49 protein-coding genes, 1 tRNA gene and 3 pseudogenes are annotated in these 47437 nt (G+C 42.0%); 31 read left to right on the top strand and 22 right to left on the bottom strand.

Annotated features, from left to right (window positions below):
* Positions 1–103: 103 nt before the first annotated feature.
* From C5471_RS16095 to C5471_RS16055, 9 genes are all read left to right on the top strand, one after another.
* Positions 104–1849 (top strand): carbamoyltransferase family protein, encoded by a 1746-nt coding sequence (locus C5471_RS16095; protein ID WP_133816084.1) that lies wholly within the window; start codon positions 104–106, stop codon positions 1847–1849.
* 5 nt (positions 1850–1854) lie between these two features.
* Complete coding sequence (locus tag C5471_RS16090; protein ID WP_133816085.1) at positions 1855–2658, top strand: class I SAM-dependent methyltransferase; 804 nt, start codon at positions 1855–1857, stop codon at positions 2656–2658.
* A complete protein-coding gene (locus tag C5471_RS16085) occupies positions 2651–3715 on the top strand; it encodes a pyridoxal-phosphate dependent enzyme (RefSeq protein ID WP_133816086.1) in 1065 nt (354 codons plus the stop codon). The genes C5471_RS16090 and C5471_RS16085 overlap by 8 nt, the downstream gene beginning before the upstream one ends.
* Positions 3712–4497: a hypothetical protein gene (locus tag C5471_RS16080; protein WP_133816087.1), complete on the top strand. Its 786-nt coding sequence runs from the start codon at positions 3712–3714 to the stop codon at positions 4495–4497. The genes C5471_RS16085 and C5471_RS16080 overlap by 4 nt, the downstream gene beginning before the upstream one ends.
* On the top strand, positions 4484–5755 hold the full coding sequence (locus tag C5471_RS16075; RefSeq protein ID WP_133816088.1) for a PLP-dependent aminotransferase family protein: 1272 nt from the start codon (positions 4484–4486) through the stop codon (positions 5753–5755). The genes C5471_RS16080 and C5471_RS16075 overlap by 14 nt, the downstream gene beginning before the upstream one ends.
* A gap of 33 nt (positions 5756–5788) precedes the next feature.
* Positions 5789–7129 carry a hypothetical protein gene (locus tag C5471_RS16070; RefSeq protein WP_133816089.1) on the top strand — a complete coding sequence of 447 codons (1341 nt, stop codon included), beginning with the start codon at positions 5789–5791 and terminating at the stop codon, positions 7127–7129.
* A gap of 10 nt (positions 7130–7139) precedes the next feature.
* Positions 7140–8984, top strand: a complete 1845-nt coding sequence (locus tag C5471_RS16065) for an asparagine synthetase B family protein (RefSeq protein ID WP_133816090.1) — start codon at positions 7140–7142, stop codon at positions 8982–8984.
* Between the two features lie 263 nt (positions 8985–9247).
* The gene (locus C5471_RS16060) at positions 9248–9952 is read left to right on the top strand and encodes a phytanoyl-CoA dioxygenase family protein (RefSeq protein WP_133816091.1); all 705 of its coding nucleotides are present in this window, start codon (positions 9248–9250) and stop codon (positions 9950–9952) included.
* Positions 9953–9982: 30 nt separating this feature from the next.
* Complete coding sequence (locus tag C5471_RS16055) at positions 9983–10810, top strand: aldo/keto reductase (RefSeq protein ID WP_133816092.1); 828 nt, start codon at positions 9983–9985, stop codon at positions 10808–10810.
* A 24-nt stretch (positions 10811–10834) separates the two neighbouring features.
* Here the strand turns inward: C5471_RS16055 and serS are convergent, their stop codons facing one another.
* On the bottom strand, positions 10835–12103 hold the full coding sequence (gene serS / locus C5471_RS16050; protein ID WP_166296125.1) for a serine--tRNA ligase: 1269 nt from the start codon (positions 12101–12103) through the stop codon (positions 10835–10837).
* A 288-nt stretch (positions 12104–12391) separates the two neighbouring features.
* Here serS and C5471_RS16045 point away from each other — a divergent pair.
* A pseudogene (locus C5471_RS16045) lies at positions 12392–13362 on the top strand (IS30 family transposase).
* 207 nt (positions 13363–13569) lie between these two features.
* Positions 13570–14034 carry a riboflavin synthase gene (locus C5471_RS16040; protein ID WP_133816094.1) on the top strand — a complete coding sequence of 155 codons (465 nt, stop codon included), beginning with the start codon at positions 13570–13572 and terminating at the stop codon, positions 14032–14034.
* A 102-nt stretch (positions 14035–14136) separates the two neighbouring features.
* On the opposite strand, the gene purK is transcribed toward C5471_RS16040, so the two are convergent.
* The 4 genes from purK to ppiB all read right to left on the bottom strand — a co-directional run bounded on the left by purK (position 14137) and on the right by ppiB (position 17107).
* The gene (gene purK / locus C5471_RS16035; protein ID WP_133816095.1) at positions 14137–15204 is read right to left on the bottom strand and encodes a 5-(carboxyamino)imidazole ribonucleotide synthase; all 1068 of its coding nucleotides are present in this window, start codon (positions 15202–15204) and stop codon (positions 14137–14139) included.
* Positions 15201–15731, bottom strand: a complete 531-nt coding sequence (purE, locus tag C5471_RS16030; RefSeq protein WP_133816096.1) for a 5-(carboxyamino)imidazole ribonucleotide mutase — start codon at positions 15729–15731, stop codon at positions 15201–15203. Before purE ends, purK begins: the two co-directional genes overlap by 4 nt.
* 148 nt (positions 15732–15879) lie before the next feature.
* Positions 15880–16602 carry a UDP-2,3-diacylglucosamine diphosphatase gene (gene lpxH, locus C5471_RS16025; RefSeq protein ID WP_133816097.1) on the bottom strand — a complete coding sequence of 241 codons (723 nt, stop codon included), beginning with the start codon at positions 16600–16602 and terminating at the stop codon, positions 15880–15882.
* A 10-nt stretch (positions 16603–16612) separates the two neighbouring features.
* Positions 16613–17107 carry a peptidylprolyl isomerase B gene (gene ppiB, locus C5471_RS16020; protein ID WP_133816098.1) on the bottom strand — a complete coding sequence of 165 codons (495 nt, stop codon included), beginning with the start codon at positions 17105–17107 and terminating at the stop codon, positions 16613–16615.
* A gap of 269 nt (positions 17108–17376) precedes the next feature.
* On the opposite strand from ppiB, the gene cysS reads away from it, so the two are divergent.
* Positions 17377–18762, top strand: a complete 1386-nt coding sequence (cysS, locus tag C5471_RS16015; protein WP_133816099.1) for a cysteine--tRNA ligase — start codon at positions 17377–17379, stop codon at positions 18760–18762.
* Between the two features lie 70 nt (positions 18763–18832).
* On the opposite strand, the gene ybcJ is transcribed toward cysS, so the two are convergent.
* Together ybcJ and folD are read right to left on the bottom strand one after the other, a co-directional pair.
* A complete protein-coding gene (gene ybcJ / locus C5471_RS16010) occupies positions 18833–19045 on the bottom strand; it encodes a ribosome-associated protein YbcJ (protein WP_133816100.1) in 213 nt (70 codons plus the stop codon).
* The gene (folD, locus tag C5471_RS16005) at positions 19045–19920 is read right to left on the bottom strand and encodes a bifunctional methylenetetrahydrofolate dehydrogenase/methenyltetrahydrofolate cyclohydrolase FolD (protein ID WP_133816101.1); all 876 of its coding nucleotides are present in this window, start codon (positions 19918–19920) and stop codon (positions 19045–19047) included. The genes ybcJ and folD overlap by 1 nt, the downstream gene beginning before the upstream one ends.
* A gap of 195 nt (positions 19921–20115) precedes the next feature.
* Here folD and C5471_RS16000 point away from each other — a divergent pair.
* Both C5471_RS16000 and C5471_RS15995 read left to right on the top strand, forming a co-directional pair.
* Positions 20116–20192, top strand: a tRNA-Arg gene (locus C5471_RS16000).
* A gap of 174 nt (positions 20193–20366) precedes the next feature.
* Positions 20367–21563: a tyrosine-type recombinase/integrase gene (locus C5471_RS15995; RefSeq protein ID WP_133816102.1), complete on the top strand. Its 1197-nt coding sequence runs from the start codon at positions 20367–20369 to the stop codon at positions 21561–21563.
* A gap of 161 nt (positions 21564–21724) precedes the next feature.
* Here C5471_RS15995 and C5471_RS15990 read toward each other — a convergent pair whose 3' ends face one another.
* From C5471_RS15990 to C5471_RS15975, 4 genes are all read right to left on the bottom strand, one after another.
* Positions 21725–22885, bottom strand: a complete 1161-nt coding sequence (locus tag C5471_RS15990; protein ID WP_133816103.1) for a reverse transcriptase family protein — start codon at positions 22883–22885, stop codon at positions 21725–21727.
* Between the two features lie 202 nt (positions 22886–23087).
* Positions 23088–24341, bottom strand: coding sequence for a phosphoribosyltransferase-like protein (locus tag C5471_RS15985; protein ID WP_133816104.1), 1254 nt, complete (start codon positions 24339–24341; stop codon positions 23088–23090).
* A gap of 247 nt (positions 24342–24588) precedes the next feature.
* Positions 24589–26349 (bottom strand): UvrD-helicase domain-containing protein, encoded by a 1761-nt coding sequence (locus C5471_RS15980; RefSeq protein ID WP_242688739.1) that lies wholly within the window; start codon positions 26347–26349, stop codon positions 24589–24591.
* A gap of 2 nt (positions 26350–26351) precedes the next feature.
* On the bottom strand, positions 26352–28262 hold the full coding sequence (locus C5471_RS15975) for an ATP-dependent nuclease (protein ID WP_133816106.1): 1911 nt from the start codon (positions 28260–28262) through the stop codon (positions 26352–26354).
* Positions 28263–28497: 235 nt separating this feature from the next.
* Here C5471_RS15975 and arsR point away from each other — a divergent pair, with 235 nt between their 5' ends.
* From arsR to arsC, 5 genes are read left to right on the top strand one after another with little or no spacing between them, the layout of a single operon-like run.
* Positions 28498–28848 (top strand): As(III)-sensing metalloregulatory transcriptional repressor ArsR, encoded by a 351-nt coding sequence (arsR, locus tag C5471_RS15970; protein ID WP_000060257.1) that lies wholly within the window; start codon positions 28498–28500, stop codon positions 28846–28848.
* A 47-nt stretch (positions 28849–28895) separates the two neighbouring features.
* A complete protein-coding gene (gene arsD / locus C5471_RS15965; protein ID WP_133816107.1) occupies positions 28896–29258 on the top strand; it encodes an arsenite efflux transporter metallochaperone ArsD in 363 nt (120 codons plus the stop codon).
* A 17-nt stretch (positions 29259–29275) separates the two neighbouring features.
* Entirely contained in the window at positions 29276–31027 is a 1752-nt protein-coding gene (gene arsA, locus C5471_RS15960) for an arsenite efflux transporter ATPase subunit ArsA (protein WP_133816108.1), read from the top strand.
* Positions 31028–31073: 46 nt separating this feature from the next.
* Positions 31074–32366 (top strand): arsenite efflux transporter membrane subunit ArsB, encoded by a 1293-nt coding sequence (arsB, locus tag C5471_RS15955; protein WP_133816109.1) that lies wholly within the window; start codon positions 31074–31076, stop codon positions 32364–32366.
* 9 nt (positions 32367–32375) lie between these two features.
* Positions 32376–32801, top strand: coding sequence for a glutaredoxin-dependent arsenate reductase (gene arsC, locus C5471_RS15950; protein WP_133816110.1), 426 nt, complete (start codon positions 32376–32378; stop codon positions 32799–32801).
* A gap of 30 nt (positions 32802–32831) precedes the next feature.
* Here the strand turns inward: arsC and arsA (C5471_RS15945) are convergent, their stop codons facing one another.
* The 10 genes from arsA (C5471_RS15945) to C5471_RS15905 form a co-directional block, all read right to left on the bottom strand.
* Positions 32832–34589: an arsenical pump-driving ATPase gene (arsA, locus tag C5471_RS15945; RefSeq protein WP_133816111.1), complete on the bottom strand. Its 1758-nt coding sequence runs from the start codon at positions 34587–34589 to the stop codon at positions 32832–32834.
* Positions 34590–34609: 20 nt separating this feature from the next.
* Positions 34610–34972 (bottom strand): arsenic metallochaperone ArsD family protein, encoded by a 363-nt coding sequence (locus C5471_RS15940; protein ID WP_133816112.1) that lies wholly within the window; start codon positions 34970–34972, stop codon positions 34610–34612.
* Between the two features lie 75 nt (positions 34973–35047).
* Positions 35048–35593: a sigma-70 family RNA polymerase sigma factor gene (locus tag C5471_RS15935; protein WP_133816113.1), complete on the bottom strand. Its 546-nt coding sequence runs from the start codon at positions 35591–35593 to the stop codon at positions 35048–35050.
* An 8-nt stretch (positions 35594–35601) separates the two neighbouring features.
* A complete protein-coding gene (arsH, locus tag C5471_RS15930; RefSeq protein WP_133816114.1) occupies positions 35602–36315 on the bottom strand; it encodes an arsenical resistance protein ArsH in 714 nt (237 codons plus the stop codon).
* Position 36316: 1 nt separating this feature from the next.
* A complete protein-coding gene (locus tag C5471_RS15925) occupies positions 36317–36640 on the bottom strand; it encodes a metalloregulator ArsR/SmtB family transcription factor (protein ID WP_133816213.1) in 324 nt (107 codons plus the stop codon).
* Positions 36641–36779: 139 nt separating this feature from the next.
* Complete coding sequence (locus tag C5471_RS15920) at positions 36780–37391, bottom strand: inovirus Gp2 family protein (RefSeq protein ID WP_133816115.1); 612 nt, start codon at positions 37389–37391, stop codon at positions 36780–36782.
* Positions 37392–37718: 327 nt separating this feature from the next.
* Complete coding sequence (locus C5471_RS25505) at positions 37719–37799, bottom strand: putative zinc ribbon protein (protein ID WP_414105931.1); 81 nt, start codon at positions 37797–37799, stop codon at positions 37719–37721.
* A 65-nt stretch (positions 37800–37864) separates the two neighbouring features.
* Positions 37865–38104, bottom strand: a complete 240-nt coding sequence (locus tag C5471_RS24875) for a DUF7828 domain-containing protein (protein ID WP_278250166.1) — start codon at positions 38102–38104, stop codon at positions 37865–37867.
* A 10-nt stretch (positions 38105–38114) separates the two neighbouring features.
* Entirely contained in the window at positions 38115–38648 is a 534-nt protein-coding gene (locus C5471_RS15910; RefSeq protein ID WP_133816116.1) for a secretoglobin family protein, read from the bottom strand.
* Between the two features lie 106 nt (positions 38649–38754).
* The gene (locus C5471_RS15905) at positions 38755–38964 is read right to left on the bottom strand and encodes a helix-turn-helix transcriptional regulator (protein WP_133816117.1); all 210 of its coding nucleotides are present in this window, start codon (positions 38962–38964) and stop codon (positions 38755–38757) included.
* A gap of 22 nt (positions 38965–38986) precedes the next feature.
* Between C5471_RS15905 and C5471_RS15900 the strand changes: the two genes are divergently transcribed.
* The 4 genes from C5471_RS15900 to C5471_RS15885 all read left to right on the top strand — a co-directional run bounded on the left by C5471_RS15900 (position 38987) and on the right by C5471_RS15885 (position 42450).
* Entirely contained in the window at positions 38987–39136 is a 150-nt protein-coding gene (locus tag C5471_RS15900; protein ID WP_166296122.1) for a hypothetical protein, read from the top strand.
* Between the two features lie 266 nt (positions 39137–39402).
* Positions 39403–40518 (top strand): hypothetical protein, encoded by a 1116-nt coding sequence (locus C5471_RS15895; RefSeq protein WP_133816118.1) that lies wholly within the window; start codon positions 39403–39405, stop codon positions 40516–40518.
* A gap of 155 nt (positions 40519–40673) precedes the next feature.
* Complete coding sequence (locus C5471_RS15890; protein ID WP_133816119.1) at positions 40674–41537, top strand: GTPase family protein; 864 nt, start codon at positions 40674–40676, stop codon at positions 41535–41537.
* A gap of 94 nt (positions 41538–41631) precedes the next feature.
* Positions 41632–42450, top strand: a complete 819-nt coding sequence (locus C5471_RS15885; protein WP_133816120.1) for a DUF932 domain-containing protein — start codon at positions 41632–41634, stop codon at positions 42448–42450.
* Between the two features lie 229 nt (positions 42451–42679).
* On the opposite strand, the gene C5471_RS25090 is transcribed toward C5471_RS15885, so the two are convergent.
* Positions 42680–42853, bottom strand: coding sequence for a hypothetical protein (locus C5471_RS25090; protein WP_339959292.1), 174 nt, complete (start codon positions 42851–42853; stop codon positions 42680–42682).
* Here C5471_RS25090 and C5471_RS15880 point away from each other — a divergent pair.
* From C5471_RS15880 to C5471_RS15845, 8 genes and pseudogenes are all read left to right on the top strand, one after another.
* Entirely contained in the window at positions 42783–43406 is a 624-nt protein-coding gene (locus tag C5471_RS15880; RefSeq protein WP_339959291.1) for a transcriptional regulator, read from the top strand. The two genes, C5471_RS25090 and C5471_RS15880, sit on opposite strands and share 71 nt — an antisense overlap.
* 43 nt (positions 43407–43449) lie before the next feature.
* Positions 43450–43986 (top strand): DUF4339 domain-containing protein, encoded by a 537-nt coding sequence (locus tag C5471_RS15875; RefSeq protein WP_133816122.1) that lies wholly within the window; start codon positions 43450–43452, stop codon positions 43984–43986.
* A 50-nt stretch (positions 43987–44036) separates the two neighbouring features.
* Positions 44037–44474, top strand: coding sequence for a hypothetical protein (locus C5471_RS15870; RefSeq protein WP_133816123.1), 438 nt, complete (start codon positions 44037–44039; stop codon positions 44472–44474).
* 76 nt (positions 44475–44550) lie between these two features.
* Positions 44551–44805 (top strand): annotated as a pseudogene (locus C5471_RS15865) (hypothetical protein); the annotation flags it as partial.
* Between the two features lie 51 nt (positions 44806–44856).
* On the top strand, positions 44857–46161 hold the full coding sequence (locus tag C5471_RS15860; protein ID WP_166296119.1) for an IS4 family transposase: 1305 nt from the start codon (positions 44857–44859) through the stop codon (positions 46159–46161).
* 4 nt (positions 46162–46165) lie between these two features.
* Entirely contained in the window at positions 46166–46342 is a 177-nt protein-coding gene (locus C5471_RS15855) for a hypothetical protein (protein ID WP_166296113.1), read from the top strand.
* Between the two features lie 177 nt (positions 46343–46519).
* Positions 46520–46984, top strand: a complete 465-nt coding sequence (locus C5471_RS15850; RefSeq protein ID WP_133816125.1) for an antirestriction protein — start codon at positions 46520–46522, stop codon at positions 46982–46984.
* Positions 46985–46995: 11 nt separating this feature from the next.
* A pseudogene (locus tag C5471_RS15845) lies at positions 46996–47325 on the top strand (JAB domain-containing protein); the annotation flags it as partial.
* Between the last annotated feature and the right edge of the window lie 112 nt (positions 47326–47437).

The following is a 47437-nucleotide window of genomic DNA, read 5'->3' as shown; positions in this document are numbered from 1 at the left end:
CCAGTGAAAAAGCCAGTATTCGGCGCAAACGGAAGATGACCAGTATGAATAGTGCCTATATGGACAAGGTGTTAATAGCAGGATTATGCTCGATGGTTAAACAATGAACACTCACGCTCTCACCCTGTTGGTAGGTTTAGATATGATTATTTTAGGCATTAATAGTTTCTTTGAACACCCTTCTGTTGCTTTATTAAAAGATGGAAAATTATTGTATGCAATTGAGGATGAACGTATAACTAGAATAAAACATGGAAAATCATATACACCTTATAAAACTTATGTGCCATTTGATTCTATCTATGCTGCGTTAAAATATACCGGTATACATTCAAGTGAAATTGATGAGGTAGCGTATTCGTATAGCTCCAAGTTACATTATAAACAATTGATAAATTGTTTTCTTGGCAAACGTAGAAGTAGCTTTCGAGAAGAATATGCTGCTTATAGAAGTGTAAAGAATTTTAAGTTGGCATTACAAGGAAATTTTGAATTACCTTCTAGGTATTCAGATTTGTTGCCGGTAAATGGTTTTAACAATGCTGTTTATATAGAATGGGATCATCATTTAACACATGCTGCATCAGCATTTTACTACTCTAAAATGGAATCCGCTCTAATAGTTGTATCTGATGGAAGCGGTGAAAAAAGCTGTACATCTATATATATCGGTATGGGTTCGAGTATTAAATTACTTGGAAGTATTGATCTGCCTAACTCTTTAGGATTTTTCTACTCTGATTTTACAAAATATTTAGGTTTTGAACCTTTTTCAGATGAATATAAAGTTATGGGATTAGCAGCTTATGGGATTCAGAAATATGACGAAGAAATATCCAGAGTATTAGAGCTGTTGCCAAATGGCCGATATAGAGTTAACTACAATAATATAAAGTTAATTAGAGAAATTGTTCCTCCCCGGAAATATGGTGGTGAATTAAACCAAAAACATTTTGATTTGGCATGTAGTGTACAGCGTAAATTAGAGCAGTGCTTGGAAAGTATAGTCCGACACTATATCAAGGTGAGTGGAGAGAAGAATTTATGTTTAGCTGGTGGTACTTTTCTAAATGTGTTAGTGAATGATCATTTGCGTCGGTTAGATTGTGTAAAAGATATATACATACAGCCTGGTGCTCACGATGCTGGTACTGCACTCGGAGCTGCTGCTTTGAGTTGGGTGGAAAAAGGTGGCGATGCTCAGATTGATTATGATTCAATGTTTTTGGGTTCTAAATATACAGAATCAGAAATCTTATCTGCAATTGAACTGGCAAGAGTCAAAGTTCAAAAAATAGATGATGAAAAGCTACCTGTAGTACTTGCGGAGCTTTTGGCTAATGAAAATATTGTTGCTTTATATCGAGGAAGAATTGAATTTGGCCCTCGTGCTCTGGGAAATAGAAGCCTTTTGGCGTCACCACGCTCAGCAAAAACAAGAGAAAAACTTAATATATTAAAAGATAGAGAAATGTTTAGGCCTCTGGCACCGTTAATTCCTGTGGAACATTTTGATACCTATTTCGATGGTGTTCCAAATAGATATATGATGATGACTGCTAGGGCAAAAAATAATGCAAAGGAATTAATTCCCGCAGTAGTTCATGTAGACGGCACATCTCGTGTTCAGGCTATATATAAAAAGCATGATAGTTTTCTCCATGATGTACTAACAATATTTATGGAAAAAACGGGTGTTCCTATATTAATTAATACTTCGTTTAATGTGAGAGGTAAACCTATAGATTTAACTCCGTATGATGCTCTTGCTTCCTTTTTTACGGTAGGTGTCGATTATCTTCTGATGGATAATTATTTAATAAAAAATCCTAGTCTAACCTCTGAGTAAATTATATGAACAGAGTAATTGAAATGAACGCATTAGCGTGGGATATGAGAACGGCTGTACATATTAATTCGGAATTTTATGGCCTTAATAGGTTTATGAAAGGACATTGTACTCTTCCTAAGATTGATAAACAGTTACTAGGGGAGATAAGAGGGAAAAGAGTTTTACATCTACAATGCCATTTTGGTTTAGATACTCTCAGTATCGCCAGGTATGGCGGAATATGTACTGGCTTAGATATATCCGCCGTAGCGATTAATAAAGCTAGAGAACTTGCTGAGAAGATGGGAATTAAAGCAGATTTCTTGGTTCGTGATATACATGAATTATCAAAATTTGATCACGGAACATTTGACATGATTTATACCTCATATGGAGTCTTATATTGGGTAAGTGATTTATTTCGATGGGCTACTGATATCAAGAAACTACTTTCACCACAAGGCAGGTTAATTGTTATTGAATATCACCCATGTTTGAATATCTTATTCCCTGGTTCTTTAGCGGGTGAAGGCGGATATTTTGATAGAAATGTCGGTATCACTAAAGTGACATCTGGGACGTACGCTGATCGCAAAAGTGACATTTCCTATGTAGAAACGAGATGGTTGCATTCTTTGGGTAGTATCCTTCAGTCCGTCATATCAGGTGGTTTGATTCTTAAGCATTTCGATGAACATCGGTTTTCACCATATCCAATAGTCCCATCGTTGACTGAACGATATTCGGATGGCTGGGGAGAGAATTGTTTAGAAAAAAGTCCTCCATACCTTTTTTCTCTAGTTGCAGAGCGACAAGATCATGTCTGAGATAGCAAATAAAGTTAAGTTAGAAACCAAAATGTTTTTGGGTGAACATTATATTGAGCCTATTGATATAGGTTTCTTCCCAACGCCTTTAATTGTCGAAAATAGAATATCCAAAGAGATAGGAAGGAAGATCTTGATTAAACGGGAAGATATGGTTGATGTTTTGGGGTGTGGACATAAATTGAGAAGAATGAGGTATTTGCTGTCTGGCATTAATTATAATGAAATCGATGCATTAGTCACTATTGGGAGTGTTCCTTCAAACCAAGCAAAAACAGTTGCCTTGTTCGCTCGAATTCTTGAGCTTGAGTCACATATTATTATTGGAGGAGATAAACAAACGAAACCTTCAACTCTCTCTGGGAATTATTTAGTTACAAAGTTAATGGCAGACTTTGTACAATGGTATGAATTCACTTCTTGGATAAAAATGAAAGAAATCGCACAAAAATATTCTGAACAGTTATCTAAGCAAGGTATTTTGAACTTTTTTATTGATTCAGGAGCTTCTCAAGAGTCTGGGCTAATTGGTAGCATAGAATTAGGTATTGAGATTAAAAATCAGTTAGATATTGAAAAAGAAAGTATAAACCACATCGTAATTTGTGCTGGCTCGGGAGCATCAGCCGTAGGTTTGGCGATTGCTTCAGAACTTCAGCAAGCATCGTGGACAATACATGGGATTTGTATTGGAGAAGGTAGTGAAACAGTATTGACGCATTCTATTGATTTGATGAATACCTGGAATAAAAAGCTTGGTACTGAATTTAATCTTGAGAAAGTTAAATTTTATGACCATGCCATAGGATTAGGCTATGACGAACCTACTGATTATGAAATTGAGATATCAGAGTATATTTTAAAACAATACGGAATGTTGTTTGACTTAAATTATATGGTCAAAACGTTTATAGGTATGAAAATTTTATTGGAACAAGAAATTATACCGAAAGGTGAAACAATCGTTTTAGTTAATTCCGGTGGAAATATTGGTTTCTTTGACAGCCATTCCAAAAAAATTTCTAATAAACGAACAGAGTATGGAGGTGCGTTGTGAATTTCAGTAGAACAATTGATAATAATTTCAAAACGGATAGACCATATTTGGGGACTGTTTTCACTCATTTAGCATCGTCAATATATCACGCTTTCTACCATCATTCATCAACACTTACTTTGATGAGCAAGGTGTCTGATCTTTTAAGAAATTATGGACGAGATGGTTTACATCATACCGTAAACTACTTGCTTGACAATGAAGTAACATTAAACGCAATAGCTCAGAAAAGCTATTTACAAGGAAACGGTTTCTACAAAATTGTTTTATTAGAACAACCTGAATATAGCATACGTTTACATATTTGGCTAAATGGTATAAGCGCTCAAGAAAATTTGCATAGTCACAGGTGGCCATTTGCTTCAGTTGTAACTGATGGGCACCTAAAAAGCGAAATATGGATCGATTCCGCTTTACCAAACACGCCGGAGTATCAGGAGTTTTTTTACATTGGGAAGCACTCATCTTTAAGGGAGGCTGGTACTGCTCGTGTTGAACTCAAATGCTATTTGGAACATCAAGCAGGGGATTCTTATGTATTGATGCCAGATGTCTTACATAGAGTTGTCGTCAACCCTTTATCTGAAATGACGGCTACTGTCATTTGCAGAGCCAAGCATGCCATGCAGTGGTCACGTAATGTGAATGTTAACGAAACCATTCCAGATGTAACTCCACTATATATGCGTACTAATGAGCTCCATTTATTACTTATAAAGTACCTAGATATAAGTTCAAAAAGCACTATATTTGAATCGGGGAGGGGAAATGATAAGTGTTGACAACATAGCTGACAAAATCCTGGAAATAAACAATAGATCAAAGTCAATAATAAGCTTAGTTCCCAGTGAAAACATTCTTTCCCCTCTTGCGCGAGTGCCATATCTTTTGGATGTGCAAGCCAGATATTATCTGGATGACTTAAGACTTTTTGGGGAACGTTGTTTCCCATCAGGGATAGATGTGGAGGAAATTGAAAATGATATTTTAATACCTACGCTTTCGACGTTATCGAAAGCTAAATATATTAGTATACGTCCGATTTCTGGTTTAAATGCAATGACTATTGGTATCTCCGCACTCACGTCACCAGGAGATAGGGTGTTGTCAGTTCCTATGAACTATGGTGGACATGCTAGCACTTCGTACGTTATCAAATGCCTTGGTTTGAAATATACAGCATTAGAATTTTGTAACGTTGATACATTAGATCTGGAAAAATTAGAAAGTTGTCTCAAGGAATTTAAACCCCGGTTAATATATATCGATCAATCGACATTTCTCGTACCGCTAGATCCACTACCTATTCGAGAAATTGTGGATCGGGTCTCTCCCGGCACAATGATTTTTTTTGATACAAGTCATACGAATGGACTGATTCTAGGAGAATCTTTACCAAATCCTTTAGATAGAGGTGCTGATATATTTGGTGGCTCCACACATAAAACTATGCCTGGGCCACAAAAAGGTTTTCTAGCGACAAATCAAGAGAAGTTATTTGAAAAAATCCAATTAGAAGCTGATCATTTGGTCAGTCATCATCATTCTGCAAGTGTTTTATCATTGGCCATTACTGTAGACGAGTTTATAAACTGTAAAGGTAAGGAATACTGTCAACAACTTGTTAAGAACTCAAAAAAGTTGTATGAAAACCTACAATGTGAGGTATTTAATGTCCAGCACCCAGTTTACAACATGAATCCGTGCCACCAGATTTGGTTTCAAGGGCGGAATATATCCAACTCAACGATCTTTACCAATTTGAATAAGGTAGGAATTAAAGTCAATAAGGTTAAAACATTTCCTGGTAACTTTGGTGGAGGATTTAGGATCTCTGTTGCTGAATTTACTCGACTAGGTGCTAAAAACAAAGATATTGAACAACTCTCATCAATTTTAAAGAGCGCTGTAATCAGTAGTTCGTGCTTTGATGTTGAAGACTGTTCGGACAAAGTTAAGTATCTAAAACGGCAAGTTTCTAAGCCTAAATATTGCTATGATGTCCCCTCTGATTTTTATTCACGGTTGGAATTATTATAGACTCATATGCTTTTTTGACTCAGGAAATTTGGTATGAATAAAAATAAATCTGGTATTCCAAGTATACTCATGGAGTTAAAAAAACGTGGATTCACACTCTCAGAACAAATTATACCTTCATTAGACAAAAAATTGTCCGATTACCTTTTGGAGACAGTTAATGTACAACTGTCAAGTGCGGCTAATCATGCATTAAATGATTTTCTAGGCGTATTAGAAGAATATTTATCAAAATTTAGCGTGGAGAGTCAGAAGATATGTTATGTTTTATTAAAGACACCTGTTTTACAACAGGCTGATCATTCAAATTTACTTCTAGACCAAGAGACATTTTTGAATAACTTCATTCATGGTTTGAGCTTGGGATTAAACGGCGATGATATTGGTTTAACTTTACAATGCTCTACCGTGAGTTGTTTGACAAAAAGAAATCCTATTAAAGGACCAACTTTTTTAAATATCCGTAATGAATTAATAGCACTAGTTGACTTATCAAAACGAAGATTAAAGAATACTTCATTTTGTAGTTTACCTAAGCCTTTCACTTTTAAAATCAATCAAAATTTTGACGAAAAAAATAGTGCCGTCAACCAATTTTTGAAAAGGATAAATGGACTCACATTTCCAACGGCTGAATCAGCTTATGCTTTAATAAATGTAGAAATTGGAAAATTAATAACGAAACAAACCGGAGCTCATATATATTTCATTGATGAATATTTTACTAATGAACTTGCTGTAAGTCATATAAAAAATAGGAGAAGCCCTATATATACTATTATTTTTGATGAAGAAGTTAGATCGAAATTATTGAGTAATAGAAATTCTTTTATTAGATCGAATGAAAATAGAGTTCTAAGCAATAATCAACCTGATTTTTTCTGGCTGAATTCTAGTGGTAAACTCAAACCACTAAAAATTCTTAATCGCGGATCAAATTTGGTGTTTAGAGAATACAATAGTCCTTTAAATGAAATCGAATTATCAGCGAATGAATTAAATAAATACCTAATGGAAGGACGATTTTTTTGTGATCGATTTCTTGGGTATATGATGCGCTGTCTGGTCAGCGGTGTGAGGGCAATAGGGGGAACGAGTCAACAAGATTCAATTGAACACTATTTGGAAATTATTAGACGTACAGACAGTGAAATATCATTTTTGAATGAGAAGGATAAGGAAGTTATCTTCCGAGATAAAGCTACTATGCTTTCTGGTTCAGCTTTGATTGAAATAGATGATGAACTGTATAAAGTACTTAATGATCTTAATCCAGACTCAGATCTTTCGGGACTTTCCAGTGCACTATTGTCAAATACAGTTCGCTCATCAATAGGTGAGTTCGCATGTGCTGCTTATTTATTAAATAGATAGGATTTATAAAATGGGTGGGATAACTGGAATATTTTCACAAAATACCTTACAGCAATCAAATGAGGCTATTATTGCTGCTATGACTGATTTAATTATGAATCGTGGACCAGATTTTAGAGATATTTATTATGGTAAAAATTTCGCTGTTGGTCAAACAGCTGTGAAAACTTGTCGTATGCAACAAACTCCATGTGAGCCAATATCTTATGATCACAATGGAATAATGGTGGTGATAGATGGAAAAATAGATAACAGTGAGCAATTAAGGCATGAACTTAAGCAGATTGGATATCATTTTTCAGGGGAGTCAGATTCTGAACTTATTCAGAAAATGTATGCTGAACATTGTGAATCATTCTGTGAAAAAATTGATGGAAGCTATGCGCTGGCAATTCATGATAGATCATCCGGGTGCCTTATTCTTGCTAGAGATAGGCTAGCAGAAAAGCCGCTGTATTACATGATAGTGAATGACTGTGTTTATTTTTCATCAACTCCGTTGGCTTTAATGGCGACACCTGACTTTAATTTTGAGGTCAGTGCTATGGGGCTTATCCAGTATCTGGCATATACACAATGTCCACCACCAGAAACAATATTTGCAAATATCTATAAAATTCCTGCTGCACATTTAGTGATATTTAATGGTATTCAAAGTAAAAGTATTTGCTATTGGAAGGTTAAATATCTACCACGCCAGGATATAAATTATACTGATGCTGTAGAACAACTTCATGAGATTTTATCAGAACGGGCAAAGCTGTTGTTTGATATCGATGTACCTTTTGGCATACTTTTATCTGGAGGCGTTGATTCCAGTGTATCTCTTGGGTTGGCGTGTAATACTACTGGTAGTGCAATTGAAACATATACTCTTACAGGTTCAAATCTTGGAAAGATTGATATTGAACAAACAAGGGCAGATATTATTTCGAAGTTGTATAAGACGAAGCAGCATGTATATTCATTTGCTAATATGAATTTTAGTGATTTCTCTAGAGTTATTCAAAACTATCCCGAGCCAATAGGTTTAGTAGATAGTATCCATGTTGCTTTGCTGAGTGAAATGATAAGAAATGACGGTATAAAGATAATATTTTCAGGTAATGGTGCTGATGAAATATTTTTTGGTTATACAAGTTATTTAAATCTTCTTGAGGAATGTTCTGCTTTATCAGGTTTAGATATTATGCATCAAAAAAGCTTGCTAAGAGAACAGCATTACAAGATGCAAATGCTGTCGTGCCAATATTTAAAAGAAAGTGTATCGTCTAAGCTATCAAAGTGTTTGGTTATTAATGATTTTTACTTCGACATATTTGAGTCTGAAGATATATTTGAGACTCAAGTATTCTTAGATTTTATGCTCACTTTGAATCATTCTGCGTCTTTTTTTGAATCTACTTCAGTGAATTATGGTGTTGAACATCAATCAATTTATCTTAACCAGAAGTGCTTAGAGTTTTCTGCCAGCCTACCAAGGAACTTCAAGATTGATATACATGGTAATTTAACGAAAAAAATCTTAAAAAGTATTGCAGAGAATTATATGCCTAAATATATTATTTATAATAGAAAACTGGGTTGTGGCAGTGGAATCGATTATAAGAGTATATTTTCTTATTATTGGAACGATGAAATACGATCTCTCTTTCACTCTGTACTTCATCAATATTCTACTATCTTTGAATATGATTCAATAGAGAAATTGATGAATAAAGTATTGTTAAGAATATCATCTAATGATGAATATCTAACTTTCGTCAAATTACTCATTTTATTTTGTTGGCTAGATGGCATTCCAAATATACAAACTAAAGTAAATAGGGTTGTAAAGAAATATATGAACAAGTAATTGGGGGAAGAAAAATAATTGGCTTATTGATATGTAAGAGGATCCATTTTCATGATACATATGCCGAGTGGCATAGATAAGCGTCAGGCCATTTTAATGACGCGCGGCGATTATCAATATTATTAAGAGGGAATGCAGAAAGATTGTATGGGCAATGATAAGAGATGGTAAAGAAAAGATAGGTTAGTCCATGACTGGCTAAAACCGAATTTTTTAAACCAGAACTAAAGCCTTACAAACGGGATGCGTTCATATAGTTAACAATGAATTTTAATGACTTTAAAAACAGCATAAGTTGCGATCTTTCATATTGTGATCATATCACTCAACTTGAACAAATTGGCTTTACAATTTTTCGCACCGTATTGAGTTCAACGTTTATAAATCAGCTTTTACTTGAACTGACGATTCTTGAGGCAGATGTGACGGTGCATAATAAGATTGAGAATAGAAATTTTAAATTCTCACCTACTAGATTTATGATTCATGATATTCATAAAGAAAATTATGTTGCGGTTAATCAACTAGTCAACTCTGGGAAAATTAGGCAATTTGTAGCACAAGCAGTCGGTGGTACTCTAGTTTGTCTGACTGCTACTTTTGCTAATTGTAAGCCGGGAAACCCCTCTCTTCCTTTGCATACGGATTATGATCCTTATAGCTACAATATCTATCGTCCGAACTATCCTTCTGCACTACGAGTTATTCATTATCTTGATGATTTAGCAGTTAATCGTGCACCGTTGCGTTTAATCCCTTATTCTCATAATTTCCTTCATCGGGATTTCCAATATGATTTTAGCTCCAATCATAAGAGAGATGACGAATTTATTCCTAAAATAAAAAAAGGAGATGTTGTGGTTATAAACCCTAAAGTTATTCATGGGACTGGGGCCAATACATCAGATCAGGATAGACGTATTATTGCAATTACCTATTATCCAATTTGGTCTAAGCCATTAAATTAAATTATTTTATGGATATAAGAGAGATTAGGTATGAACCTTACAACAGCTAAACTGATACTTGGGACTGAACATATACAGAAGAATAAACTTAATTCTATTTTGGATAGTGCTTGGAATATTGGATATCGTTATTTTGATACAGCAACAGGTTATGCTAATAACTTACACATAGCGAAGGCATTGTCACATTATCCAAGATATCAGTTCTTCATCAATGTGAAGATTTCACTAAATCAACTTAGTTATGATCCACTAGAGATCGTTATCGAAAAAATTTTACAGGATTATATGACTGATTATTTGGATTCTGTTTTAATTCACTCTCCAAAATCAGTTGATCACTTAACTGAATTAAGAAATTTAAATGAGTTAAAGCGAAAAGGGATAATCAATTATATTGGAGTAAGTAATTATACTGTGCATCATTTGTCAGAAATTTATCATGCAGGATTGCGAATTGACGCAATTCAATCTGAAATCCATCCATATTTACAGGAATTGGAGTTGATTGCTTTTTGTAAGATGAATGGGATATCAATAATGGCACATACACCATTTGCTCAAGGAAGAGTTTTCATTGATGAGCGAATTAAAGAATTGTCTCTTATCTATAAAACGAATGAGGCTGGAATTGTTCTGTCCTGGTTTCATAACAATGGTATTATTCCTATTTTTAGCTCTAATTCAGATATTCATTTAAGAGAAAATTTTATGAATCATGCTATTAAGAATAACTCATTGAATAGTTTCGATATTAGCTATCTAAACTTAGATCTGAGATTGTGTAACGACAAATCTTGGGCTGAGTTTGAAAAATTACCGCAGGATATTCATATCGATTTCCTGCGGCATAAATAGTTTTTTTATGTGAGATAGATTAATTTATAAATATTCGCTATTTATATATTTTAGTAATACTTTAGGAATTTGAATTTGACTATTTTCTAGTTGGTTTTGCTCCAATATAGGTATAATGGCACGAGTCGTTATTCCAGTTGCATTCAAAGTATGGGGAAATATTATATTTCCGTCACAATTTCTGTAGCGTATTTTCAAGCGTCGGGCTTGATAATCAGTACAGTTGCTGCAACTTGTTAGCTCCCCCCATCCCCAATTATCTGAGCCACCTCTACCTAACATCCAAGCTTCCAGATCATATTTTTTGTATGCAGGAGCTCCTAAGTCTCCAGAGCATATTTTTATGACTCTAAAATACAAACCAAGCTGTTTAAAAATCTCAATTTCAAATTCAAGAAGTTGCTCTAACATGGCTGAAGATGTCTCTGGTTCGACAATGCTTACGAGCTCTACTTTGTGAAACATTTTATTTCTATATAGGCCAGCATCTCTTCGGCCACTTGCACCTTCACGTCTAAAGCAGGGGGACAGAGCGGTCATACGAATAGGTAATATTGATTCTGGCAGTATACAATCTGAAAATTGTCCAATCAGGGGAATCTCTGCTGTACCTATCATGTATAAGCCATCATTTTCAAGAGGGAATAATTCATTTCCTTCTTCGTTTCGTCTGGGGTTAAAGCCCAAACCTTGCATTATTTCAGCTTTCGCCATCAATGGAACACTGACTTGTTCGAATCCTTTCTCAATAGCTTGATCTAGCACGAATCGCATCAAGGCGGTTTCTAAACGTGCTAAATTTCCGCGTAGTAGTGGGAACCCCGCTCCTCCTACTCGTGTACCGGCTTCAAAATCCATTCCTATTCTGGCACCTATTTTTATATGATCCAATGGCTCAAAATTGAATTTTGGCGTTTCGCCATAGACTTTGAATTCAACATTATGATCTTCGGTCTTCCCAATCGGAGTATCGTCGGAATACAGATTGGGTAACCGTATAACGAGGTTATTATATTCGGAAGCAATTTTCTCAAAAATATTTTCTAAAATAGAGATTTCATACTTTAACTGCTTACCACGAATAATGCCTGCATTTCTTTCTGTATCAGGTAATTTTGCAAGATTTTGTGCAAGTTTTTTTGACTCTGCTCGCAATAATTCCAGCTCTTGCTGAATTTTCCTTTTACGATGGTCTAGGGCAATTATTTGGGAGACATCGAAATCAAGACCTCTGTTATTGCAGATTTGTTGGATAAATTCGGGTTTTTCTCGAATGAGTTTAATATCTAACACGATTATTCCTCGGGCATTTATAGGTAGACAGAGCATTCATATTTGTCAATTTCCCTATAGTTGTCAACACAAACGAGAATGTGTGAGTTTATACCTTATAGGAGTACGCTTTGCATCATTTTTCACTGCTTATTCACAGCAGTAACTGTGTAGGTAGTTGTCTATCTTAATTAAAGGTGGATTCACATAATAAGCTAACCACCATAATTACTATGATACAAGTGCAATTTTTCAGAAGGGCGGTCAGTTGCTATAGTAGGCATCTTTCTCGCCAAAGGAAAATGCACTATGGCCTATACACAACTGACCGAAACAGAAAGATACCCGATTTCCAGTTTAAGAGACGCGGGTTTTTCACAACTTTTCATTGCTGAGTCACTTAAGCGAAGTCCGTCGACCATCAGCAGGGAATTGAAGAGAAATCAAGAAGTCCAGACATACTGCCCTGAACAGGTTCATTTGACGGGATTGGCGCGTCGTCATTTTGCTAAGAAAGCCGTGAAAATAATGCCGGAAATAAAAAAATGGATAAAACGGTTAATTTGGAAAGACTTAAGCCCTGAACAGGTGGTTGATTATTTGAAACAACATAAAGGGATATCTTTGCATCATGAGACGATTTATAGACTGATTTATAAAGATAAAATAGAGGGGAGTGATTTATGGCAACATCTGCGAATTGCCAGAAAACCCTATCGCAAATGCTATGGTCGCTATGAAAGAAGAGGCAAAATTAAAAATCGGGCCAGTATTGATGAACGCCCGGAAATTGTTGATAAAAAAGAACGTATTGGAGACTGGGAAGGAGATACGATAATAGGGAGAGAGATAAAAAGTGTCTTATTAACATGGGTTGACCGCAAGACGCTGTATACAATTATTGTTTAAACTTGATAGCAAGCGGGCATCTAGAAGTTGCGAAAGCGGTAGTGAAAGTATTATACCCGTTAAAACAAAAGGTTAAGACCATCACGTTCGATAACGGTTTGTAGTTCGCAGATCATGAAATCATGAGTGAAAAATGAGAAGCCCAAATTTACTTCGCTCATCCTTATTCGCCCTGGGAAAGAGGGAACAATGAGAATATCAATGGGTTAATCAGACAATATTTTCTAAAGGGAACCGATTTTAATGAAATCTCTGATTAGGAAATAAACTTTGTGGTAAACTAATTAAATAATCGCCCTCGAAAAACACGAGGTGGGAAAACACCAAATGAATTATTTAAGGAAATACGAACATGTTTACTTCCAGATTAACGATGTTACACTTGTATCATAGTAATTATGGTGGTTAGCTTATTATGTGAATCTACCAGATTTTTATATATTAAAATCATAAATATATAAAAAATTGATAAAATAAGTCGTGAAAATACCATTAATAACTCTTTACCAGAAATATATTTAAAGATAACATGAAAATTATTATTCAATGGTTTTTTTATTTAATAAAATGGGGTGATTATGTATACTGGAATTGTGCAAGGAAAAGAAACCGTATTATCTCTTGATAAAAGAAATGGATTTAGTACATTGACCATAAGTAATATTAATCATTTCTTTGACGATGTTTCTGTGGGTGCGAGTGTCGCTAATAGTCTGTATGGGCATATTGAAGGCGTAGCAAAAGTCGTTGATTTTATCGAAACTGGAGAAACCTATCGATTAATTATTAGCATTCCTGAAAATAATATCAAATATTTTTTCCATAAAGGTTTTATCGGTCTTCATGGTTGTAGTTTAACAATAAATGGCATAAATGAAGAAAATAAAACCATAGAATTGAATTTAATTCCGGAAACATTAAGAGCAACTAATCTTAGTGATATTAAAATTGGCGATTTACTGAATTATGAAATAGATCAAACAACGAGAGCTATTGTAGATACGCTAGCCAGAGCGATTAATGCTAATAAATTAACACAATAATCAAAGGAATATGAAATAATTCGGAACGAGTGGGAATGTGGAGCGGTAAACTATTTTATTTCCGCTTCCACATTTAACTCCGGGCTATTAGCTGATAAACAGCTAATTTAATTTTTCTTGTATCCACTCCAGACCACTCTGATATTCAGATGGCAGCATTGGGATTAGTTTTCGCAACGTATCTTTTAATTCGTTTTTATCTGAATGAGAAAGATTAAGGTGACCGACCTTACGCGCTGGACGAACTTCTTTCTCATACCAATGCAAGTGTACTAATGGCAAACTGAGCCATTGATTATTTACATCTGTACCGATCAAATTGACCATGACTGATGGTGCGGTAACTTCTGGTTGAGGCATAGGTAAATCCAGAATAGCGCGGAGATGTAATTCGAACTGGCTGATGGAAGCGCCGTTCTGAGTCCAGTGACCACTGTTATGAACCCGTGGTGCCAGTTCATTAATCAGTAAATGATCATCGACGATAAAACACTCCATTGCCATTACGCCGACATATTTCAACTTATGCATAATGGCTGACAACATGTTCTGAGCCTGCTGTTGTAAATGGCCGTTTTCCTGAGGAAAGGCAATACTGGCCCGCAAGATACCATCTTGATGCAGATTGTGAGTCAATGGATAGAACACACAATCACCTCTTTCATTGCGTGCACCGACCAATGAAACTTCACCAGAGAAAGGAATCGCTTGTTCGGCAATACATTCACCATAAATATCGGTTGGTAACGCTGTTTCATCTCCGGGGCGGATGCGCCATTGCCCGCGGCCATCATAACCGCCGATACGGCGTTTAACGATAACGAAGTTACCGAGTTCTGCGAATAGTTGCGGCCATTGGCGGATATCAGACAGTAATTGCCACGGAGCAGTTGCGAGCCCAAGACTATCTATTAATTGCTTTTGTGGCAGACGATCTGCCAGGCGGGGAAAAATATCCCGATTAGCAAAAGCCTTATGGCGGGCGAGTTCCTGAGTAAGAGCGGTTTCCGGCCAGCGCTCAATTTCGGCGGTGATAACACTATTTTGGTAAGGAACAGCTTCGGGTTCTGCATCCAGGCCAACCGGATAAACCGTGATACCTAAAGGCTCACCTGCCTGACGTAACATCCGGCCGAGCTGACCGTTACCTAATACACAAACTGGCTTCATGCTTCCTCCCGTGGATCGGGATTATCGAGTACATCCTGAGTTTGTGTTTCACGCCAGTAGGTAAGGCGTTTCAGTAAATTTTTATCATGACGAGCCAGAATCTGTGTTGCCAGCAAGGCTGCATTTGCCGCGCCTGCTTTTCCAATCGCTAGTGTGCCGACGGGAATACCTTTTGGCATCTGTACGATTGAGTAGAGGCTGTCTACACCATTAAGTGCTGCACTTTGTACGGGTACGCCCAGAACCGGGACCAGCGTTTTAGCTGCCAGCATTCCGGGTAAATGGGCAGCACCACCTGCGCCAGCGATAATGATATCAAAACCATTTTGTTCAGCTTGTTCGGCAAAACTGAATAGTTTATCTGGTGTACGGTGGGCAGAAACAATTTCAACATGAAACGGGACATCAAGGGCGGTGAGAATATCCGCCGCGTGCTGCATAGTAGCCCAGTCGCTTTTGGACCCCATGACGATTGCAATTTTGGCGTTGTGTTGAGTTGTTCCTGCTGAATCAGGCCGGGCAATCATAAATCAAATGCTCCTGTGTTTTAACGTCCACCAGAACGAAAATAGCGCTTTAAGACCGCAGATCATATCATGGTCGCAAGCTAAGGAAAACGATTGCGTTGCTTTATGCTTTGATTGTATTACCTGGATGTGAGTGTTCTCCCATCGATCAGAATGGGAAAAAGATAAGATCGATTGATTTGTCTGTGACTTTGAACATTGAACCTTGATGGTGCCATGCACCAAGCACACCACGGTAGACGATTTTGTTTTGCAGAAGAGTTTTATGTACAGCTGGGCGGTGAGTATGTCCATGAATCATCCAGTCAGCTTGATACTGCTCAACAACATCAATAACGGCTTGCTGGTTGACATCCATAATTACTTCGGATTTTCTGCTGTTGATAGATTGGCTGTTTGCCCGCATTTTTTCGGCGATTTTCTGACGGATAAACAGGGGTAATAATAAAAACAGGCGCTGGATCCACGGGGTATGAACCCGTTTACGATATTGTTGATAACCTTCGTCATCAGTACACAAAGTATCTCCGTGTAGGATAAGCACCCGCTTACCATACAGTTCCAATACCTTTTCTTGTGGTAGCAATATGATCCCACTTTCTTTAGCAAAGCGGGAACCGATTAGAAAATCACGGTTGCCATGAATAAAATAACAGGTAACACCTTGTTTTTTCAGTATTTTTAATGCAGCGGCAATTTCACTGTGAAGAGGATTATCATCATCATCACCAATCCAGTAATCGAACAGATCACCAAGAATATAGAGACTATCCGCCTGACTAGCATCCTCACGCAGAAAACGCAGAAAACCGGCAGTGATTGCCGGTTCGTGTTCGCTGAGATGTAAATCTGCGATAAAAAGTGTGCACATACGTGGTGAATTACTCGCTGACAGTCACTTTCTCAATGATAACGTCTTCGCGTGGTACGTCTTGGTGCATACCGCTGCGGCCGGTAGATACGCCTTTGATTTTATCAACAACATCCATACCATCGACTACTTCTGCGAATACACAGTAACCCCAGCCATCAGGGCGTTCAGAACGGAAGTTCAGGAAATCATTATCAACGACATTGATGAAAAACTGTGCAGTTGCTGAATGTGGATCATTGGTACGTGCCATAGCCAGAGTACCACGGTTGTTTTTCAGACCGTTATTGGCTTCGTTTTTGATAGCCTCGTCAACCGATTTTTGTTTCATACCAGGTTCAAACCCACCACCTTGAATCATGAAACCGTTAATAACACGGTGAAAGATAGTGTTATCGTAGAAGCTATTGCGGCAGTAGTTCAAGAAATTTTCAACAGTTACAGGAGCTTTGTCGGCGAAAGTATTAATTACGATATCGCCAAAATTGGTATGGAAAGTCACCATAATTGAAATCCTAATAATAGTTTTGATTAACCCGGTTTAGGGCATTTGGACCAGGCGGCTTTTATATCACATCTACCATAATGAGTCAGTACCTATTAATTTCAGTAAGCTATATTGACCGCCAACCTTGCAAAGCGCTTAATATCAGGTTTCAATATCTTATTGGACTATGCCATATCGAGTATTTATTTATGAGATAAGGGCATAAATCCAGAATTATCAATTCGTTATTTTTAATCACACGTACAGTGAATTTACGGAAAATCCCGATGCTAAAAATTTTCAATACCCTCAGTCGTCAGAAAGAAGAATTTAAGCCAATCCATCCAGGGAAAGTAGGGATGTACGTGTGTGGTATCACGATTTATGACCTGTGCCATATTGGTCACGGCAGAACATTTGTCTCCTTTGATGTGGTTGCCCGTTACCTGCGCTATCTGGGATACGATTTGACCTACGTGCGCAATGTGACCGATGTTGATGACAAAATCATCAAACGTGCAGCGGAAAATCATGAAAGTTGTGATGATCTGACCAGCCGTATGCTGGCAGAAATGCATAAGGATTTTGATACGTTGAATATTTTACGTCCTGACTTGGAGCCACGCGCGACGCGTCATATCCCAGAGATTATTGAACTGACAGAATCGTTGATAAAACGTGATTATGCTTACGTGGCAGATAATGGTGATGTCATGTTTTCCGTCGAAAGTGATCCGGATTACGGATCACTTTCCCGTCAGGATCTCAGCCAGTTACAGGCGGGTGCACGAGTAGAAGTGGCCGATGTCAAGCGTAACCCAATGGATTTCGTATTGTGGAAAATGTCTAAGCCGGGTGAACCAAGCTGGGAATCGCCGTGGGGAGCTGGTCGTCCTGGCTGGCATATTGAATGTTCTGCCATGAACAACAAACAGTTGGGCAATCATTTTGACATCCATGGTGGCGGTGCTGATCTAATGTTTCCGCATCATGAAAATGAAATTGCTCAGTCTACCTGTGCCCATGATGGCCCGTATGTGAATTATTGGATGCACTCTGGAATGGTGATGGTGGATAAAGAGAAGATGTCCAAATCGCTGAACAACTTCTTTACTATCCGTGACGTACTGGAATATTACGATGCAGAGACGGTACGTTACTTCCTGTTGTCAGGCCATTATCGCAGCCAGCTTAACTACACTGAAGAGAACCTGAAACAGGCGCGCACTGCGCTTGAACGTCTATATACGTCTCTGCGTGGCACGGATGCTTCTGTACAACCGGCAGGGGGTGAAGTGTTTGAAGTACGTTTCAATGAAGCAATGAATGATGATTTCAATACGCCAGAGGCTTATTCGGTTTTGTTTGATATAGCGCGTGAAATCAACCGATTGAAATCAGAAAATATGGTTGCGGCGAATGGCCTAGCGGCTGAGTTACGTAAACTGGCAGGCATTTTAGGCTTGTTGGAACAAGAGCCGGAACAATTTCTGCATAGTGGCGTTCAAGATGATGATGAAGAAATTACCAAAATTGAAGCTCTGATTAAGCAGCGTAATGATGCCCGTAAAAACAAAGATTGGGCGCTGGCAGATTCTGCCCGTAATCAGTTGAATGAAATAGGAATTGAGCTGGAAGACGGCCCGCAGGGAACGAGTTGGCGTCGTAAGTAAGTTAGATATATTTTGAGTCACTGAACTGACTTTATAAAATAGGCTCCCTTTTGGGGGGAGCCTATTTTAGTTATTCTTTGATGCAAACAGAGTCACCGTTGAAGGTAACAACCTGTCCGGCAGTAATTTTGCAGCGTTTGCGCGTTTCTGTCTGACCATTGACTTCAATCAGACCTTCAGCAATAACTGCTTTGGCGGCTGCACCGCTTTCACTCCATCCTTGAAACTTCAGCAGAGCACACAGCTCCACATGAGGATGGCCTTCTAAATGAAAAATTTCCATTAACAACCTTCAGTTTTTTCCACGTTGTGGTATTCCTCGCAGGCTTGCAAGGTATTTTGGATAAGCGTGGCTACTGTCATTGGACCGACACCCCCTGGAACAGGCGAAATCCAGCTTGCCCGCTCTGATGCAGTTTCAAAATCAACATCCCCAATGACCTTACCGTCTTCCAGACGGTTAATACCTACATCAATAACGATAGCGCCTGGTTTAATCCATTCACCGGGGATAAAGTTTGGTTTACCGACAGCCACAATCAGCAGATCCGCATGTTCCACATGGTGGCGTAAATCTTTGGTAAAGCGATGAGTCACCGTGGTGGTACAGCCAGCCAGTAGCAGTTCCAGACTCATTGGACGACCAACAATATTTGAAGCGCCGATAATGACGGCATTCAGACCATAAGTATTGATTTCGCAGCGTTCAAGCAACGTTGCGATCCCGCGCGGAGTACAGGGGCGCAGCTTGGGAGCACGTTGACACAGACGACCAATATTATAGGGGTGGAAGCCATCAACATCCTTATCGGGTTGGATACGCTCCAGAACTTTGACATTATCGATACCGGCAGGTAAAGGGAGTTGCACCAGAATTCCATCAATTTCTGAATCATTATTGAGTTGATCGATAAGGTTCAGTAACTCTGCTTCACTGGTAGTATCTGGCAGATCATAAGAACGGGAGACAAACCCGACTTCTTCACAGGCACGGCGTTTGCTTGCGACATAAATCTGAGAAGCGGGGTTTTCCCCGACTAAAACAACGGCAAGACCGGGAGCACGTTTTCCCGCTGCGACACGTTGTTGAACACGTTCAGTGACTTCCCTTCTGATTGTCTGCGCAATCGTTTTCCCGTCAATAATTTTTGCTGGCATGTACTAATAAATCCATAAATCAAACATTGGGATACGCCTATTTTGTCAGAACATGAGCGTGCTGTCAGTTTTATTGATAATCAGAAAATAGACAGATGGAGATTTATAAGCAGAAAAGCCATTGACTCAAGGGTTTGTCCCCGTATAATCTCACCCCGCATCAGAGCATTACTGATGCAGCTCATCTCCCAAGATGCGCCCTTAGCTCAGCTGGATAGAGCAACGGCCTTCTAAGCCGTAGGTCACGGGTTCGAATCCTGTAGGGCGTACCATTTTCAAGTCAACACACCTCTACTGAATTCGCTTTTTCTCCTTTATACTCCCTGAAATCACTGAATTTTTCTGTCCCGAGCTCTACTGTGGTCAACTCAGTTATACCCAAATCAAGTGGTATCTGGGGGCCTTTGAGGGGGCTCATCTCGTTCAATGGAAATTAGGGGCCCCATATGCCACTAAATGCACGACAGATTGATACTGCAAAACCCAAAGAAAAAGAATACAAGCTCACCGATGGCGGTGGCTTATATCTGTTAGTAAAGCCCAATGGTGCGAAGTACTGGCGCTTTAAGTACCGTGTTTTGGGTAAAGAGAAAAAACTTTCTATCGGGGTTTATCCTGATATCTCTTTGGCAGATGCTCGGCTGAAACGCGAAGAAGCTCGCAAGATTGTTGCTTTAGGTGGCGATCCGAGCGAAGAGAAGAAAGCTGAAAAATTAGCTCAGAAGGCTAATGTAGAAAACACATTCAAAGCTATTGCCTTGGAATGGCATGAATACAAACGACCTAACTGGTCTAAAGGCTATGCCGAAGATCTGATGGAAGCTTTTGAAAACGATATCTTCCCGGATATAGGTAAGCGCCCAATCGCTGAAATTGAGCCGCTGGAAGGACTAACAACACTGCGTAAACTAGAAAAACGTGGTGTGCTCGATAAATTGCGAAAAATTCGTCAGGCCTGCAAACAAGTATGCAATTACGCCATTGTTACAGGCAGAGCCAAGACCAACCCCTTTTCTGAACTTGCAAGTGCGCTAAAGGCACCTAAGTCAACGAACTACCCCCACTTACTGACTGATGAACTACCTGCTTTCTTGCAAGCACTCGCTTCATATTCAGGTAGTCCCATAACCAGGTTAGCAACAAAGATTCTAATGTTAACTGGCGTACGCACCGTAGAGTTGCGTATGGCTGAATGGAAAGAGTTTGATTTTGATAAGCGAGTTTGGGAAGTGCCGGTCGAAAGGATGAAGATGCGCCGCCCTCACCTTGTACCATTATCTAATCAAGTTGTGGCGGCATTGCGAGAGATCCAGGCAGTTACTGGCCGCTTTAACCTGGTATTTCCAGGGCGTAATGACATCACCAAGCCAATGAGCGAAGCGAGCATCAATCAGGTATTAAAAAGGATTGGGTATCACGGGAAAGCGACGGGACATGGTTTTAGGCACACAATGAGTACTATTCTGCATGAGCAAGGCTATAACACGGCATGGATCGAGTTACAGCTGGCTCATGTGGATAAGAACACCATTCGTGGCACATACAACCATGCGCAGTATTTAGAGCAACGTAGGGAGATGTTGCAGTGGTACGGGGATTATATTGGTAATATTGGAAAGTCTAGACTCACAAATGTGTCATAGATGACCTTTCAAACTGAAAATATAGTTTTGAGTGTCTCTGGAATGAATGTACAATTGGTGGTGAGTGTTTTAATAAATCATTAAGATTGAAATTATTAAAAATAAGTTAAAGCCTGATCTTGCAGGCTTTAATTCTCAAAACTTACAATTAATACTGTGTTTTATATATCTAATGGCCATTTTATTTTTTTATAAAGACTTAGCATTTTCTCTCCGAATTCAGGTTCAATACTTTTTGCATAATTGATTAATCCTTTTAGATGGTTTCTAAAACCGATAACAGAAGAAAAACCTTTTCTTTTTGCATGATTAATCGGTCCTACATCAGAATGCAAACAAAAATGAATGTGCTGTTTAATTTTGTACTTTACGTTTTTATCTAAGCTCACACTTTTTTTATCAACATTTAAGCCTAAAACAACCTTTTTGGAACTAGGGGGGATGATTTCTGTTTTTGTTTTGTTTGGTTCAAAACCAAAGCTTTTTAAAATTGAAAAAACCTTACTTATAAATAGTGTGGCATTTTTTCTATTAAAGTTAATGGAGTTTGTTGAAAATGTGAGGTCATCTGAATATCTGGTATACCTTAGCCCGTTTTCAACTGCTAATTCTTCTAAAGTTTCATCTAATTTGAAACATACAATGTTTGATAGCATTGGGCTGCTGGGAGCTCCTTGAGGAAGACTACCCATTTCTGAAATGCTGGAACGATGGTAAATTTTATAGTTGTGTCGATGGTCAATTTTCCATCTTGAATCAATTTCGTGAGGATTTCTAAGACTAAGCCAAGTGCAAATTCTGGCCATTTCAAATGAAATAAGCGCCGGGAATCCATTCTCCCTAAATGCACGATAAACAGAAATTTCAGATATAGAGTCAAAAAAATTAACTATATCTAACTTCAATAACCATCTGCTTTCAACGTGAACACTTGCGGCATCCACAATCGATGAGTCACGAATATATGCAAAGCATGCTGGATGTACCTGAAATTCCTGGAGGACTTCTTTATGCAGAAATCTTTGAACTTTGCATAATTGTGGATTAGGAATACATATTTTTCTTCTACGATTCCTTCCTTTTTTTCTAATATAGAAAAAACGATAAGGATGTATATATTCTCTACTAACTATCTCTCTTAAGAATGAGTATTCGACACCAGCTAAGAAAGATAAATTTCTAAGGGTAAAAATAGGTAGAATATATTTACCATGCTGAATTATATTCTTTGCATGTTTTATAGCATGTTCAATAGTATTCTGATCGATATCCTGATTTTTCGCACTTGCCTGGAAGCGTTGAGGGGACCACCGTTGTCTCATTTACTTTGGCCCCGAAGGGGTGAGGGGGATCGGCGCAATAGATAAGTCTGCGTTTCACCCGACATCGTCGGTATTGCGTCGATCCCGCTTACACTAATGCGAGAGCTATTCCATGAGCACGTAAAGTATACGGCCCCCAGTTTACACTTTGTAGTTACTGGACAAGTGAATGGTGTCACTTGTGAAGACGCTAAATAAAACATTATGATGGTCCTCTCAACGTCTTAGGACAGTAATATATTTTGTCTGAAGCCGGAAGTGTTTTTTTACTAAATAGTTTTTTATTCTCTTTTCTTAGATAAGACAATAAAAAACGTCCTTCATCTGTGATTCTACGTTTCGAATCGACCCATTCTAAATACATTAATTTTGTAAGCATTGTGCAAACCTCATTAGAAGATAGACCACTCCGGCTAGCTATAGCACTATTACTTCGTGGTGACTTGTTCAAAGCAGCTAGTAATAGAATGGTTTTTTTTGCTTCCTCATCAAGTGTTGCTAATTTTTTGGAAGCAGAAAGCCTCTTTTCTCCCATCACCCTCAAGTATTCTTTTTCATTTATATTGGAAATCCTACTAGGAAGTTCCGCAATGACATCATTTGTCGCTCGCCCACGGAAAAATGGCTTCCACGTAGCTGATCTTTTATATAATATCAGCGGAGCATTATTAGGTAATCCATGAGAATAGCATATTAAAGAAGATACACCACCATATCCTAAAAAACTGGTTGTTTTTGTATGTTTCTTTTGAGGATTATATTTGTTGCAAATTTCATATATTTTTCGCCTCTCTTCATAGGTGAAACTATTGTCTATGGTTGGACATATTCTTGAGTAGAAAACTGAAGGTTTCGTTTTGTTAAGTTCCACACGACTCAGACCGAACTCTGTAGCAGCAAAGCAGACAACATAAACATTGAGATGTCCTGATGACAGCCAACTTTTTATAGATGGAGTGTTCCAAAAACAGTTTAAATATTTATTTAATTGATTTCCGCTTCCGATTGTATCAGTTAGTACAACAATTTTGTTTATTCTTTTACTACGCATGATTTCTGCGGATGGATAATTATAGTATTTTCTACTGTCTAATCTTTGGAAACGAGTGATGATATTATTTAATATTCCTTCACTACCAATTTCGATTTTTTTATCAATGGTAGATAATATAGGAGGGAAAGCATTGCCAAAAGCACGTTGAGGCTTCTCAGTCTTAAAAGAATAGACTGTTTCATCATCTAAAACTTCTCTTTCAACAAACAGGGCTATTTTATCCTCTTCCTTGTTGCATATTTCATCGACTAAGGCATTGATCTTAACCTCAAATTCATGGCTTGAAATCCATTGTATTTTTTTCAACAATAAGCTGGCATAGGGTTGATCTTGTTCTTCAAACTGTTCTAGCCATAGTTGTGCTCTTTCCGACTTCTCTAATGAAATTTCTGCGTCCTTCATTGGTCAAGCCCTGTTTGACGGTTGGTAAGTACATCCACTTTAAGTTTATAAACCAATAACATTGTAATATAAAAACTAAAATTTATGATTTTTTTGTGGGATTCTATGAACTAATTCTCATAATTTTTAAGATCATGAAAATACATCTGAACAATGTAATTGATTTTCATTGCCTTGGAGTGTTTGCACTAAAGTCATCAGAGTTTATCCTTACCTGCATCATTTTAATGGATGCAGGCAAATGTTTTTACATAATGGTAAATCCAAGGTCTTTTAATATTGCAATTTCATCATTTTTTAATTTACTCACTGCCCAGATTAATTTATACCTTGGTCTTGAACTTGCAACGTAGGCAAATCGTGCCGCTTCTGAATTGGGGTTGTTTATCCATTGTTTCCAATGTGAGCCTGTTTTTCCAGTATTTGACGAGGATGATAATAGAATTGTCACATCATGGGTTTCACCTTTAACACTATGAATTGTAGCGTATTTATAAGATTCATTATTAGTACTATTTGTTTTAAGACATCCTGACACGCTAAGTTTGGCAAGCCCCGTAGGTGATTTTATGGGTGATGAAAATACTTCCTCAATTATAGATTTTAAATCTTCACTAACAAATGGTTGTTGATGGATAATGGACAGGGTTTTATTAGCATTCTTACACCACGTACTCCAAGTTATCTCAAAGTCATGAAGATTATTCCTCGCAAGAAAATCCAATGTGTTGAAAAGGAAAGTTCGCCATTGTACAGATGACTCTACCTGCGTTGGACAGTTAAATATGGATTCTCTAATTGGATAATTTAATTTTGAACGAATTACTACCGATAATAACTGCAATGATTTTTTGATGTTCTGAGTTTCTTTCATTGAGAAATAATTTATTGCGTTAACAAGATTTTTTACCTGATTGTCTTCGATACCATCAAATGTAAATTTTTTCAAAATGGAATGCCCACGGGCTACAATTACGTTGTTGCTGTAGTCGAGGCATAACTTTCCAATCTTGTCGATTAATTCTAATGGTGTTTCATTATATTGTAATACGACGCAGGGTGACTCAATCGAGCAAAACTGTCCCTTAACTACACCTGTTGATGTTAATTTTGAACAAAGATCAATGATTTGCTGACAGCTTCTGTAATTGATTTTCAATGGCATTTTCTTAAATTTATTATCTGCGATGAATTTTATTGTATCCTTAGGATCTACATCACGAAAACTATAAATTGATTGATCTAAATCACCGACAAAGTGTAGCTTAACGCCTAAATCATGAAGCCCTTGCAATATGAATAAGTGCTCGCATGATAAATCTTGGCATTCATCAATAACAATGAGTGGAAATCTTTTTGAAAGTAACGAAGCATAGTCTTTATATTTTTCATCAATGAAAATTTCAGCGGCTAGATATAATGAATCATCGTGCGTCATAAAACCTGATTCGAACAGCTTATGTTTTGTTTTTATTAGATCGTCTAGCTGCCACTGTTCCCATTTGATGGAGTTTCTGATTCTATCAAGCTCGGAGTTATCTGAGTTGAACAATATGCAATTATTTTTCCGATCAAATGTATAATGATGCGCTTTTATCTTTCCTCGCTTGTTGTATGCATATTTTGTCTGAATGAATAAAGGTGATATCGCTTCTATGATTCTTACAGTATTATTGTTATTTCCTGCATCAAAATGAGTCAAACTTTTAGAGTTAGGGTTAATTAAGAACTTAAATATAAAACTATCAAAAGTTCCTATGAAGTGGGGGAATCTATTTGCTATATTGAGGGAATGCTGTTGAACTCTTGATAAAAGTTCATCTGTCGCACTATTAGAAAAGGATAATAAAGCTATACCACCCGGACTGAGTGTCCAGTTATTTATTTCCTTTACAATTTTTGCAGCAATAACTTCAGTTTTACCACTACCCGGACAAGCTTCAAGGTAAATACTAGAGCTAATTGAGGATTCGATATAATCGATCTGCTGAGAGTTAAAATCCTTCATTTTCACACTGCCTCATCTGGACATGCCCAGAGAATAGCATTTTTAATATATTCTGGCGTTTCAAATTTAACTTTATTCTTTGATATTTTCTCCGACAGACTTTGTGCAAAATATCCTTTTCCTAATTCATTGTTCTCGATGTATTGTAATAATTCATTTGCAATTATGGCCCGCTCGCAAGATTTTTTTTTCGACCAATCATCTTTTACATCCATAATTGCTTTTATTTTCTTCTTTATATCCCCATCTGTTGGCCAAATTTCATAAAGCACAAATGACATAGCTGCAATATTATTCCCTTCCATAGCTAGGTCGTATTCAAGAGTTTTGTATTTGCTTACATACAGCCTTGAGTGTCTAGAACTGTTTATCTCTTCTACGAGCTTGATAGCATGATTGGTTCCTTCATACATTTCAGCATCATGAGGGATAATTATTTTTTCAATAAACTTTTCTCCTTCCACTAGTTCTTTTATCTTTTTGGGAGGATCAAGATCTGTTAATCCCGCACAGCGAATAGGTATACTTAATCCTTCATGTTTTGTTTTTTCACTTGGGATTGTGAAGTTGCAATATAATCCCATGAAGTGTCTGAAATAGATTCCATTAAGATTTATAACAGAAACACCTAAGTCTGATAATGTATTCTTCCCTACGTCTCTATCAGCTAATATCTCTTTAGCTAAAACTGGTAATAGCATTTGTTCGGCTATACCTTCAACAAGAATTACCCCACTTGCGAAAAGCAAGTTGGATTTAGTTACATCCATCCATCTATCAATGAACTCTTTACTTTTTTTTGCTAACCCACAGTCTTTTAAACGTGTTGCAACTGGAGAAGACGATTTGGATAAGTGAATGATTGAATCAACACTGACTGAAGATGCAAGCGTTGTTGAATGAGTTGTGACAATTACTTGTACATTATTATCTTTGTCTTCGGATACTTTTTTTAAATGATCAAGTAGTCTTATTTGAAGTTGTGGGTGTAAATGAGCTTCGGGTTCTTCTATTAATAATAATCTGCAAGTGGATGGATCTTGTTCGTAACCGAGAGTTAGTTCAGCTAATATAGACGCAATATAAAGAAGGTTATTATAACCTAAGCTGTTTTGCTCTAAATTCCTAAAAAGTTTGGTGTCATCTTCATTCAGATTAGGGAAGAATATAAGCCGTAAACTTTCAACAATCCTAGTAAAGTCACTTTCTGCAAATTGAATTGCTGTATTTTGACCAAAATTAAGTCCTATAGCATTCTGTAGATGGTTTTTTATTAACTGGTTTGCTGCTTTAATACCGTATAAATCACTATTTGATAATTCATCATTGAAGGTGTTCACTTTATTTACAAGAGGATGTACACCACCACTTTTTTTAAGTGATTTTAAATCTTTTCTATTTACAGCTTTTAATAGTTTCGATAACCTAGACTGTCTCCCATTGGTTAGTTTTGATTCGGCATCCCTTAATGGAGGGAGATAAATGCAATAAATTATGTCTAATAATTCATAATCAAATTGAGAATTTTGCGAATCACCACCCCAAAGTGTTTTTTTATACCTTCCTCTTATTTCCTTATTCTCAACGTATAAATTTAATTTAGCTACATCTGAGTTCCCTGACCAGGGTAGTAAGGCAATTTTCTCTATTGTATCTAAATTTGAAAATTCTGCATTAATTGTAAATGAATCACTAACTTTTGGAGGACTGCAAAATGGGCTGTGAAAATCATTTTCAGTTATGTTATATCGTTCGGATTCTGAATCTATAAACAATTGCCTTATTGAGTTTATAATAGCTGACTTCCCAGCGCCATTTTCTCCTACAATAACGCTAAGGCCTTCATTTAATGAAATATTAAATTCTCTATCAAAACATCTAAAACCTTTAATTTTTAATTTGCTTAGAAACATATGAGTATCCATCCTAATAATATCAGCAAATTTCTTACTTAGATTTAAAACCCTAAGTAAACGATCTAACTAAAAAACAACCGAATTTCAAGGTATTAAAGAAAAAAGTAAGTTCCCTCTCCCTGATTTGTGGGATACATCTCGTAAATACATATAACATATTTGTTTTTTCGAATATGAATGTTGATTTTGATCCTTTTGAGAGTATCCTAACTTCAATAGAACAGGAGGTCAGATGTCACTAACATCCTTACAGCTCTTCAAAAACCTCTCCGATGAAACCCGTTTGGGCATTGTGCTGCTGCTCAGAGAGATGGGAGAGCTGTGCGTGTGCGACCTTTGCACTGCACTGGAACAGTCACAGCCCAAGATCTCCCGCCATCTGGCAATGCTCCGGGAAAGTGGACTTTTACTGGATCGCAAACAGGGCAAGTGGGTTCACTACCGCTTATCCCCGCATATTCCTTCCTGGGCCGCTCAGGTGATTGAGCAGGCCTGGTTAAGCCAACAGGACGACGTACAGGCCATCGCCCGTAAGCTGGCATCAGCCAACTGCTCTGGCAGCGGTAAGGCTGTTTGCATCTAAAAAATTTGCCTTAACATATATGATTTTACGAATGTGAGGTATTAAAGATGAAAACGTTAACGGTGTTTGACCCGGCAATGTGCTGCAGTACCGGGGTATGTGGCTCAGATGTCGATCAGGTTCTGGTTGATTTCTCTGCTGATGTGCAGTGGCTGAAAGGACGTGGCTTACAGGTTGAACGTTACAACCTGGCGCAACAGCCGATGAGCTTCGTTGAGAACGAAAAAGCGAAAGCATTCCTTGAAGCTTCTGGAGCCGAAGGGCTTCCGCTGCTGTTACTGGATGGTGAAACGGTGATGGCCGGGCGATACCCAAAACGCGCTGAACTGGCGCACTGGTTTGGTATACCGCTGGAAAAGGTGGGTTTAGCTTCCACCAGTTGCTGTGGTGGTAAAACTTCCTGTTGTTGAGTATGTCAGGAGGACATATGAAATTCTTACAGAATATCCCGTCTTACCTGTTTTTCACCGGTAAGGGAGGTGTAGGCAAAACTTCGATTTCCTGCGCAACGGCTATACGTCTGGCTGAACTGGGAAAGCGTGTTCTGCTTGTCAGTACCGACCCGGCTTCTAACGTCGGTCAGGTATTCGATCAGACTATCGGTAACACTATCCAGCCCGTGACTGCTGTGCCTGGTCTTTCGGCTCTCGAGATTGACCCGCAGGAAGCAGCCCAGCAATACCGCGCCAGAATCGTTGACCCTATTAAAGGTCTTTTACCTGATGGCGTTGTTAACAGCATCAGTGAACAGCTTTCAGGAGCTTGTACGACAGAGATTGCTGCGTTCGACGAGTTTACTGGCTTACTAACCGACGCTTCTCTACTGACCCGCTTTGATCACATCATTTTTGATACTGCCCCAACGGGCCACACTATTCGCCTTCTCCAGCTTCCCGGAGCCTGGAGTAGCTTCATTGAAAGTAATCCGGATGGTGCTTCCTGTCTTGGGCCGATGGCTGGGCTGGAAAAGCAACGCGAGCAATATGCTCATGCGGTTGAGGCATTATCCGATCCTGAACGAACTCGCCTGGTGTTGGTCGCGCGATTGCAAAAATCAACATTGCAGGAAGTCGCCCGCACTCATGACGAATTATCAGCCATTGGCCTAAAAAATCAGTATTTAGTCATTAACGGTATTCTGCCAGCGAGCGAAGCAGAACGTGATGCACTGGCCGCTGCAATATGGCAACGGGAGCAAGAGGCGCTGGCAAATCTTCCCGCTGGGTTATCTGAGTTGCCGACGGAAACACTATTCCTTCAGCCACTGAATATGGTTGGTGTGTCCGCATTGAAAGGCCTGCTCAACGAACACGCTGAGATAGCATCGCTTCCTGTACGGGGCATGCAGAACAAGCCAGAGAATGTGTCGCTGTCTGCCATGATTGATGATATCGCCCGTAGTGAACACGGTTTGATTATGCTGATGGGCAAGGGTGGTGTAGGTAAAACCACAATGGCTGCGGCTATCGCCGTCAGTCTGGCAGATAAAGGTTTTGATGTGCATCTCACTACCTCAGATCCTGCTGCACACCTGAGCACAACGCTCAATGGCAGCCTCAAGAATCTGCAGGTCAGTCGAATCAATCCTCACGATGAAACCGAACGCTATCGTCAGCATGTTCTTGAAACGAAAGGCAGGGATCTGGATGAGGCTGGGAAACGGCTGCTCGAAGAGGATTTACGTTCTCCTTGCACAGAAGAGATTGCGGTGTTCCAGGCATTCTCACGCGTAATACGTGAAGCAGGCAAACGGTTTTTGGTCATGGATACGGCACCTACCGGGCATACGCTATTACTGCTTGATGCTACCGGGGCTTATCATCGTGAGATTGCTAAGAAGATGGGGGATAAAGGTCATTTTACCACTCCGATGATGCAGCTTCAGGACCCGGAGCGTACCAAAGTCCTGCTGGTCACTCTGCCTGAAACCACACCTGTACTGGAAGCTGCAAACCTGCAGTCCGATCTGGAGCGTGCGGGGATTCATCCCTGGGGCTGGATTATCAATAACAGCCTTTCTATTGCGGAGACGCATTCGCCACTGCTTTGTCTACGTGCTCAACAAGAGCTTCCTCAGATCGAGGCTGTGCAGAGCACGCATGCCAAACGTATCGCGTTAGTACCCGTACTGGCATCAGAGCCCACTGGCATCGAGAAACTCAGAGAGCTGGCGATTTAATTTTTTGTATATACAGGGCGGCAGAGCCGTTCTGTCTGGAGGGTTTATGTTTCTGGCAGGCGCTATTTTTGTCCTGACCATCGTTTTGGTTATCTGGCAACCGAAGGGATTAGGGATCGGCTGGAGTGCCACTCTGGGCGCGATACTGGCGTTAATCTCTGGCGTTGTACACATGGGCGATATCCCCGTGGTTTGGAATATCGTCTGGAATGCGACGGCGACCTTTATTGCCGTGATTATTATCAGCCTGTTGCTCGATGAATCCGGCTTTTTCGAATGGGCTGCGCTGCACGTTTCACGTTGGGGCAACGGTCGTGGACGTTTGCTGTTTACCTATATCGTCCTGCTCGGCGCAGCGGTGGCGGCACTGTTTGCCAACGATGGCGCAGCTCTTATTCTGACGCCGATTGTTATCGCCATGCTCCTGGCGCTTGGCTTCAGTAAAAGCACCACTCTGGCATTCGTGATGGCGGCAGGGTTTATTGCCGATACGGCCAGCTTGCCGCTTATAGTGTCAAACTTGGTTAACATCGTTTCTGCAGACTTCTTTGGGCTGGGTTTCACTGAGTATGCGTCGGTAATGGTGCCGGTTGATATTGCCGCTATTATCGCCACACTGGTGATGCTGCACCTGTTCTTTCGCAAAGATATTCTGCCGACTTACGACCTGTCTCTCCTGAAAGCACCGACAAAAGCAATTAAAGATCCGGCTACGTTCCGCACCGGCTGGTTAGTGTTGATTCTTCTGCTGGTTGGCTTTTTCGTTCTTGAGCCGTTGGGTATTCCCGTCAGCGCGATTGCTGCTGTAGGGGCTGTAATCCTGTTTACAGTAGCTAAACGAGGCCATGCCATTAACACCGGTAAAGTGCTGCGTGGGGCACCATGGCAGATCGTCATCTTCTCGCTGGGGATGTATCTGGTGGTCTATGGTCTACGTAATGCTGGGCTAACAGAATATCTCTCCGGCGTACTGAACATGCTGGCAGATAAAGGTCTGTGGGCCGCGACCTTTGGTACTGGGTTCCTGACTGCTTTCCTGTCTTCCATCATGAATAACATGCCTACCGTGCTGGTTGGTGCTCTCTCAATCGATGGCAGCACCGCAACAGGCGTTATCAAAGAGGCGATGATTTATGCCAACGTGATTGGCTGTGATCTGGGGCCGAAAATTACACCTATTGGTAGCCTGGCAACGCTGCTCTGGCTGCATGTCCTTTCACAGAAGAATATGACCATCACCTGGGGATACTATTTCCGCACTGGGATCGTCATGACTCTGCCTGTGCTGTTTGTAACGCTGGCCGCGCTGGCGCTACGTCTCTCTTTCACTTTGTCATGAGATACTGAGATGAGCAATATCACTATTTATCACAATCCGGCCTGCGGAACGTCGCGTAATACGCTGGAGATAATCTGCAACAGCGGTACTGAGCCGACCATTATTCATTATCTTGAGACTCCACCTTCACGCGATGAGCTGGTCAAACTCATTGCGGATATGGGCATTTCCGTCCGGGCGTTACTGCGTAAGAACGTCGAGCCGTATGAGGAACTGGGTCTTGCAGAAGATAAATTTACTGACGACCAGTTAATCGATTTTATGTTGCAACACTCGATCCTGATTAACCGTCCGATTGTGGTGACGCCACTGGGAACTAAACTGTGCCGTCCGTCCGAGGTAGTTCTGGATATCCTTCCAGATGCCCAGAAAGCGGCTTTCACCAAGGAAGACGGTGAAAAAGTCATTGATGATGCAGGTAAACGACTGAAATAAAGTTGAAGGGGGCAAATGCCCCCTTCATGGTTACTTCGCCATTTCTTCCAGCAGGTCAATACCAACCGGCTCTTCGCTCTGTAGTGCTGTTAGAGCAATACGCTTTGCATACTGCTCTTCCACATCAGAGATGAGTGGCAACTCGCGGTTCGCCCTGGTCTTCAGGAAAGGTGAAGACAGTTCAGCCGCTGCCAGGCTGTTATTAACAACCCATGCCCACGGCTCGATGCCAGCTCGACGCAGATCCTGCTGCAGGTTTGCTGCTTCCAGTACAGGTGTCGTTTCGGCAAGCGTCACGATAATCACCTTTGTCTTTTCCGGGTCCTGTAACTGCATCATTGGCGTCATCACATGGTCATGTGTTTGTCCCATCTGGCGCACCATTTCCCGGTGATAGGCTCCTGTTGCATCAAGTAGCAGGAGCGTGTGACCCGTTGGAGCGGTGTCCATAATGACAAAATGGTCGTCAGCCTCTTTGATGATCCGCGAGAATGCCTGGAAGACGGCGATCTCTTCAGTACATGGCGAGCGGAGATCTTCCTCCAGCACCGCCAGTCCTTCTGCATCTAACCCTTTTCCCTGGTTTTCCAGAACAAAGCGACGATAGCGTTCTGTCTCCACCTTCGGGTCGATACGGCTGACCTGAAGATTTGGCAACGAGCCATCCAGCGTGTAAGAAAGATGTGCTGCCGGATCGGATGTGGTCAGGTGGACCTTGTGCCCGCGTTTTGCCAGCGATACCGCCACCGATGCCGCAACGGTCGTTTTACCTACTCCGCCTTTACCCATCGTCATGACCAGCCCTTTTCCTGTCAGGCTTAGTTCATCAACCAGTGACGCAAGTTTCGGTAAATCCAGAGCATTCAGCGTGGTATCAGGGAGAGCCGGTGAGGCTTTGCTCTCTGTGAATAATTCACGCAGGGCTTCCAGACCGACCAGATTAAATGGCTTCAGATACAGCTGTGAGCGGGGAAGATTAGCCAGATTATCAGGCATTGCCTGTAATGCTTTTTCTTCCCGAGCCAAAATACTTTGCGCCAGTGGATCATTTTCACCCGCATACGGCGGCAGCACACCATTAATGGCAAGGTGTTGATGCTGCAAACCGATAGCAGACAGCTCATCGTGCGTATGAGAGACTTCTTTCAGCGTTGAAGACTGGGCGCGGGCAACCAGAACTAAGCGCGTGAGTGCTGCATCAGACAGCGCTTTAACCGCATCGGAGTACTGGTGCTGTTGTTTCTCCAGTCCCACCAGCGACCCGAGGTTAGCGGCGGCATCAGGGTTCGCTTCCAGATAACCACTCCAGGCTCCCGGTAGCTCAAGCATACGTATGGTGTGACCGGTTGGCGCGGTATCAAATACGATATGGTCATATTTTTCCCGCAACTCATGATTGGTCAACAGACCCGTAAACTCGTCAAATGCAGCGATTTCCGTGGTACATGAGCCGGAAAGCTGCTCTTCAATGCTGCTGACCACATCGGCTGGCATCAGCTCGCGAACAGGGTCCAGTACACGGTCGCGATAAGCTTGTGCCGCAGCCATAGGGTCAACTTCCATCGCGGCAAGATTTTCAACGGTACTGATATCTGTAATTCGGTGGCCAATAGTCTGGCTAAATACCTGGCCGACATTGGAAGCCGGATCGGTACTCACCAGAAGCGTTCTCTTACCCTGATCGGCCAGCCATACCGCAGTAGCACAGGCCAGAGATGTTTTACCCACTCCACCTTTACCGGTGAAGAAGATGAACGGGGGAATGTCTTTTAAAAATGGCATTTTCATCTGTGATAGTTCCTCGGGAATTAAGGCATACGTGGAATGCTGCAGCAGCTTGGTTGTGCGCTGTCTTCACTCCAGTCCTTAGTCAGCGGAATACCTGCCCAACGGGCGATATCTTCACGAGTCGGCAGCTTGCCTGCCATCACGAGCTTGCCATCGAGCAAGGTGACAGGGAGGGACTCCATCCCTGATGTGTTCAGAAACTCTTTGATGACAGGGGTATTCAGGAACTGCTGCGGGTTTTTCGCAAGGCTGTAGCGCTGAATATCAACGCCATTCTTTTTCGCCCATTCGGCGCTGGCGTTCCATTTGACGGCTTCGTCACTGACCACAACGCTACTGGTTGCGCAGCAACCTGCTGCTTCAAATATCTCAATTTTTGACATGGACTGTTTACCTCAGTGTTTAGTCATTTGGCTTTACACTGAGGTAAACGAAGGTGGTGGGAAAAAGATGCGCGATTAATTCATTTTTTTGTGGCAACAGATGGGAGAAGTGTCATCCGCCTCAATTTGGCAGAGTTCTGTCATCGTCTCTTTCAGGTGCTTTCTGGCCCGAAGTAGTCGGGATTTAAACGCCGTCAGCGTGATACCCAGTTCATCGGCTAAGGACTGCTGGGGACGCCGGTTGAGATCGGATTCTTCAATCAGCCACCGCTCATCTTCAGGTAATGCCTGCAACGTTTCAGGCAGGCAAATACCTAGCGTTGAGATCGCATCAGGGGATACGTCAGGCAGTGGGGCCTCTTCTTCCAGCTCAACGAACTCCCTGGTGGTGCGGTACTCATCAATCAGCAGATTCCTCGCCACCCGATACAGCCAGGCTCGTGGATTCTCCATCTGACAAAAACTGTCTGAATGAGCTCGGGCACGCAGGAATAGCTCTTGCAGAAGGTCAGCTGATTTTTCGCTATCACCTGTCTTCGATGCCAGAAAGCGAGAGAGTTCGGCTTCGTGTTGCCGCCAGAACACGCTCATGCAGTTGTTGAATGCCGTTACATCACTCATATCAGCCCTCAGATTTTGCTCTGATTAACCCGCCGGGAAAGCTCTTCTGCCGACTCTTTTCGTTCGCTGTAGCGATCAACGAGATAGGCTGAGTTGCCTCGGGTCAACAGGGTAAACTTCATCAGCTCTTCCATCACATCCACAATGCGATCGTAATAAGAAGACGGTTTCATTCGTCCATCTTCATCAAACTCCTGCCAGGCTTTTGCCACAGAGGACTGATTCGGGATGGTGATCATCCGCATCCAGCGGCCAAGAATGCGCATCTGGTTTACGGCATTGAAAGACTGAGAACCACCGCAGACCTGCATTACAGCCAGCGTCTTACCCTGAGAAGGTCGAACAGCGCCTTCCGATAGTGGTATCCAGTCAATCTGGGCTTTCATGATGCCGGTCATCGCACCATGGCGCTCAGGGGAACACCACACCATCCCTTCGGACCAACGAACCAGCTCACGCAGCTCCATGACTTTGGGATGCGAGTCAGGCGCATCATCAGGAAGAGGCAAACCAGAGGGATTAAAGATACACACCTCTGCGCCCATGGCAGTCAGCAACCTTGCCGCTTCCTCAGTTGCCAGTCGGCTATATGAACGTTCACGCACAGAGCCGTACAGCATGAGGATACGGGGAGGATGGGCAACGGCAGGAACGCCGAATCTTGCCTCTGTGATTGAGGTGTCAAACAAACCCGAATCAACATTCTTAAGGTCGCCTGTCATTTTACTTCTCCGTCTTCTGGGGCATGGTGAGGCAGTCGTCAGTCCCTGAGCAGCATTCTTCTGTCAGGAAGGTAATGAGAGCTTCAAGGTTCTCATATCGAGCATGGCAATAGAGCGTTCTACCCTGCCGCTCTTGGCTTACCAGAGAAACTGATATCAGCGATGAGAGATGATGGCTCAGCGTAGAGGCAGGGATGTCGAGCCGCTTCTGCAGTTCGCCAACCGGTAACCCTTCATGCCCGGCTTTAACCAGCTCTCTGTACACGCTCAGGCGCGTAGGATGACCCAGCTCTTTCAGAGTGTCTGCTGCTTTTGAAAGCTCCACTTGCATCTCATTTCTATATTTCTGGAATAGTGGAAATATAGCGCATTCTTTGGAAGTTTCCAAGGTCTCACCAATCGATACTGGCGGTTCGAAGTAAGCGGGGTAAAGGCTTTAAAAGTAATTTTTCTTTGATTAACAATTAGTTTTGACTACAACCAAAAGACCGTTCTTCCCTGCTGTAATCTTTGGTGCGTTCTTTCGCAAAATAACTTAATCGAAACGTCAGTTGATCATAAATATCTCTGTAACAAGCTGAATTAACATCCAGGTAATAAAGGGGATTATCAGGAAAGCGGGCAAGCGTCCCGTAGTCTGGTCGATGACTCATTTGTAGGGCGCTCAGCCAGGCCTCTCGTATCAGAGACGCCAGGCCCGTCCCGTCTTCTTTGTAACTCCCCAGTCCATTGAACGTATCGTTATTCACGAACAACACCATGTGGTAATGCGATTTCTGATTAATCTCACCCACCTCCCGAACCCAGGCATCGCGAAGGTGGCATGGATATGTTCGTTTACCCTGCTTCAGCTTACTTCTGTAGCGCGCTGCAATCTTTGCATCAAGGGATTCAATGAATCGAGATATCAGACCCTGCCGGTTAGTGAGCATATTGTCAGGAAGACGCAGGTCTACCCGTACCGCCATTGTGCGTGCGTGCTCTGCAGTCGCGCTATCTATAACGCGAAGAATACGCTGCAGGTAAGTGGTGTTGAATGGTGCGTGCCGTCTATCGAGACAGATATTATCAATCATATAATTTTCCTTGGGTAATGAATTACGGGCAGGGCAAAGCCTTACCCGTAATGGGCTGTTAAAGGGAATAACGATTTAAAGGGGGGAATACCAGCCATTAAGGCTGTCGTGTATAAGTGACCGTATAGGGTGTGGTATTGAGATGATATTGTTTATATATCAGTTGGTTAATTAATATTACCAACCCGTCATGGATTATGAATTACGAATCCACCAGCACCAGGGGCCGGATGATGGAAAGTGATTGATTTTTACTCCGAAGTTATATGCCCCATATAATAACTTTCTGGTGTATCAATCAATCCCATGATTGCCTGGTACGTATCACTAAATTCGTATCTCCCGACTGTATATCCCTTTTCTGCATTGAGGGCAGCGTTTCTCACCGCCATATGACAGGCCGCACATCGTGCATTGCCATTGGGTTGTTGTAATGACTGGGGGCAGTTGCGCCACGAGTTGCTGAAGTTTCTCTATGGTGGAAGATTTCCCACTTGCTGGTGCCAACCAGGGGCACTGCAAAAGGGCTTCCGGTTGCCCCGTGGAATATCGTGTTCAAACCATGACGGTGAAGTTTTGGTGGGGAGGTGGAATATCAATGGGCACTGACAATGGTGGCAGCTCCACTCTTCACTTTCTGCCATATTCACCTGGCGGGCAGGCACAATTTCGCCGGTTCTACGCTGTGCGATATAACATTTTTGTACTCGCATTTTCCAGACCTCACATTGGCCTGGTGGCACGAATATAATTTTCAGTTAGCGTTTTCAGTCCCCGGTATGATTTTTGTTTTTCTGACATCCATTGCTTCAGCGTGTCAGGAAGCGGTAAGTGCAGCGAATACCATTCATCCAAATCCCGGCCTGCAACCAGTTCACACCAGCAGAGTAGTGTCAGCGTTTGTCGAAAGCCCGGTTGCGTATGCAGCCGGAATAACATCTGTAATTGTTCCGCCAGTCTGCTTTTCCCAAGGCGGTAACATTCACTGAGCAACACTCCAGGTAACAGAGAATAGTCAGTACGTTTGTTCAGTCGGGGGATAACAGCACACTCTTCCTCCCGGGATGTTTGAGTGACCTGTAACAGATACTGTGGGATGACAATTACCGATGCCATACCGTCCGATGACCGGCACGATGTAATCGCAAGTTTGTGCCAGTGCTCTATTTCCTGCTGACACAAACCATGGAACAAATTGATGCGGGTAAAGTCATTAAGCCAGGCATTGTAATGGTTAAGCAATGGGATGTTTTTCATGGGTAATTTTCCTTGATTATTAAATTTCAGGCAGCCGTAAGCCTCCGCTGAAAGCGGATAGTGCAAGTACGGTCTGGATTAGTGTTATTTGGTGAAGTAGGGCTTACTACTGTTTGTGGGATTCTTCGATACGGACCTGAAGCCAGGCTTCCACTTCACTTTTCCGCCAGCGAGAGCTGCGGCCAAATTTAGTCGGTTTTGGAAACTTACCGTCTTTAATTAGCTTGTACACCCACTTATCTGTCATCTGCATTAGCTTGGTAATAAATGCCATATCGATGAATTGGTCTTCGAGCAGGGAAACTTGAATAGTCATGATTTGATTCTCCGGTATCTGAATGGAAACCGGAGAAGGTCTTATTCTTGTTACTTCCCGCTCCGGCATAGGTACCGGTGTTCACGTAAAAAAAGTGGTGATGATTGCCCGTAGACGTTTCTTAGATGCTGACAAATTTTGCATCATCAATATTGGGTTCAACATACGTTGACCTTCGCATCATAAAGAAGCGCTCTATGACTTTATCCCGGCTGATGAGAAGCCTGCTTGTATTGATATGGTTTATGTACATGTATAAAATGATTTTCTTGTAACTAATTGATATTTAATTTTCACTTGTTTTTACAAGCTACGTTTTTTCTACGTAATTCATTTGTTTTTTATGTGATTTAGAGTTGATTTTTTTTCATTTCATCTTCGTTTTATCTTCGTTTTTAGTATATAAAAATACTGAAAATCTTTGTGGTTGGTGATGAAATGAACAAAAAAGTGTCGGGTGAAGAAAGCCGTGATTGGGAAAAATCACGTATAGAAAAAGAGCTAATCAGGCTCAAAAAGCAAGCTGAAGAAAAACGTGAGCGATTAAAAAACAAGCTAAAGTGGTTAGATAAAGAGCCCCGGGCAGCCTTTTTTTATTTTTTTTACCTTGCTCTTTATTTCGAAAAAATGAGAGGTCAGTTGATTGGGCAGAAAGTTGAACATGATATTAACCCGCTTTCAGCAAAGGCTCTCGGTACAGAGATGATTGCCATGGAGATCAGTCATCCGCGAGATGACAGACCTATGATTGGGGGAATGACAACAAACACCGATTTAGATTATCTTCAAAAATCTGAATCAAAGACCACTGAAGCAGATGAAAAGAACAGTTTGCTGTTGTCACATTCCGACGGGTATGAAAAACCTGAGATAGGTTTGGATGAGCTTCTAAAAAAATTTGATATTTCCACTTTAAAAAATAAACCCGCCAACGGCGTTTTTTTTCCTAGTTTTGTATCGGATTTTGCTGGGGTGGAAGATATCCTTGAATACATTACAGAGACATTATTAAATCCCCAAATAGATGATCCTGTTGCTTTAATGAAAAAAATAAATAAAACCTGGTCCTCAGTCTATTCTGACTTCCCAAAAGCGTTCTCGTGGATGGACATTAAAAATGAAGATCAATGTATTTGGGTGTGGGATACGTTAAAAGAAAAGGGAGTTTCACCACCACTGAACCCTCTTAATAATTACCAGCGCTGGTATTTTATCTGTGCAACTTTTGATTTCTGGAATGGCTGGACGAGTGAACAACTTGAAGAACTGAAAAATAAACGTAAAAAAGCCAATCAGCACTTTCTTGAATTAAAGGCGTCATCTCAGGCACCTCAAAAACATAAGAAGGTGTTAATGACTGAGCTCGAAAAGGCTTGGCTTCAGCAAGTTCGAAGAACAAAATCTGTGTCTACCGTTGACCTTACGACATTACCAGCGAAATCAAAGAAAAAGATGGCTAAGTTATCAGGGGGGTATGGCATATCGGAAATGGAGATGCTGGTAACTCTTATTGACAATGAATATATTGCCATCATAAAGGGCGACAGGAATTAAAGTCCCCAATAGAATGATGATGTTATATTTACCCGTTAAATATTACGCCCTCATTCTAGATAATTTCAGATATATATCATCTCCCAGAACGCAGCATCATTACGGCGAATCCATAAAGGCTTCGCCATTTTTGTTTTCTTTTTTCAGGAGATGTCATGAGAAACCAGGAAGGTCTGCAGTCTCTGCAACGCTCGCTTAATGACTTACCGGAATGGGCCTCAGAGCGGGTCATGCAGCAGATTCGCCAGCTCACAAACTACGAGCCGGTGATTGGTATTATGGGGAAAACTGGAGTCGGTAAATCTTCACTGTGTAATGCCTTATTTCAGGGGGAAGTTTCATCTGTCAGCGATATTGCTGCTTGTACCCGAGAACCATTACGTTTTCGCCTCCAGACAGGAGAGCGGAGTATGACTCTTGTGGACCTGCCCGGCGTCGGAGAGAGCGGTGCTCGCGATGCTGAATATGCAACGCTCTACCGTGAATACCTTCCCCGGCTCGACCTGGTGCTGTGGCTGATCAAGGCTGATGATCGGGCACTGGCGGTGGATGAACACTTTTATCATCAGGTGATTGGTGAGGCATACCGACATAAGGTGCTGTTTGTTATCAGTCAGTCGGATAAGGTCGAGCCCTCTAGTGGAGGTGATAAGTTATCAACCGAGCAGAAGCAGAATATCAGCCGCAAAATTGCCCTACTTCATGAGATATTCCAGCCTGTAAATTCAGTGTGTGCGGTGTCGGTCCGACTGCAGTGGGGACTGCGGGTGATGGCTGAGCGGATGATCCGCTGCTTACCGCGTGAGGCCAGCAGTCCGGTGGTGGTCCAGCTCAGTGCGCCACTTCGTACCGATTCCGTTAATAAAAAAGCCCGTGACGATTTTGGTGAAACAGTCGGCTCGGTACTGGATACAGTAAGTTCCCTGTCCCTGATACCGGCCCCGGTTCGGACAATCATTCAGGCTGTACGCGATACCGTGGTGTCGGTCGCCCGTGCCGTCTGGAATTTCTTCTTCTGAATATTGCCACTTAATCCGTCGTTTCCTGAGCCCTGTCGCCATTTGAGCGACAGGGCTTTTTTGTATTTATTTTTCCATCATGAGGAGTCTGCTTATGACCCGTCTGGCTTCGCGCTTTGGCGCAGCAAATATTATTCGTCGTGACCGCCCGTTAACCCGTGAAGAGTTGTTTCGGGTAGTACCCAGCGTATTCAGCGAGGACAAACATGAATCGCGTAGTGAACGTTACACATACATCCCCACCATCTCCCTGCTGGAAAGCCTGCAGCGGGAAGGCTTTCAGCCGTTCTTTGCCTGTCAGACCAGGGTTCGTGACTCAGGGCGTCGAGAGCATACAAAGCACATGCTGCGCCTGCGCCGTGAGGGGCAAATTACCGGTAAACAGGTGCCGGAAATCATTCTGCTGAATTCACACGATGGCACCAGTTCATACCAGATGCTGCCGGGGCTGTTTCGCCAGGTTTGCCAGAATGGTTTGATTTGCGGTGAGACCTTTGGCGAGGTGCGCGTTCCACACAAGGGAGACGTGGTGAGTCAGGTGATTGAGGGGGCCTATGAGGTACTGGGGATTTTTGACCGGGTGGAGGAAAAACGGGATGCCATGCAGTCGCTGATGCTTCCACCACCAGTCCGACAGGCACTGGCAAAAGCGGCCATTACCTATCGGTTTGGTGAAGAGCATCAGCCAGTAACTCCGGCACAGATCCTGACGCCACGGCGTTATGAAGATTACAGCGATGACCTGTGGACCACGTATCAGCGCATTCAGGAAAACCTGATTAAGGGTGGGTTACGTGGCGAGACTATAAAAGGAAAGCGTATGCATACCCGCGCAGTGCGGGGAATTGATGGTGATGTGAAGCTTAATCGTGCTCTGTGGGTGATGGCAGAAACCCTGCTGGAACAGCTGTAACGGAGCGGGGAATTTACCCTCTGCAACACTGGTATTGTTACCACTTCGTTAACTATGGACACCACCTGTCCGTTTTCCCTTGCAGTGATTGTTGAGAAAATAGCCAAATGTCGCTGTAGGTCGTGCCTGCTCTGACATTATGCAGATGCAAAAAATAGTTCCCGTAGTGTCCATTCCCTGTCCACCCCCCTCTGTAAAGTAATCACATTAATTTCAGTCAGTTAATCCTTCACGGAGAATGTTCCATGACACAGGCAGAACGTCGCCATGACCGGCTGGCGGTCAGACTGTCACTTATCATCGGTCGCCTAGTTGCGGGCGAAACTCTGAGCGTGACGAAGCTTGCCACCGAGTTCGGGGTGTCGGTTCGCACCCTGCGGCGGGATTTTCGTGAGCGGCTCATGTACCTGGACCTGGAGTACCGTCAGGGGCTCTGTCGCCTGCGTACTGGAGGTAACGGTGCGCAGGGTGAACTGGATGTGCTGACCTTTGCTCACCGCACCGGGCTCGCTGATGTCTTTCCGGGCTTTGACCGCAGACTGGTCAGTGCCCTGCTGGCGTCGGATGATGCACCCTGTCTGGTGTGGCAACTGCCACACGGAGTGAGTCCTTCCGGCTCACTGGTGTTTTACCGACTGGTAACCGCCATTACCTCCCGCCAGCGGGTGACGCTGCTGGCCGAGGGGCAACGCTGTGAGAGCCTGGCCCCGTACCGTCTGATTTCGCAGTCAGGTTGCTGGTATCTGGCCGGTGAGTTTCGGGGACATATCACGGTCCATCCGCTGACAGATATTCACGCCGTCACAGTGCTGAACACCACTTTTACACCCAGAAAAACCATCAGCCAGTTGACCAGTCATCCTGCTTTCATCCACGCACTTCCTCACTTTAGTTTCATTCGCGAAGCCCTGTTACTGACCTCTCCTGACAGAAGCTCAGCGGGTAGTGCTGCTTAATCAACCTCCGGCCTGTGCCGATCTTTCAGAGACAAGGAGAATCATGAACTGGCATTACGAGAAAAATGGCGTCCGTCACGACAGTGTGACTGAAGAAGAAATGACCGAGCGCATCAAATGCGGCGAACTTACCGCCTCCACACTGGTGTGGCAGCCGGGCATGACCGACTGGCAGCCTTTATCCGCCACCCCGCTGATGGCCGCGCTGGCACAGCGCATCACACCACCTGCACTGCTGGGGCACCGCATTCCGGGTGGTGTCGTCTGGACACTGGCCTTTGCCCCGATCATTGGCTACGCGCTTGAGCTGTGGACGGCAGGACTGAGCGGGATGGCGTTTGAGGAAGCGTATGACGCCGTATCGGGTGGGCAGTACTGGTTTATCACACTGCTGCTCAATATCGCCTTGGGTTATCTGGATGAAAGACGCCTGCGTAAGGCCGGGGTGGATACAGCAGCCTTCGGCAAGCTGGCGTGGCTGGTACCGTTCTATCTCTGGCGACGGGCTAAATCATTGGGGCAGAAACCAGCTTATTTCTGGGTGTGGCTGGTCATGCTGTTCCTGACGCTGGTGGCCTGATGTATTCCCACTGGCATTAAACCAGTGGCTTCTCTTTTAAGGAAATCAACATGAAAAATCTGTTCAGAGCTCTGCTGATAGCAGGCAGTCTGCTGACCTGCGTCGCGGTGCAGGCTGCACTCTATAACCGGGTACTACCTGCTGCAGTCAATGACAACAACGGCAATATATTCTGGTGTGATGCACACCGTCAGGTCACCGGGAAATGTGAAGCTATGTCCGTCGACCGTATGGGCGTAATGGTAACGATACGCTCAGCGCCGCTTAAAGACTGTGAGGGCGGCCTGTGGGGCTGGATAAGCATCAAGCGTGATGAAGCGTCAAAAGGCTTCACCATCACCCCTGACCAGAAATTCGGTGTCACCGTGAAAGACCTGTGCCGTCCCGGGACGATTGCCACCTTTATGCCTAACCACAAAAAGCCGGATTACGACGACCTGGTGGTGCTGTACCAGGGAAAAGAACTGTTCCGCTATAAACGTTTTTAATCATGCCATGACTGACATAGAACAAATCAGCGCAGCCATGCGCTACTGAGGATTCAGGGAGTAAACCATGTTCAGAATGATAACTGCAGTATCCGCCATTGTGCTGTATCTGGCCGCCTTCACCACCAGTGCAACACAGTTACCCGAACAACTGATGGATAAAGACAACCCGGGCGAGTCGTACTGGTGCCAGGGAAACGATATCAACAGCTCAGTCTGCTCGCTGACCGCCGTCAGTGAAGACCATAAATTTGCCCTGATTCAGGACTGGCCGGGTGCTGCCTGTGAAGATTTAAGTTTCGGGGTTATCGACCTGGCAATGGCATTCGGTTAAGATAACAACTATGCTATAAAAATCTAAGTTTCCTCAGAGAGTATGCTGATGGATATATATTATTTTCTGAACAAAACTTTTTTTGATTCATGCTCGAAAATTGATAATTTTTGGCGAAAAAGGAAAAGATCAATAGACACAAAATTGATTGTGTTATTTCTCATGAAAATCATATCAGGGAAAAATAACCACGGATACTCTTATATTATTAATGAAATATGGGCTGAGTGCATTCATGAAAAAATACCGCTACCTCAGCATAAGCCCGTCTCTGCTTCATCAATGTGCGAAGCCAGAATGAAATTACCTGATGATGCAATAAAAACCATAAACAAAAATATCGTTTCTGTATGGGAAGATAATACCTATCCCGAAACATGGAAAGGACATCGACTGTTTGCTATAGATGGCTCAAAATTAAACATTCCCAGAGGGTTGCTGAAAAATGGATATAAAACCCCCAAAAACACATCACGACATTATCCCTATGCAATGATGAGTTGTCTCTATGATGTATTGAATTCGATCATATATGACGTTGATTTTGTTAACTATAACAATGAGATGGCTTGTGCCGAAAAGCATCTCCAGTGTTTGGATAGCAATGCTGTCGTGATCTTCGATCGGGGATATTTTAGCTATTACTTGTTATATCAAGTAATGCAAAACAATCTGAATGCCGTATTCAGAGTACAGGAGGGAAACAGGAATAAGACTATTAGAGATTTTTCTGACAGTAATTCAGATGATCTTATTGTTAGTTATACGCCATCGGAAGCGGTAAAGTCAGATCTTAGAAAGAGAAACCTTCTTTCAGAATTCCCATGCTTAACGTTAAGACTAATAAAGCATATTGACCGAAATGGTGAATATATTATTGCCACTACTCTTGTTGAACAAGGATATTATGAAGTCGAAGCTTTTCATGATTTATATCACCTTAGATGGAATATAGAAGAGTTATATAAATTGTCCAAGTCAATCCTTTGCATTGAGGATTTCCATTCACAGAGTGAGAAAGGCGTAAAACAAGAAATCCAGGCGCATATATTATTACTGAACCTGGCAAGGATATCGGAAAATGATATTAATCGCAGAGGCAACGATAGCGACTGCATTGATAGCAGAGAAAATAAACAGAAATTGAATTTCAAAAACTGTTTGTTTCTCGTAGTAAGACACTTGTCTTTGCTGATTCAGGGGATAAAAAAACATTTAAAATCATTTTATTGTGCTCTTTCAGAGGGACTTGCCGGAATGACTCACCGAGTGAGGCCTGGGAGGCACTATCCACGAAAATCTATGCGTCCCAGAACCCGATGGAACTCTTTTGATGCCCCGGCAAGAGTTTAACCGAATGCCATTGATCGACCTGGTACGCCAGACCGGTGTTAACATTCCCTACGACGGTGGTGACTGCAAGGGTGATGTGCATGCAGGTTTTGTACGCGGTGCGAAGGATAATGCTCTGTACGTGAAAGTCACCCGGGGCAGTAAAACATTGCTGATGTATAAAATTAAAACCGGATACTGAAACCGCCATCGACACAAAATAAACACAGCCCCTGCTGCTCACGCAACAGGGGCTTTTTGCATTTAAGGCGTGCGTGATGTCTGAACCAGTGTCGTCGCCATTCAGTTCCTATCCCTCCTTTGTTACTCACTTTTCACCAGCACTGACCGGCTGGCTTCTTTATTACGGAGTAAAACCATGACCACACAAACTGATACCGCCCACATACCTGTTACTGATTTACACATCGCTACCGGCATTACCGCCATCCTCGTACCTGATGAACAGCGGTTGGATTTCTGGCCGCAGCACTTTGGGAGTATCCCTCAGTGGATACTCCTTGAACCCCGGATCTTTGGCTGGATGAACCGCTTCTGCGAAGGCTACAGCGGCGGTATCTGGAACTTCCACACGCTCAGCAACGGTGGGGCATTTATGGCACCTGAAGCTGAGGATTACGATAAATGGCACCTGTTCAACAGCATGAATGGCAATGGTGCGGAAATGAGCGCGGAAGCCGCAGGCATTGCTGTTTGCCTGATCGAATACAGCCATCACGCCTGTCGCACTGAATGCGATGCCATGACGGAGCACTATTACCGCCTGCGCGACTATTCCCTTAACCACCCTGAATCCCGCGCAATTCTCGCCATCATTGATTAAGGAATTTTTCCATGGAGAAACAACTAGCCCTGTTTACGCCGGAACTGCCGTTACAGGCACTGCGCACGATTAAGCGGGCCCTGGGTCTGCTTGACCAGCATCTGCGCGAACCAGGTGTGGCATTCACCTCCACACAGGCCGCTCGCGACTGGCTCAGGCTGAAAATGGGCAACCTTGAACGGGAAGAATTTGTCGTGATGTACCTGAATAACCAGAATCAGCTGCTGGCCCACGAAACGCTATTCACTGGCACTATCAGTCACACTGAAGTCCATCCCCGCGAGGTGGTGAAACGCGCCCTCTACTTTAACCTGTCTCTTAATCACATCTCCAAATCAACCGATTTAGCCAGCAAATAGCCGTCTATCAGGGTTTGCAGCCGAAACCAGCCTTCCCAAAGTCGTTCCCATCCGACTCGACCCGTGCGTTTGGAATCGTACCAGCCAGCCAGTT

It is taken from the genome of Photorhabdus tasmaniensis (assembly GCF_011189505.1).
In the GTDB taxonomy this organism is placed as follows: Bacteria; Pseudomonadota; Gammaproteobacteria; order Enterobacterales; family Enterobacteriaceae; genus Photorhabdus; species Photorhabdus tasmaniensis.
This window is presented reverse-complemented; position numbering and strand designations above follow the sequence as displayed.

Bases quoted from the DNA above. Each gene is read 5' to 3' on its own strand.
- C5471_RS16070 (WP_133816089.1), top strand. From the start codon at position 5,789: ATGAATAAAAATAAATCTGGTATTCCAAGTATACTCATGGAGTTAAAA.
- C5471_RS15975 (WP_133816106.1), bottom strand. From the start codon at position 28,262: ATGTTTCTAAGCAAATTAAAAATTAAAGGTTTTAGATGTTTTGATAGA.
- C5471_RS15995 (WP_133816102.1), top strand. From the start codon at position 20,367: ATGCCACTAAATGCACGACAGATTGATACTGCAAAACCCAAAGAAAAA.
- arsA (WP_133816108.1), top strand. From the start codon at position 29,276: ATGAAATTCTTACAGAATATCCCGTCTTACCTGTTTTTCACCGGTAAG.
- C5471_RS15935 (WP_133816113.1), bottom strand. From the start codon at position 35,593: ATGAGTGATGTAACGGCATTCAACAACTGCATGAGCGTGTTCTGGCGG.
- C5471_RS15905 (WP_133816117.1), bottom strand. From the start codon at position 38,964: ATGACTATTCAAGTTTCCCTGCTCGAAGACCAATTCATCGATATGGCA.
- C5471_RS15855 (WP_166296113.1), top strand. From the start codon at position 46,166: ATGCCATTGATCGACCTGGTACGCCAGACCGGTGTTAACATTCCCTAC.
- C5471_RS15870 (WP_133816123.1), top strand. From the start codon at position 44,037: ATGAAAAATCTGTTCAGAGCTCTGCTGATAGCAGGCAGTCTGCTGACC.
- C5471_RS16090 (WP_133816085.1), top strand. From the start codon at position 1,855: ATGAACAGAGTAATTGAAATGAACGCATTAGCGTGGGATATGAGAACG.
- C5471_RS25090 (WP_339959292.1), bottom strand. From the start codon at position 42,853: ATGAGCCGCTCACGAAAATCCCGCCGCAGGGTGCGAACCGACACCCCG.
- C5471_RS16040 (WP_133816094.1), top strand. From the start codon at position 13,570: ATGTATACTGGAATTGTGCAAGGAAAAGAAACCGTATTATCTCTTGAT.
- C5471_RS15850 (WP_133816125.1), top strand. From the start codon at position 46,520: ATGACCACACAAACTGATACCGCCCACATACCTGTTACTGATTTACAC.
- C5471_RS15875 (WP_133816122.1), top strand. From the start codon at position 43,450: ATGAACTGGCATTACGAGAAAAATGGCGTCCGTCACGACAGTGTGACT.
- arsC (WP_133816110.1), top strand. From the start codon at position 32,376: ATGAGCAATATCACTATTTATCACAATCCGGCCTGCGGAACGTCGCGT.
- C5471_RS15985 (WP_133816104.1), bottom strand. From the start codon at position 24,341: ATGAAGGACGCAGAAATTTCATTAGAGAAGTCGGAAAGAGCACAACTA.
- arsR (WP_000060257.1), top strand. From the start codon at position 28,498: ATGTCACTAACATCCTTACAGCTCTTCAAAAACCTCTCCGATGAAACC.
- purK (WP_133816095.1), bottom strand. From the start codon at position 15,204: ATGAAGCCAGTTTGTGTATTAGGTAACGGTCAGCTCGGCCGGATGTTA.
- purE (WP_133816096.1), bottom strand. From the start codon at position 15,731: ATGATTGCCCGGCCTGATTCAGCAGGAACAACTCAACACAACGCCAAA.
- C5471_RS15940 (WP_133816112.1), bottom strand. From the start codon at position 34,972: ATGTCAAAAATTGAGATATTTGAAGCAGCAGGTTGCTGCGCAACCAGT.
- C5471_RS15990 (WP_133816103.1), bottom strand. From the start codon at position 22,885: ATGAGACAACGGTGGTCCCCTCAACGCTTCCAGGCAAGTGCGAAAAAT.
- C5471_RS16060 (WP_133816091.1), top strand. From the start codon at position 9,248: ATGAATTTTAATGACTTTAAAAACAGCATAAGTTGCGATCTTTCATAT.
- arsB (WP_133816109.1), top strand. From the start codon at position 31,074: ATGTTTCTGGCAGGCGCTATTTTTGTCCTGACCATCGTTTTGGTTATC.
- C5471_RS16085 (WP_133816086.1), top strand. From the start codon at position 2,651: ATGTCTGAGATAGCAAATAAAGTTAAGTTAGAAACCAAAATGTTTTTG.
- lpxH (WP_133816097.1), bottom strand. From the start codon at position 16,602: ATGTGCACACTTTTTATCGCAGATTTACATCTCAGCGAACACGAACCG.
- folD (WP_133816101.1), bottom strand. From the start codon at position 19,920: ATGCCAGCAAAAATTATTGACGGGAAAACGATTGCGCAGACAATCAGA.
- ppiB (WP_133816098.1), bottom strand. From the start codon at position 17,107: ATGGTGACTTTCCATACCAATTTTGGCGATATCGTAATTAATACTTTC.
- ybcJ (WP_133816100.1), bottom strand. From the start codon at position 19,045: ATGGAAATTTTTCATTTAGAAGGCCATCCTCATGTGGAGCTGTGTGCT.
- C5471_RS15895 (WP_133816118.1), top strand. From the start codon at position 39,403: ATGAACAAAAAAGTGTCGGGTGAAGAAAGCCGTGATTGGGAAAAATCA.
- C5471_RS16075 (WP_133816088.1), top strand. From the start codon at position 4,484: ATGATAAGTGTTGACAACATAGCTGACAAAATCCTGGAAATAAACAAT.
- C5471_RS24875 (WP_278250166.1), bottom strand. From the start codon at position 38,104: ATGCGAGTACAAAAATGTTATATCGCACAGCGTAGAACCGGCGAAATT.
- arsD (WP_133816107.1), top strand. From the start codon at position 28,896: ATGAAAACGTTAACGGTGTTTGACCCGGCAATGTGCTGCAGTACCGGG.
- C5471_RS25505 (WP_414105931.1), bottom strand. From the start codon at position 37,799: ATGTGCGGCCTGTCATATGGCGGTGAGAAACGCTGCCCTCAATGCAGA.
- C5471_RS15890 (WP_133816119.1), top strand. From the start codon at position 40,674: ATGAGAAACCAGGAAGGTCTGCAGTCTCTGCAACGCTCGCTTAATGAC.
- arsH (WP_133816114.1), bottom strand. From the start codon at position 36,315: ATGACAGGCGACCTTAAGAATGTTGATTCGGGTTTGTTTGACACCTCA.
- C5471_RS15860 (WP_166296119.1), top strand. From the start codon at position 44,857: ATGGATATATATTATTTTCTGAACAAAACTTTTTTTGATTCATGCTCG.
- C5471_RS15920 (WP_133816115.1), bottom strand. From the start codon at position 37,391: ATGATTGATAATATCTGTCTCGATAGACGGCACGCACCATTCAACACC.
- C5471_RS16065 (WP_133816090.1), top strand. From the start codon at position 7,140: ATGGGTGGGATAACTGGAATATTTTCACAAAATACCTTACAGCAATCA.
- cysS (WP_133816099.1), top strand. From the start codon at position 17,377: ATGCTAAAAATTTTCAATACCCTCAGTCGTCAGAAAGAAGAATTTAAG.
- arsA (WP_133816111.1), bottom strand. From the start codon at position 34,589: ATGAAAATGCCATTTTTAAAAGACATTCCCCCGTTCATCTTCTTCACC.
- C5471_RS15980 (WP_242688739.1), bottom strand. From the start codon at position 26,349: ATGAAGGATTTTAACTCTCAGCAGATCGATTATATCGAATCCTCAATT.
- C5471_RS15885 (WP_133816120.1), top strand. From the start codon at position 41,632: ATGACCCGTCTGGCTTCGCGCTTTGGCGCAGCAAATATTATTCGTCGT.
- C5471_RS15910 (WP_133816116.1), bottom strand. From the start codon at position 38,648: ATGAAAAACATCCCATTGCTTAACCATTACAATGCCTGGCTTAATGAC.
- C5471_RS15900 (WP_166296122.1), top strand. From the start codon at position 38,987: ATGGAAACCGGAGAAGGTCTTATTCTTGTTACTTCCCGCTCCGGCATA.
- C5471_RS16055 (WP_133816092.1), top strand. From the start codon at position 9,983: ATGAACCTTACAACAGCTAAACTGATACTTGGGACTGAACATATACAG.
- C5471_RS16095 (WP_133816084.1), top strand. From the start codon at position 104: ATGAACACTCACGCTCTCACCCTGTTGGTAGGTTTAGATATGATTATT.